Source organism: Bradyrhizobium sp. Ec3.3 (assembly GCF_000472925.1).
Lineage (GTDB): Bacteria > Pseudomonadota > Alphaproteobacteria > Rhizobiales > Xanthobacteraceae > Bradyrhizobium.
This window is the reverse complement of sequence record NZ_AXAS01000055.1, coordinates 1-57671: the sequence shown is the minus strand read 5'-3', so window position 1 is coordinate 57671 and position 57671 is coordinate 1. Positions and strand designations below refer to the sequence as shown.

The following is a 57671-nucleotide window of genomic DNA, read 5'->3' as shown; positions in this document are numbered from 1 at the left end:
TCAGCCCGATCTTGTCAGCCCTCGGTTCGCTGATGGGAGTGGTCACCTTTGCGATCACGTGGTCATTCTTCTTCACGACGCCGGGGGTCGTCATATGGAGCCTGTCGACTGACCCAATGGCCTGGAACTTGACTGGCGAGTTTCTATTCAAGGATATCGTCTTGCTTTCTGTCTGTGCCGTGTTGTTCTTGGCCTCATTGCCGCAGTCTCTTCGAAAATCACGGACTGCCTAGAACTTCCACGATGTTGCAAGCGCCGCTTGTCGGACTTGCACCGTCTCTCGCAGAGGACGCGCCTTTCGCACGGACGGGATTGTCGCGTCCCTCCTCGAGCCGAATATGTCGATCGTCACGGCACTGACTGTTTGTCGTTTGCCGCGCTTTGATTGGTCTTGCTCAAATCCGGCGCTGTATGCTGGACTCCATGCAAGTAGAATCCTAATTGTTGATGGCGATGGGTCAATTAGGGTGGCGATTTGAGACATGTCGCCGAGGAAACCGACATGCTCGATCAGCCATCGAAGGATACAGACGAATCTGCACCAGGTTGGCGATTTCTGAAATAGCCTGGATATGGCGATGCGGCCAGCGCCGGGCCGGGCAGAGGCAAGACGAGAAGCCGCACGCGGAAGGAGCCGGAGGAGCGCAAGCACCAGTTTGCGGTCTGGCATATCTCATCGTCGCTTGTCGGGTCCGTCTTCCCCGAACAAGGGAGATTCCAGATGAATGAGACACTCGCACGACTCGTGATTCCAGCGGCCGAGGAGCGGGCCCGGCTGAAGGAGGGGGTACACATCGAACGCAGCCCTCGCCGGGTACGGACGTACTTTGGTGGCAAGCTGATCGCCGACAGCGAGCACGTTCTCCTCGTCTATGAAACGAAGCGGCCGCCGGCCTACTGGTTTCCGGTTACGGACGTCCGAATGGAGTATCTGGAGCAGTTGCAGCAACCGGCGGACACCATTCGCTGGCGCCTGGTCGTAAAGGATCGCATCGCTCACAACGCGGCCCGCGCTTACGTCAAATCGACTGCCGATCGAGCCGCACTGGTAGGTTACCTCACTTTTTACTGGAATGAGATGGATGCGTGGTTCGAGGAGGATGAGCAGGTCTTTGTTCATCCTCGAGATCCGTACACAAGAGTCGATACAGTTCACAGCTCGAGGCACGTGTGCGTGGAGATTGAAGGCGTGACACTGGCTGAATCTCGCCGGTCCATCCTCCTCTTCGAGACTGGGCTGCCGACCCGCTATTACATTCCGAAGCTGGATGTGCGCATGGATCTGCTCGAGCCCACCGACTCTGCCACGCGGTGCCCTTATAAAGGCGTGGCGTGCTACTGGTCAGCTCGCGTAGGCGACAAGCTCGTCAAGGATATCGTGTGGAGCTATCCAGCGCCAATTCCCGAGTGCCCGAAGATCGAAAACCTGCTCAGCTTCTACAACGAGCATGTCGACCTGTACGTCGATGGGGTGCCCCAAGATCGACCGATCACGCCGTTCTCTTAACGTCGAGATCAGAGTCCTGGGTGTCTTCGGTTCCTACCTCCCCTTGGGGAGGCGCCGACGTCGAGACCACATGGCAACGTCTTGCGTTGCTCGCGGCAGACGCCTCGTGGGGAGCGAGCGGACGGCTGGGCCGGCAGCGATTACGCGAAGGCTGTTGTTTCAGTTTCGTTGCCCGAACTCTTGCAGCAGGATGGCGATTACGGTCCCCTGTCTTCCGAATAAGCTGTTTCTCCAAGGAGACGAACGTCCAGCCCTAACTTCTCTGTTTCCGCATCCACGCGAATCGAAGTCACGCGGTCAATCCACCATAGCGCAGCATAGGTAAAGGCGAACGCCCAGGCCGCGGATGCAATGACGGCAATGCATTGCCAAAGAAAGAACCGAGGGCCACCCGACAACAGGCCTGTCGCACCGTGCGGGTTCCAGCTCCTCGCCGCAAATACTCCAAGCAAAATGGCGCCGAGCGCCCCGCCGACACCGTGCACTCCCCACACGTCCAGCGCGTCATCCCACCCAGCAACCTTCTTGACCGCAACGGCGTAGTAGCAGACCAGTCCCGCCAGAACGCCGATCACCGGTGCGGTACCGAATGACACATACGCCGCAGCGGGGGTGATGGCCGCCAGACCTGCAACTGCACCAGTCAGTAGGCCGACAAAATTGGGCCGTCGGACGTTGGCCCACTCCAGAATAAGCCAAGTGAATCCAGCAAAAGCAGCTGCTAGTTGCGTGTTGACAAAGGATGAGGCGGTCACCCAATCGACGCCAATCTCCGATCCGGCATTGAAGCCAAACCAACCAAACCACAGCAACCCCGCACCGAGTGCCATCAACGGAACATTGTGAGGCGCATCGGTGCTGTCGCATCTGCGCCCTATGAATGTGACTGAGGCCAAAGCTCCAAACCCCGCTGTTGTGTGTACAACGATCCCGCCGGCAAAATCCAACACACCCATCTTTGCAAACAAACCGTCCGGGCTCCAGACCATGTGAACGAACGGAAAATAGACAAAGATCAGCCATGCGGTCAGAAAGAGCAAGTACGCACCGAAAGTTACCCGATTGGCAAATGCGCCGGTAATTAGGGCCGGGGCAATGATTGCGAACATCATCTGATATATGAAGTGCAGCGCGAGAGGAATCCCCGCGTCATTTCCGGCGTAGATCGTCTTCAAACTTATGCCGTTCAAAAACGCAAAATATGTAGGGTCACCGACTATTCCGTGCCACGTCGGTCCAAAACACATCGAATAACCAATGGCGAACCAGAGTATGGTCGTCCAACACAGTGACGCGAAGCTCTGAATCATAACCGTCAGCACGTTCTTCTTTGTAACGAGACCGCCGTAGAAAAATGCGAGACCGGGTGTCATCAGCATCACCAATGCCGAACACACAAGCATGAATGCTGTGTTTCCGATATTGAGATCGGGCGAGTCACTTACCATGATATGCACCTCGCAAGGACGATCGCGCAGCAACAAGCATTGGACGAAACGATTGTAATTGCCGGCTTAGGGCTCGGCGCGATCCGTGTGCGATGCCGTTAAGTTGCCTGTTTGGCGATCACGAAGTCTGTGAGATCTGCCGCCTCATTCGCGGTGCGTTCTGTCCAAAGGACGAGTAGCTTGCACCCGTTCTTGGTGGTGTGCGGGCCGTGTTCGCTGCCAGCTTTGAAGTGCAACGACGTGCCTGCTTGGTGCTGCTTGCCCTCGTTGGTGAAGTCGCCCTCAACCACATAGAGTGCTTCGGTCGTGCTTTTGTGGAGATGTGCCGGAATGACCGCGCCGGGCTTCATGGTGATGTGCAACATCACCGGCCCTAGCGTGTAGTTCGCATTGCGGACCGCCAGCGTGATGTCGCCCTCGCTCTGGAAGGGGAAACGATCCGTCTTGAGCTGACTGCCAACTACTTCTTGATCGACCATGATCCTGTCTCCTGCATCGAAGAGAGCCACACTAAGCGTAAGCAATCTGCAGTGCATCTCGCCGACCTTCAAGTCAGGTTCGCTACAATCCAGCAAGCTTGAAAAAGTGATCGCAAGCGGGGCGGTTCAATAGCGAGTGGCCACGATGTCCACCCTTGAGCTTACAGCGCACCCGTGAAGAAAAAATGGGATGGAAAACGAGAGCCAGCTGTCATGTCGTGCGAGCAAGCCTTCAAATTGGAGCACGACCGGAACAATCGCAGCAAGCGGCCCGAAGCGGTTGCGATCACTATCTGATACCAGCCGGAGCGAGAAAGATTGACCTCTGCGATACCATCTGAATGGGTGTATCCCGCATCCACAACGTGAATGGTGATCAGGCCGCGGCTTCCACGCAGGAGCAAGAAGGCCAAATCAACATGGCTCGCCAGCATCCGCCGCAGGGTTCCCATGGGACGCGGGTTTGGTTGCGGATTTCCTACGCTGGTCTCGCTTGCATCGACCGTTCCGTTCTTGCGCTTTCACCCGCCATCCGAAGAGTTCTCGGCTTGAGTCGGATTGCTGTCTTCGACTGTCGCGATGCAACGCTCGCTATTTTTGCTGTCACGCTGTCGACCTTTACAACTGCTTGTGCTCACGATCACGATCGCCGTGAGTTGAGCGGTTGGTATGAGAGCTTGCGTAGTGGAACGGGGCCTTGCTGCGATGGCAGTGATGCGAAGCGCGTAGACGATGCGGATTGGGATAGCAAGGATGGTCACTATCGCGTGCGCATCGACGGCGAGTGGGTCGATGTTCCGAGGGAAGCCATAGTGGACGGACCGAATCGCGCGGGTCGCACGGTGGTGTGGCCTTACTACAGGGATGGTCATCCGAAAGCGCGCTGCTTCATGCCGGGAAGCATGAGCTGACGCTTCGGCTGGACACTAGGCGATGTTTCAAAAATCAATCAGGCAAAAGATCGTCGGCATCGCCGCGGGGCTGATCATGCTTGCGGTGATCACATCCGTTCTGTCGATCGCTCTGACAAGTAGAGTCGGTCATTTGCTCGACGAAGTTACGAATAAATACATTCCCGCCTATGGCGATTTGGCGCGGGTAAACATTCGCTCGCTTGAGCGTAGCCTCGCGCTTCGGCGAATGATCATCGCGAAGATGCAGAGCCCGCAAGACGAAGCTGGCTATGCGGCGTCGTTGAGGACTTTCGAAGAAAAAGATCCCGATATTGACCGAGAAGCGTCCGCCGCGCATCGACTTATCGTCGCAATCATCAATGATGGAGGCACTCCGTCGGACGGCGTGGCCCTGGCGCGCATCGATGACCGCCTCGATATTGTCGTCAACGACCTTCGCCATCGCCTGAACGAACAAATTGCACTTCTACTTCCTCAACTTGATGCGGGCGATTTCGTCGAAGTCAGACGCACTCTATCGCGTGTCGACGCGCTCCGTGACGAGTTCAATCATAAGGTCAACGACATTCGCTCGGACATGCTGGAACAGGTGGTTGCGAGTGCCACAACAGTTATTCGCAACCAGCGCCGGGCCATAGTAATCTCGGCGATCGTAACCGCGGCCGCTTCAATGCTCGGATTTGTGTTCGCGGGACTCGTCGGCAGTGGAATCACCCGTCCCATCCTGCGACTGCTAGAGGGCACACGCGAGGTCGAAGCCGGCCGCCTCGATGGATCGATCAGCGTAACGACGCGGGACGAGATCGGGGAGCTCTCAGCAGCATTCAATCGCATGATCGAGACGTTGCGCCACAACGAGCGGATCAGAGAAACCTACGGCAGGTATATCGATCCGCGGATTGCTGAAGGATTGCTTGAGCAGTCAGCACTCGCGGCCACTGAAGGCCAGCGTCGTGTGATGACGGTCCTGTTTTGCGATATGAGGGGATTTACGACCCTGAGCGAAGGGGTCACGCCACAGGGATTGGTCAAGATCATGAACCTCTATTTTTCGACGATGTCCGAGCCGATCCACGCGCATAGAGGAATAATCGACAAATACATCGGCGACGCGATCATGGCCTATTGGGGACCTCCGTTTGTTGCCGAGGCAGACCAGACCGATTTCGCGTGCCTAGCGGCAATTGGCATGACCGGGCGCGTTGCGAAGCTGCGCATGGAATTGCCCGAACTCCTTGGTGTGCGCCGGATCCCAACGGAGTGCGATATTCGAATTGGGATCGCAACCGGCGAAGCGTTGGTTGGCAGTATCGGCTCGGAAATTCAGGATGAGCTACACTGTGATGGGCGACACGGTCAATCTGGCGGCGCGCCTGGAACGCGCCAACAAGACCTATGGCAGTCGTTGTCTGATCTCGGAGGCAACTGCCCTGGCCTCTGGGGCGACGATTGAGGTTCGTGAGATTGATCGCCTGGTTGTGGTCGGTCAAACGAAGCCTCAGGTTGTCTTCGAAATCATGGGCCGGAGAGGGGAAATCACAACCGAACAGATGCAACTACGAACACACTACGCCGAGGGGCTGGCGGCTTATCGGGAAAGACGATGGGACGACGCCCTAAGTGCATTCACTGCTGCGCTCGAAGTAGTTCCGGGGGATCAGCCGTCGATCACATTCGCAAAGCGCATCAGCTGCCTGAAGCATAAGCCGCCTCCGGCCGATTGGGACGGTTCGTGGCATTTGGAGCACAAATAGATCGTGCTGCCGCGTTCGTGAATCGCGCGACTTACCAGGAGCTTGACCCTGATCGACCGCGCGTTCCTTCTCCGGAGCTGTGGCTTAGAGCCGATCATTTTTGCCGTTGTGGGCGAGTGGTTCGCGATGCGCCTCGTGCGGCGTGGTTGAGTTCGTTTTCCATGCTCAACCCCACTGTTAAAGAGGTGATTAGGTGCGCCGCCAGCAACTGCTTGGGGGATGCATGCGCGATCTTAGGACATTCCGGCCCTAGCCGCTTGCCGGGGATTGACCGCCGCGTCGCGATCTGACCTCCAAACCGGACATCGATCTGCACGTTCAAACGAGATATACTTATCCCCGAGTTAATCGGGAACCGGACCGATCAGCATTCGCCACCGGCGCGTGCGAGGCTGCAGCAAACCTTGCCTGCTCAGCCGGTTTAAAGGGGCGACGCTTCCTTACTCGCGTTAGCTGGCCCAACGGGCAGACATGGCGGTGAACTGCGGCAGCCCGTGGTGAGAATAGCGAGTCGTTTTGAGCGTCGTGCCGCGCATTCCGGCCGCTGCGAAGAGTCGCTCCGATGATGAACTCGGCTGTTATTATCCCAGAGGATCTGCCTTTCACCCTTGCGAACTTATCGCCCAGCCGGTCCCAGAGACGGCTTGCCCTTGCGGTCGTGCTCGCCTTGCTGGTCGCGTTTTTTATCACAGCTGGGCCGCTCGCGAACTTCCAGCCGGGGCGGATCGACGCCTTCGTCCCGGCCTATGGCACGGCGGTTTTCGTGAATGACTTGATCACCGCGGTCCTGCTGTTCTATCAGTTTGCCATCCTGCGCTCGCGCGCGCTGCTCGCGATCGCGAGTGGATATCTCTTCACGGCGCTGATCGTGATCCCGTGGTTGCTGACTTTTCCGGGCATCTTCGCGCCAGGTGGCCTGCTTGGCGCGGGGCTACAGAGCACGGATTGGCTTTTTAATCTGTGGCACGCCGGTTTTCCTACGTTCGTCATCGCATATACTCTCTTGAAGGATGCCGATCCAACCAAGGGGCTGTGGCGGGGTTCCGCGGGTGCGGCCATCCTTTCGAGTGTGGTCGTGACCGTGGCCGTCGTGTGCGCCGTGACAGTTCTTGTCACAGCGGGGCAAGCACACTTGCCCCGCACTGTGCTCGACCCGGTCCGTTTTTCTGCCCTCAAAGTTTATGTTGTCGGTTGTCTAATCCTGTGGAACGCACTCGCGCTCCTTTTGCTCTGGATCCGCCGGTGTTCGGTGCTCGATCTGTGGCTGATGGTGGTTGTTTGCGCGTATGTACTTGAGCTCTATACGGGTGTGTTGGGTCTGGCCCGGTTCAGCGCTGGTTGGTATGCTAGCCGGTTCTTAGGACTCGTGCCCAGCATTCTTGTGCTCTGTGTCCTGTTGCATGAGATAACGACGCTTTACGCGCAGCTGCTCCGCGCGGTCCTGGCGCAACGTCGCGAGCGTGAGGCGCGGCTGATGACCGGCGACGCGGTCTCGGCTTCAATTGCCCACGAAGTCAAACAGCCATTAACGTCGATCATCGCCAGTGCGAACGCGGGACTGAATTGGCTTGATCGTGTCGAGCCTAACCTCGATCGTGCCAGAGAAGCATTGCGGCGCGTCGTGACCGCCGGGCACCGAGCGGACGCCGTGATCGAAAATATTCGGGCGCACTTCAAGATTGGTGCACGAACCCGCACTTCCCTTAATATCGACGATGTCATCCGGGAAGCTCTGGCCGTTGTTCGCGACAAACTGCAGACATATCGGGTCACCGTTCATGCTCACCTTAACGAACGGCTGCCGCGGATAACAGGCGAACAGATTCAGCTCCAGCAAGTTGTGGTGAATTTGATTGCGAACGCAATAGATTCCATGGCCACGAAGAATGGGGAGCGGGTGCTATCCATAAGATCTGAAGTCCAGCACTCGAGATATGTGATGGTGTCGGTGGAAGACACCGGGAAGGGCCTCGAGCCCGACGCTGTGGATAGGATATTCAACCCAATGTTCACGACCAAAACGGACGGCATGGGCATCGGGCTGTCAATCTGCCGGTCCATTATCGAGGCGCATCAGGGGCAAATATGGGTGACCGCCGAAAAGGGTCGCGGCGCCACTTTTCACTTCACGGTGCCGGTAGATCTAAGCGGCCCATCCTGGTCGGACGCCGTGGGCAGCGTGAACCGAAACATGCTGCCGAAGGGATGATTGGGCGACGCCCACAATTTGCCTCCATGCGCTTTGATGATCGAGCGGCAAATGGCCAAGCCGACGCCCAAACCATTGGGCTTGGTCGTGAAGAAAGCTTCGAACAAACGCTCCAGTTCGCCGGCCGGCAGGCCAACGCCGACGTCTGCCACAGCGATCGTTATAGTCCCCGATGGGTCAGCTTCCGTGCGCAACGAAAGAAGCCGCGGCCGGTCATCCACCGTTGCCATGGCCTCCATCCCGTTCATCATCAGGTTCATTGTGACCTGCTGCAATTGGATTCGATCACCGAAAACCGAGCGCAGGGAAGCGGCAAGGTCGACCTTGAGAACCACGCGTTGTCGGCGAATCTCGCTGCTCAACAGTGCCACCGTGTCCCTGATCGCATCGTTGACGTCGAGCGGCACCCGCGTCGGCGTGGATTTCCTCGTCATCTGGCGAATACTCTCCATCACGCCGCTCGCGCGATGGGCATATCCGGCGATTTGCGCCGCCGCGGCGGTGGCCTTGCCAATATCGGGAGGGGCGTGCGCCAGCCACGATCCGCAGGCGCCAGCTCTCGCAGCGATAGCCGTCAGCGGCTGGCGAACTTCGTGCGCAATCAAACTGGTCAGTTCGCCGATCGCAGTGAGCCGCGAAGCATGTGCAAGATCCGATTGGGCGGACTGTAACGCCTCCTGAGCACGTCGGTAGTCGGTCAAATCGATCGTTGTACCGACATAGCTCTTGAGCTTCCCGAAACTGTCCATGGAGGGTCGGCCGACGACATTCAAATGCCGCACTCCGTCCGAACGGATCAGGCGATACTCGCAGGTGAATGCATCACCATTGCGGATCGCCGATTGTACCTTGCGGCGAAGGGCAGTGCGGTCCTCCGGATGGACCATGCGAAAGACGCGCCCGATCGTCGGCGCTTTTCCGGTATCGGGATCGACGCCGAAAATCCGATAGTGCTCGTCGGACCAAAGCAGCTTGCCGGTTTGTGAGTCCCAGCTCCAACTTCCGGTGTGGCTGATGCTCTGCCCCTCCGCCAGGAATGCTTCGCTGCGCCGCAGGTCAGCATAGAGCCGAGCGTTCTCGAGTGAAATCGCGACCTGTGCAGCAAGGAGGTCGAGCACCTCTGCCCGCTGAGGCGTAAATGCCCCGACTGCGGCGTGGCTCTCGAGGTACAGAACGCCGACCAGCTTTGCCTGCGTGACTATCGGTAGGCAATGCAGCGAGATGTGGCACCTTTGCAGCAAGTAAGGATCTGCAGACAGCAAGCTCCTGTTTGCTGGCTCGGCGGAATTGAGGCTCGTTCGTGTCCTGACGACATAGTTCAATACCGATTGAGAGAATTCGAGGTCACGACGACCCGCTTCGTACACTGTAACATCGATACCGTTCGCTCCAACATGAGCCTCCGCGATGGCCTCCGGAATGTCGTTCCCCATCAGGAACAGGATGCCGCGTTCGGCAGTGGCGTGCTCGATCACAACCTGCATCACGGTGCGGATCAGCGTGTTAAGCTCGATTTCTCCGGAAAGCGCGCGAGAGGCCCTGAACAATGCGTTGACGTCAAGCTGTTGCAGCGGCACCTCCGAGGCACCTGGCAGGATGCGAACTGGATCGGAAGCTGGCAGATGAGGATTAGAGCGTTCGAGCTGCCGTACCTTGGCGTCAGCACCCCACCGCTGGTAGCAATCGCGTGCATTCGCCAGGTAGGAGAGAACGACTGTTCGAATGCCGCGCGCCTCGTAGAACCGCGCCGCACACTCTGCGGCAATCGCCTCGATCTGCACGAACTCGGCTTCCCGGGCCAATCGGATCGCCTCCTCGTACAGCCGCTCCGCCTCCAGTTCGCGGCCTTCAATGCGCGCGATCTCCGCCGCAAGCAGCGTCAATCGATTGGCGAAGTTTGCCGGAGCGTGAGCGCACCGGATGGTGAGCTCGCGGTAATGGTGATTCAGGCTATTGACATGCATCTCACGCTGTTCGGGCGGCGCTGCATCGTAGGCGGCAGCGTGAGCAAGCGCGGTGTAGAAGCGGTATTCTGCCACTTCCACATAGGCCCGTATGCTCCGAAAGAATGTCTCTCCCCGCTCGGCGACTACAAGCGCGGCATCATGGAGTCCAGCGAACACGTTGAGCTGGATTTCCGCAACAGCGTGAAGGCAGGCGTTTTGCAGCGATCCGCCTATCAAGGCGTGTGGCGCCGTCGGATGGGGCACCTCGAAGTCATCGCTGTGTTCTATCAAGGTGAGCGCAAAAGTCCTGTAGACCGACAACAATGCTCTAATCAGCTCGAAGCCCCAGGCTCGGGCGAATGCCAGCCCTTGTTCGATATCCTTGCAGACATCCCGCAACGGATCGCCGCAGAAGAGACGCGCCGATACATGTGCAGCATGCGAGTAGCCTACCCAGCTCAGGTCTCCGGTCGCGAGCCCAGTTTCCAGACTTCGCCGTATGAATGGTAGTCCGGATCGGATCGGCCGAACCCACGGCGTCACATATTGGCCGAATACCATTTGCGTCCGTCCGCTCAGCCTCAATTGCGGCCAGCGGTCGGCGAGAGAGACGCCAAATTGCGCCAGACGCAATCCGAGATCCGCGTCTCGGTAGCGGATGCTGAAGACGCTGAATGCGCAGGTCAACGGATAGCAGGAGTTCTCTGAGATGCCGTGTTGCAGCGTCAGTCGTACCGCTGCCAGAATCACGATGTTGGACAAGTTCAGATCGGTGAGGAGGGCGGGCGTAACAAGGTCGGCAAAAACCGCCATCGTTGCATGATGGTCGGGATCGGTCATGGGTGCCAATGCGAGAAGATGGTCGTCCGACAGCTTCTCGGCCAGCCTTCGCAGGCGATGGCCCTCTTCGTCCACTTCGCCGTCGGTAGGATGAGCGTGCCAGTCGATTCCGACCTGGCGCAGAAATTCGAGGCAGACAGCGATGCTGCGGTCAGGCTGCCCGCGCACGGTGTACAGGTTTGCCCGAAGCCTAGTGACCGTCGTGCTCGCTTGAACGTTCAGGCAATTCTGGGACAGCACCAGCAACTGCGCTTCCGCGACGTCCAGATGTCCGACCAGGAATTCGCACTCGGCGCGGAGCAGAGCGACTCCGAAGGCAGTCGCGCTGAAACTTGGATGTGCTTTCTCCCCGAGCAGTTCCCGCGCAACCTCCAGATAGGCGAGAGCGGCACTGTAAGCTGCCGCTGATCGGGCGCGCCGGCCCGCAGAAAGATTGATGGCAATGATCTGATCCCGTTCGACCTGGCTCGTAACAGCAGTGACGCCGCGGTTCAGCTGGTTGGCAATGACATAAAGCTTCTCGCTCGTTTCATCCGGCGTTGCTTGTCTCGCCAGCGCCATGCCAATGCGAAGATGCAGGGCGGGCTTGCCTTCGGCCGGCCCCAGCCGATAGGCGGCCTCCTGAACCCGATCATGCGCGAAAGCGTAATACCCACCTTTGCGTACGACAAGGCCGGCTTGAAGGGCTGGACGCAGGCTCGCGATGACCTCTTGCGCAGGGCGGTCGGATGCAACGGCGAGCCCCTCAACTTCGGCGGAACTCCCGAGCGATGCGAGATCCAGTAGGACTTGCCGCGTGGTTGTCGTCAGCAGGTTCAACTTGGCCGCCATCAGATCGGCGACGCTGTCCGTGAGGCCCTTCGCCCGAACGCGGGCGATGTCCCAGTGCCAGGCACCCGCATGCGGATCATACGCGAGCAAGCCTTCGTCATTCAGTGTCCTGAGGAATTGAGTTGCAAAGAAAGGGTTGCCGCCGGTCTTGGTGTGAACCAGCTTTGCTAATGGTCGGGCTTCGGCGCGCCCGCATTCGAGTGTCTCGGCGATCAGTACCGCGATATCGAGCGAACTTAGGGGCTGAAGCGCGATCTCCTCGACGGGTATGCCCGCGGTGCAAATCGTGTCGAGCTGCGAGATGAGCGGATGAGAGGGGCTGACTTCATTGGTGCGGTAAGCTCCAATCAGCATCAGATTCGATACATCCCGCCGAGCGACAAGATCGCCGATCAGGTCGATCGTTGCCACGTCCAGCCATTGCAAGTCATCAACGAAGAGGACCAAGGGGCGACCCGGGCGGGCAAAGGCCCCAACGAGCCGCCGGAAGACAATGCGGAGGCGGTTCAACCGATCCTGGGGCGTCAGATGCTCGACCGGAAGCTGCCGACCAAGGACAAGCTCGAACGCGGGAATGAGCTCTGTCACAAGATAACCGCTCGGTCCGACAGCCTCCGCCAGCGTTCGCCGGCAGGCCGCAACCTCCTCGTCATCATAGGTAAGAATCTGACGCAGCAGCGATGCAAAGGCTTGGTTGAGCGCCGCATACGGGACGTCCCGCGCTTGCAGATCGAATTTGCCAGTCGCGATCAAGGCGTCCGTCGGCGCCAGACCGGCTTGGAACTCTGCGACAAGTGATGATTTTCCGACCCCGGAAGACCCGGAAATTAGTGCGACGACGGTTTGTCCCGTTGCTGCGACGCGATCGAATGCCGATCGCAGAGCCGCGATCTCGTCCGCACGGCCGTAGAGGGTACGTGGAATCTGGAGGGCGGTGACTACATCGCGTTTCCCGAGGGCGAAATGATGAACCCCTCGGCGGGCTTTCCACTCCGCCAGGCATTCCTCGAGGTCAGCCGCTAGCCCCTCGGCAGACTGATAGCGGTCCGCCGGTTCCTTCGACAGAAGCTTGAGTACGATGGCGGATATCTGCTCGGGCAGATTCGGCATTCGTTCGCCGGGCGAGGGAGGCGCGCGGACAATGTGGCAGTGTATCCACTCCTCCGGCGTGGATGCGGAAAACGGCAAGGTGCCGGTGAACAGTTCATAAAGCGTGACGCCAAGTGCATAGAGATCGCTGCGGCCATCGATCGGGCGGTTCATTCGGCCGGTCTGCTCTGGCGCGATATAGGGCAGCGTTCCGGCAATCACACCGGCCGCCACGCTTTGGTGCGTTTGATGAATGGCGTTGCCGAACCCCGTCAGGCGCATGCCGTCTCGTTCGGAGACCAGGATGTTTCCGGGCTTGATGTCTCGGTGCAGCAGTCTTTGGCGGTGCAGCCTGCCCACTGTGTCGGCCAGCCCGACCGCCAAGCGAAGTCGAGCATCAAGCTGAAGCCCGTTCTCGATGAGCTTGGTCAGCGGTTCGCCGCCAGGGTCCTCGAGCACCAGCATCATGTTTTCCTTATGCGGGACCAACTCAATCGGAAGCACCGCCCAGGCCGGGTCAAGATCGGCGGCCAAGGCATATTCATTTTCAAGCTTCTCGAGGCTGCGTATCGACGGCCGTCGCGGTACCAATGCAAGCAGGGAACGCGCTCCGCGTGCCTGATGGGCCCGATATAGGATGAACGTGTCGTCTGCCCGCAGGCGTTCGACCGTGCATTTCGTGAGGTCGATCATTGATCGGGCTCCCTTCCTTGCGGATCGGGGGAGGGATAGCGCTTCGGCAATCGGGCCAAGGTTAGGGCTCGACAGGACAATTCCATCTGCCGGAGTCCGGCCGGCCGCTCGGCTGGGAAACGGCCTTTTGTTCACCCTGGTCGGTCAGCGTAACCCCTTGAAGATTATCTTACCACAGTCGTCATCGGTACGGCGGTTGGATGATCGCCGTAGTGTCTACGGAAGATGGTCGAAGCTGACCGTCGGGCTGGAACATGACTCGCCGAAAGCGAAACACGCCGCTCCTGCCAACCGCTCACGTCGACAAATCTCAATCCGGTTTTTGTCTCTTAATGGACTTCCTTCGACAGCCCCTGCTTTAATTGGCTCACAGCAATATTCGGACGTGCCATCAAACCGGTTACACCTAGGAGAAAATTTCGATCAAGGAAGCCCACCGGTTGACGAGAACGATCGGACGTTACCTGTAGTGGAAAAGTCACCACGACAAATCCCATCGGAAAGCGGCAGTCCCGCGGGCAAGGAATTTTTTTGCGCGCTTGTAACGAAACCAGCCCGATCTACGAATTGATTACAGCGGACGGTCTGCTGGAGCGCTTAACCAGGTGAAAGGTGCGCCAGTCAGGTTACCATATCAAAACGAGAGCGCAGATGGAAATAAGATCGGAACCCAACTTGCCGGCCGCTCCACTGATCGTCTTCGACGTCAATGAGACGCTTCTCGATCTTCAAACAATGGAGCCAATCTTTGAGCGCATTTTTGGCGACAAGAGAGACATGCGCCTCTGGTTCGCTAACGTCATCATGTATTCCCTGGCTCTGACCGTGGCCGGCTCGTACGTGCCGTTCACGGATATTGGCTCTGCTGTAATGAGGATGCTGGCGGATGCGCAAGGAATCAAGATTGATGATGCGGACAAAAAAGAGCTTGAGCAAAATTTTCAACAATGCCGCCTTATGCGGAGGTCCCAGCCGCGCTACGGAAACTGCGCATTGCAGGTTTCCGGCTGTTCACGTTGACAAACAATCGAGTCGAAGTTCAAACCCGCCAGCTCGAGTATGGCGGCATTGCCAGCTTCTTTGAGACAGTGTGGATAGCGTCAAGCAATATAAGCCGTCACCGCTGACATATGCTTACGTCTCGAAAGAGCTTGGGGTCGACCCTTCCCAGCTCTGTCTTATCGCCTGCCATACTTGGGATACGCTTGGCGCGGTAGCGGCCGGTTGGGAGGCTGCGCTGGTCAAGCGCGTCGGCAATCATGCTCTGGGAGTCGGTCCTCAACCGCAGATCGTTGGCGACGACCTGAACCACGTAGCCGACCAACTTATCGCGCGATACATATGGCAGAGTTAATCAGCAAGACACTCGGCTGAAAGCCCCAGCGGGGAGGACCCTATTCCGGGACACCTGAGGGTGCTCATGGTGCTGAAATTATAATATGGTGATTGGCCGCTCCGACGTTGAAATGACATTCGTTCTGAACGCCCTGATAGGCCGCTAGAGAGTTTTAACCGCCGCGCTTTCATGCGAGCTTCGCTAAGTGTGGCCTATGTGATTATAATTGCATGTACTGCAGCTATAGTACCATGCTCGAGATAGCCAACACGGAGCGATGAAGCGATCCGCACGTACGAGACGACTTGCCGGGAGGCGGGGGACACATCCACCAGCGTCGTCCCGCTCTAAGCTGGAAGAGCAGGTAACCGAACTCGTTGCGCAGCAGGCGGCGATATCGGAAGTCCTCCGCGCCATTGCCAACTCCCCAAATGATCTGCAGCCCATATTCGACGCTATCCTGGACAGTGCCACGCGGCTCTGCAGAGGTGACCTTGGCAGCTTGCGTCTCTTCGAGAAAGACGGCTTCCGTCTCGTTGCGATCAGAGGAAACCTCGACCTCCTCAAGCGGTGGAAGATACCCGAGCTCGCGGATTACAGCAGCTATGTTAGTAGCGTGGCTGCAAGCAGGCGACCAAGCCACGTCCCCGACCTTGCTGAACTCGAGACCTATCATCGGGGTGAGCCTCACATTCGGGGCATGGTCGACCTGATTGGCGTTCGAACCATGCTAGTCGTGCCGATGTTCAAGGATGATGAGCTCATCGGAACCATCAATCTGGGGCGGACGGGAGTGCGGCCGTACACCGACAATCAGATTGCCTTGTTCACCGACTTCGCCGCGCAGGCGTCTATTGTCTTGGAGAGCACCCGTCGCGAGCGCCAGTATCGAGAGGTGCAGAATGAGCTCGCACATGCGAATCGCGTTGCCATCTTGGACAGCTCACCGCGTCGATTGCCCACGAACTTAAGCAGCCATTGACCGCAGTTGTGGCTAGCGGAGACGCTGGCTTGCGATGGCTTGCTAGGCAGCCGCCTGGCCTCGAAGAGGCAAAGCGTTCCATCGAGAGGGCCGTCGAAGGGGCCCTACGTGGCGGCGATATCATAAGGGGCCTACAAGGCCTCACCAAGAAGCAGACGTCACGGAAGGAGCCCTTGGATATCAATGGGGCGGTTCAAGAAGTGGTTGTGCTGACCCATGGCGAGGCCGTCAAGCACGGAGTGTCAATGAGTACTCGGCTCGAGCCCTCTTTGCCTCGTGTCCAAGGAGATCGCCTCCAATTGCAGCAGGTCATACTAAACCTGATCGTAAACGCTATTCAGGCGATGAGCGGCATAGATGTCGGTTGCCGCGAGTTACAAATCAGTACTGAAAATGCCTCGGGTGAAGGGGTGCGCATCAGTGTTCGCGATACTGGCTCGGGGTTGTCTCCAGAGACCCTCCTGCGAGTCTTTGAACCCTTCTACACGACAAGGGCCGACGGGATGGGAATGGGTTTGGCGATCTGTCGTTCGATCATCGAAGCGCATGGAGGCCGCTTGTGGGCGACCGGGTGCGAGCCGAACGGGGCCCTGTTTCAGTTTATGATTCCTGCTGGTTAAGACGCGATCCCCCACAATGCTGGGTTGTCGGTGCGTCCACGGCCGGGACGTCTGGGACGATTGAGGTGAAGGCGAAAAAGCAGCCCAACCGCCAATGATGATCGGAGACTTCGATCGCTTGGCTTCGTCAATTAAAGACGAATTCCTATTGGGTCGCTTCTCGCTGGGCAATCTCCGTCAAAGGCACTCGTTCGGCAGCAGCCGCGCGCAGAATATCCCGCTTGAGCAGATAGACTGACGCAGCAAGCAGCACGATGTCCTTCATCAGAAAGAGGAACGGTAGCGTTGCGGCGGGAAAGCCTCCGGCAGGTGCCGCCCAGGCGTCCGGGAAGAACGGGATTATCGTGACCGTTGCCACGTAGGTCGCGCACGAACCTAACGAACCGAACGTGGCGAACTTCTTGTTCCAAAAACCTAGGAGCAGAAGTGTGGCGATCAGCCACTCTGCGCTGCCAAGAAAGAAAGCGGCCCCGCGTATGCCAAAGACGGGGTAGAGCCAAAAGATCAATGGCCCGTGACTGATGAACGGGATCAAAGCATGCGCCTCATAGTCGAACCATTTCTGACAGCCGAAAACGAAGAAAACGATGATCATCGTCGCGCGCGTGAAGTGATAATCAAAATCACTTTGGACGATATCGAGCTTTGACATTTTCGCTATAAGTGCGTCCATTCAGGTGCTCCAATCGCGCTGTAAGATCTGATGAGCAGCTACAACGCAGGCTCACTTTTGATGCTGCGAACGCTGGTGATGGTGTTCACACTACGAAGCATTAACAGAGCCTTCAGAGAGGCGCTCCGTGTCCGTTATCGCGAGTTTCTCATTCTTGCGCAGTTTCAATGCGCGCTCATCGACGCACGAGACGCGACCCGATCCCGACCTTCTCAGATTCGGCGAGATTCATTAGGATCGACAAAAGTGCAGGTTGGAGGCTCTTCTCGCTCGCCTGCGAAATTTAGGTGTCTGCCCTCCCTCGAAGACCCATACCAAGGTATGGCTCGAGGTATCACTACTGAGAGATTGTAGGTGTAAACCGCCGATCGCATGGTGTCGACGATGCGTGCGCGCCGTCACTCGAGGTGCACAACTGGTCGACGTCGGTCTTGCTTTTGTTGTTTCGCTCACCAACGACGCTAGTCGAATCGACGTCACCGAGATCGCCTTCCACAGTTGCTTGAACCACAAGTACGGGGATCGCAACCAGGGTCATCCCCATGAATACGCTTATCAACGCCACGGCGAATCCGAGTATCGGTATCTTGCGCAGGTCCGGGTTGCTAGCGACGGACCTCGACTATCACATCGTTCGCGGCTCGATGGTGATCATGTTTTTCTTCTTCGGTTATCAGAAGTGGTGGGCGTATGAGGCTGATCGCCTTGTGCCGTTTATCAGCAACGGCCCGCTGATCAGCTGGCTTTATCCAGTCTTCGGACACCAAGGAGCCAGTTGGTTCCTGGGCGTCTGCGAGTGGACCTTCGGCGCCTTACTGTTCGCAGGATTTTGGCAGAAGCGGCTAGGCATTCTCGGTGCTGTCGGCTCGACCGCGACTTTTATCGCGACCGTCACCATCATTCCCTTCATGCCGGATGGCTGGGACGCTGCGGCCGGTGGATTTCCGGCGATGACGGGCAATATCCCCTTCCTGATGAAGGACGTCGTCCTGCTCGCCGTGTCGCTCTATCTCTTGAAGCAGGACGTGGCTCGTGTCGCCAATAAGAATTCGCGGTCCGACAAGAGTTGCTCGGACCTACCGGAAGAGGCCGCAGCAAGGTAGCGGCGGGGACCGTGCTGCCTTGCAGCCCGCTTTGCTTTGACGGTGAGGTTCCATGCGTTCGCCGGCTGCCAGACGATCGCCGAGTTCAAGCAGAGCAGCCGACGCGTGCGCGAAAGCCCGTATTCACGCGCTGAACTGGTCGTTTGATCACGCCTGCCGTCCTGTCATGGACAATCGCGATGTCCTAACTTTCAAGCGCGTGGCGGCGGCTTTGCGATCGCAGTCGGCCGATCGGTTCGGAGCGTGCAAAGATGGTAACTTGTCAAATCGGGAAATTCCGGTTACATATCCGGCGTAAGTTGGCGGGTCGCTTCGGCCCGGTGACGCTCGTTCTAAAAAGGTTGCTGCCATCCGCCGCGCAAGGAGGCGTCAATGGGTGGAAGAAACCAAGAGGCATGGCACGGCATTCGCATTCGTTCTCCCGCTCTGCAAACTGATTCAGATGTCAGGAGGCAATTGAGAATGCCGTCTTCGGGTTGTGTTCATGTCGTCGACGACGACGAGACGGTTCTTGAGTCTCTTGGCGACCTGCTCCGGTCTTTGGGCTATCAGGTCGCTTTATACGGATCTGCCTCGGATTTCCTCAAAGCCGAATTGCCTGATGCACCTTCGTGTTTGGTGCTAGACGTCAGGTTGCCGGGCACGAGCGGCTTGGAGCTGCAGGAGTATCTCGCAAGCATGAACGTGAGGCTGCCGGTCATTTTGATGACCGGCTTCGGCGACATTCCAATGACCGTGAGAGCCATGAAGTTGGGAGCGGTAGATTTCCTCACCAAACCCATACGGTATCAAGATTTGCTGCATGCGGTCGCAGCTGCGATCCGAATGGACGAGGGCCGACGTCAGGATATCGCAGAGACTGCTCAGCTCCGGGAGAAGTATGCGCGCTTGACCGCTCGTGAGCGGCAAGTGATGGCGCTGGTCACGTCAGGGCTCATGAACAAGCAAGTTGCGAGTGAGCTTTCAATCAGCGAGGTCACCGTCAAAATGCATCGCGGCAGCGTCATGCGGAAATTAGGAGCCAAATCCGTGGCGATGCTTACACGGATGGCAGAGGCGCTCGACCTGGATCGATGAGACCGGCGGCCCAATCTCAGAACTGAGCTCGCCTACCGAAGGTCATGGCGCCCTCTGAGCGGAAAAGCTTACTGAGGGCACGCCCCCAGCAAAGTTGATATGAATGCTGGAGAGATGCCAGGCACTCACGCACTAGCTGTGGCTAAAGCGACGCTGGCAATAATCCGAACCGCTGCTCTCCTCACTGGTGAAATCCAGACGGAACTCGCCTATGGGGAACTTTCACCACCGGCGCGACAACGGTTCCCTTTACATATAAACTGGGTAACTGGTGGTGAGCTCGCAGGCTGCCGGGGGGCAGGATCGTCGAGGATGGAATGTGGGTGGACGTAGAAACCCTCGGCAACCCGGTGCTCATGTCGGTCAGAAGGTCTCGCCTCCGCGAATCGATGGCTACATCTGGAAATCGTCGCTAAAGCAGGGATTCTTATGCATGCACGCACATTCTGGCGCGCTCAGCATGAGAGGCGAGGATACCACCAAGCCGACAAGTCTCCATTGATGTGTCAGCGTGCGGTATGCGCATGATGGCACACCAAGGGCGCCGGGCGCCTTCTTCGCCACTCGGGGTAACGCTATGAGGCTCGGGAGCGAAACGCATCAGCTACAGCTGATCGCCGAAGCGTTTCAGATAATCTCGAAAGAGGTTAGCTACCAAGGTTTGGCCAAGGCTCTCCTTAGACAAGCCCTTGGCTATTCTGGGGCCGCTAGGGGTGGCATTCTGCTTAGCGAAGGAGGTGAATTACTCGCCAAGGCGGACGCAAGCTTTCCTCGCGAAAGAGCCAAGTTCTTCGTATCGCATCCTCTCGCTACCGAACTCCGATTGCCGGCGGACCTCAGCGAAAGGGTCCTTAGCCGGCAAGAAACCGTCATAAGGCAAGCGACACGGAAAGATTCGGCGCTCATCAATCCCGAGGAGCCGCCGCCTCGAAACATAACCCAATTGTGCTTGCCCCTGGTTCATCAGGAGTGGACGATTGGCGTCCTCTATCTCGAATCAGGGCGAGACGAGCAGATCTTTACGCCAAGGTGCGTCTGGGTGATGTCCATGCTTGCTTCGCAGGCAGCCGTCTCCTTCGAATCCGTACGGCTTTTTGAGGCCCTACGTGAGACCAACATGTGGATGGTCAAGGGTCAGCAGATCGGCCGCATGGGCAGCTATCGGTGGAACACGCGGACCCTACTCTCTCGAGCCTCGCGCGAATGCTACCGCATGTTCGATATCGACCTCGAAATTAATCCGGTGCCGTTCGAGGTCTTCAAAAGCCGCGTTCATCCTAATGACTATCCTGCCTTGGAAGAGGCGCTTACGAAGGCGGTCAGTACCAAGTCCCCTTTCAGTCACGAATACAGAGTTGTTCATAGAGACGGCACGATGCTGCACGTCGTCGCCGTCGGACAATTCGACCTTGGGCCAAGCGGCGATGTCGAATTGGAAGGAATTATCTCCGACATCACCGACCGAAAGGCCGCGGAACAGGCACTTACGGATACGCGGAATGAGCTTGCGCGAGCCGTACGCCTCGCATCAGTTGGCGAACTCGCAGGCTCCATTATTCACGAGATCAATCAGCCTTTGACTGGAATCATCATGAGCGCAGAGGCCTGCCTCCGATGGCTCGAGCGAAATCCCGTCGAACCGGATGAGGCCCGCAAGTCCGCCATGCGCATCATCGAACAAGGTCGCCGCGCGACGGATGTAATCACTGGCCTGAGGTCATTGGTACGGGATGCGCCGCTAAATTTCGCCAACATTGACATCAACGAAGCAATTGAAGAGGTCCTTCGGTTGTCAAAGAGAGAGCTTGAACGCGCCAGCGTCACGCTCCGTACTGACTTTGACAGATCATTGCCAAATATCGAGGCGGACCGAGTTCAACTTCAGCAGGTCGTCCTCAACCTCGTCCGCAATGCAGTTGAAGCGATGTCTGGCGTTGAGGGAAGGAGCCGTGTTCTGACTGCCTCGTCAAGAGGGACAAACGATCATGTCTCCGTAACAATCACAGACACTGGCCAAGGCATTGATCCCGCGAATAGAGATCGCCTATTCGATGCGCTGTACACCACAAAGGGAAGTGGTCTCGGCCTGGGTCTTTCGATCTGCCGCAAGATTGTAAACGTCCATGGAGGGCGTCTATGGGTGGAAGAAACCAAGAGGCATGGCACGACTTTCGCTTTCGTTCTCCCGCTCTGCAAATCAAGTCGGATGTCAAGAAGCAAACAGTAATGCTGTCTTCGGTCTGTGTTCACGTCGTCGACGCCGTCATGCCGGTTCTGGAGTCTCTTGGGACTTGCTTCGGTCTATGGGCTATCAAGTCGCCTTATACGGATCTGCCTCGGATTTCCTCAAAGTCGAGTTACCTAACGTACCAGCATATCTGGTGTTAGACGTCAGGTTGCCGGGCACGAGCGGCCTGGAGCTACAAGGGCATCTCGAAAGCATCAACGCTAGGCTCCCCGTCGTCTGATGACCGGCTTTGGTGACATTCCAATGACCGTGAGAGCCTTGAAGTAGGGTGCGGTAGATTTCCTCACCAAACCCATAAGGGGTCAAAATCTGCTTGATGCGGTCACGTCTCGGCTCATGAACAAGCAAGTGGCCAGTTAGCTTTCAATCAGCGAAATCACAGTCAAAATGCATCGCGGCAGCCTCATGCAGAAATTGGAGGCAAAATCCGTCGGACGCTTACCCAGATAGCTGAGGCGCTCGATCTGGAGAGGTGATGGCGGCTCCCACCGCGGCCTCCGGCGACTTTAGAACAGAACCAGCCTATCGCAGAAGATCCCATACCAACGTATGGACCTAGGTATCACAATCGAGAGATTGTGGACGTAGGTGACCGACAGCATGGTGCCGAGGCGCTTTGCGCTGCCATTCGGCACTGGGTGGATTTGTTCTCGGAGTATGATCGCAATGGCAACGTGCGCGTCCAATTCAAGTGAAGGCAGAGTGATGCCCCGGGAGGGTATCGATGATGTTTCTGCCGGCATGACACAGATTGGGCCGAGAGCTGATGTGGACGTGCTGAAATCGCTCGAGGACATCGCACATCATTCGACCGTAAAGATAACTCCTGCCGAGCCCGTTAAGCGTCTCGGTATGGGCTGGCATTGGTGGTTTTCGGAAAGCGTCCATGTTCCGATCGGCAGCAAAATTGAGGTTTGCTTCCAGGGACCAACCCATCTCCTCGCATTGTACAACGAGGGTATGCGGAAGAGTGGTGAAACGTCCATCGATGGTCTACGTTCGCAGCTTCGAAGTTTTGTCCATAAACTCACTTTCGTGCCTGCCGGATGCGCCTATCGTGAACGGCATGAAGCTAGCGCATGCATTCGAGTGACGTTTCTCTATCTGAATCCTGCGGCCCTTCAGAAAACAGGCAGCGGCGGAGCTGGTTTCCTGCCAAGATTGTACTTTGAGGACTCTCTTGTCTGGGAAACGGCATCGAAGTTGAAGAACGCGATTGAGAGCGGCCAAACCAAATATACTCCTTACCTGGAGGCGCTTTCTGGCGTGCTTGCCCATGAACTAGCTCGCGTCGACCAGGAGTTAGTCGGTGAGCAGGCCGTGAGTCGTGGAGGGCTCGCCAGCTGGCAAAAGCGCGCAGTCGTTGACTACATTGAAGAGCATCTGGCGGAACAGGTGTGCCTTCTGACACTCGCCGAACTTGCTCGACTCAGCCTGCATCACTTTTGCCGAGCATTCAAACAATCGTTCGGGATTCCAGCGCATCAATACCAAGTGCGGCGGCGCATGGAGGTCGCGAAGCTGCTTTTGGCGGATCGAAAGACGTCAATCACGGAGATTGCGCTTAGCTTGGGCTATGCCCAAACCAGCTCGTTCAGCACCGCGTTTCGGAAAACAACCGGCTGGACACCTACGGTATATCGCAGGGAGTTCGAATGAGCCGAGCCACATCCACGTAACCGGACCATGAGACCCACCTATGTCGAAGATCCAATATCGCAAGGCGAACGTCGAAGGGTTCAACGTATTCTACCGCGAGGCCGGCCGAGCGACCGCACCGGCGTTGCTGTTACTTCACGGATTTCCTTCCGCCGGCCATATGTTTCGCGCGCTGATCCCGGCACTCTCTGACCGTTTCCGCGTGGTAGCACCAGACCTGCCCGGGTTTGGTCAGTCGGACATGCCGTCTCACGACAAGTTTGCTTACACTTTTGGCAGACTAACCGAGGTCATCGAGCGCTTTACCGAGGTCATCGGCCTCGCCCGCTTTGCGATCTACGTCTTTGACTATGGCGCGCCGATCGGCTTTCGAATGACTGTTCGGCATCCTGAGCGCATTGCCGCAATCATCTCACAGAACGGAAATGCCTATGAGGAGGGACTAAGCGACGGCTGGAATCCAATCCGTGCCTATTGGGAGGACCCGTCGGCGGCGAACCGTGCGGCCCTCAGATCCTTCCTCTCACCGGCGACTACGATCTGGCAGTACACCCACGGCGTCGCCGACACGTCCATGGTGTCTCCGGACGGGTATTCGCTGGATAACTTCTACCTGGCGCGTCCAGGCGCCGATGAAGTCCAGCTCGACCTCTTTCGCGACTATAAAAACAACGTGGCCACCTATCCGGAATTCCAGGCCTATTTCCGCAAACACAAGCCACCGTTCTTGGCGGCTTGGGGCAAGAACGATCCCTTCTTCCTACCGCGGGGCGCAGAGGCGTTCATGCGCGACATTCCAGCAGCAGAGGTGCACTTCTTCGAGACTGGTCATTTTGCGCTCGAGACCCATTGCGAAGAGATCGCCGCCGTCATGCGTGAGTTCCTCTCGCGCTACAGGTGAGAATCCGCGGGGTCGCCTTTCAAGTAATCCACTCCTGAAGGAAATCTGATCCGGCCGAGCGGCACGCAAAATGGTCGTTCAACGCGGGGGCTCGGGTGGTTGCGACGTTTCGTAACCGCGAGCGCTTTGCTTTGGGAGCCAAACCCTGCGAAATCGAGCGGCATGATTTGTCGGAACATATCCCGGAGGCGAAGGAGATTGGGTAGATTCGAGCGCTGTCATTCATTCCCAACACGGCCTTCCCTCGTCAAGATATGGCCCGACCCTGACAGCCGTGATTCTGACCGCTAGACGTCAGGACGGAGCCTCCCGCTGAGAGCACTGATCGAACCCGATTGGTCTCTGCAGAGGACCGGAGGGATGATCTATGAACCTGCGGCGCCAAGATGGCGTACCGTTGAAAGGGAATTCAGTCCGACGATTGCCTAGTCGCGGAGTGAACTCGGTTCGCTGGTTGGCAATTGAGCTGGCGCATCAAGAAAGTCTACGGAAAGTCCGCTGCACGTTATCGCGCCCGTTCACCTTGATGTGAAAGAAAGCGCCCCCTTTGCACCGAGGTTACATTATCGCGACTGGCCGGGTTGCGCGAAAGTGACCCATACCAAGGTATGGGACGGGGCATCACAACCGAGAGATTGTATACGCGCGTGGGCAAAAGCAAGGTGATACTCCGTATTGCCGCGGCGATGCGCACTGTGGGGCGTTCTCAGATAATGCTATGAAACTCTGTTTGACTTCATCCTATCGGACTTCGCGCTTTATGTGGCCGTCGCACCCGAGTGCTCGCGGTTATGCCAGCTTCACCTCTCGGCGCCGCGTTGAATTCGGGCATATCGTGGGAATTCGTGCGGTGAAGAAACCTTTTGTGGCGATCATCGACGACGACGAGGCACTTTGCTCGTCACTCGTGGATCTAATGCGGTCGGTCGGCTATCTCGCAGAGCCTTTTACCTCCGCGGAAACGTTTCTGGGCTCGCGCCATTTGCTGAATGTGGACTGCATCATTGCCGATGTTCATATGCCACGAATAGGTGGACTCGACCTCCTCCGAACTCTCCACGAACAGGGTATCGCGACACCAGTTATCCTCATCACGGCCTTACCCGACGCGCAACTAGACGACGATGCGATCTCAGCGGGGGCACTGTGTCTTCTACGAAAGCCGTTCGAGATGGATTACCTGCTCGATTGCATCGAAAGGAGTCTTGCCTGATGCCAGCGCTAACCGATGGCAACAAAGTCACCTCAATTCACGTATGTAACGGTGGCCCTGCTCAGCTGAAGTCGATCCCGGACTGTGCAGTCCGAGCGTCGCATAAGACGCGAACTGCAGTTCGTTTGGCGAGTTGGGATGAGCGTTCGGGCAGATGGCGTTGTCTCATGGTCGCGGGGCGAGCTGGGGATAGCCAAGCTTACGACCGATTGCTTCGCGAATTGGACATCTGGCTGCGTCTTTATTTCGAGCGTCGGCTCCCCTTTGCTGCGGCAGAGGACGCGAGGCAAGACGCCCTCCTTGCAATCCACGCCAAACGTCACACGTACAAAGCATCGAGATCATTCGGCGCGTGGCTCTACGCAATTGCGCGACATAAATGGATTGACCGTGTTCGTGATGCATCCCGATTTATCCCAATATCACTCGACGACGAGGTGTCAGTAGAGGATCACGAGCGAGCGGCAATAAGTGCCGCCGCCTTAGATCATCTGTTAGGCCGCCTAAGCCCTGCCCAAGCCAAGGCCATCCGTCTGGTAAAGCTGAACGGCCTCAGCATTGCTCGTGCATCCGGTGCAACCGGTCAGTCCGCGGCCCTGATTAAAGTCAACATCCACCGAGGGCTGCGAAGGCTTGCTGCACTGCTCGCCTGAGGTGGTTGCTAGCAGCCGCTGGTCCGTCCATGCGGCAGGGGCTCAACCCCGCCAAAGGAACTCCGATGCATTGTTACCAGAGCGACCGAAGGCTAGATACGGCAGCGGTTGATCGAGCGTTCCGGCATGACGTGCTCAAGGGTTTGGGCGCTCGCCAGCGCACAATTCCCGCCCGATGGCTATATGATCATCGAGGTTCTGCGCCTTTTTGAGGCAATCACCGATCTCGCTGAATATTATCCGACCCGAACAGAACGTTCGATTCTTAGCTCATGCGTCACCGAGATCGCTGCTCTCACGGGTGAGCACCGTGTGATTGTAGAGTTCGGATCGGGCTCTTCCGCTAAGACCCGGATCCTGCTGTCGCGCGCCATGGAAAACTGCCCCCTCGGTGTCATGAGGAATTGCCCCCTCCTTGGATAGCCGAGGAGAGAGCGAATGAAACCAGGAACGAATCACTGAAGGCTCGTCGTGGAGTGATCCACGGCGGTCGATCTACTGCGACAATTGGCGATGACCCTGGGGCGCGGCTCAATGCTGTTGATCGGCACAGATCGCATCAAAGGTCCAGACATCCTCGTTCCTGCCTACGACGACAGACGGGGCGTAACAGCCGCGTTCAATCTCAACCTCCTGCATCGGATCAATCGAGAGCTTGATGTTCCATACCTGTGGACGCCTTTCGGCATGTTGTCCGCTGGAACGACATGGAGGCGCGAATTGAAATGCACCTTGAGACCCGTCGCGACGTTCGCTTTCAGGTCGACGGCCCGGGCTTTTCTATGATGCGCGGAGAGACAATCCACACGGAGAATAGTCTTAAGTATACTCCGCGGGACGCACGCGTTCTTCTGCGGGCCGGAGGCTGGAGCCCAATCGCGGAATGGACCGATCCGAATGAACTCTTCTCCGTGATTCTTGCAAAGGAAGGGGCTACGCAATCGGGGCCTTGAAGCCTGTTGCAGCCGGGCGGGATATCACCGCCGGTCGCTCGAAGTTATTCCCTTCCCGTCCTCTGCGCACCAATCCAATCCTGGCCTTTTAAAGTCGCACACAGAGCTGCTGCTGTTTCGAAACGCGGGAAGCGATAAGCACACAGTGGCGTAGGGCTAGAACGAAGCGTCGTGGCTCAAGAAGATATTCGACGTCCAGTATTTCTGTGATTCTGACAAGATCACCTCAACCGTAATAAGCCAGAAGCAGCAACCAGCGTCGAAACCGCGCAAAATTCACAGATCTCACTAGCTGCGAGGTGCTCTGACTATGCTCCGATAAGCTATCGTTCCGTTCGCTCGCAGAACTCGCGTTCATTTGGACTTTCGCTCTTGAACCGCTATCCGGCGATGGCCGCGCGCCCCGGACCTTGTGCAGCCGCGAAGGAGTAACGGACCAGGGAGAAAGCAGATCACTGACTTCGATGCAGAAACGCTTCGACAGAAAGCTCTTTAGCTGTCGCGGACGCCAGCCGATTCATCCTAGGTGAACCTATGGGACCGCCCTCCGACTCCTTTCAGAATGGATTTGCCATTCTACCAGATGAGACATCAGATTCCAGTTGCGACGCTTCGCTCGAACTTATGATCAAGGAGCTTGAGCATCGGATATTGAACCTGCTTAGTGTAGTCCAATGTTTCGTGAATAACACGCAGGCGACGACCGCGGATGGCTACCGGATCGCGCTTACGGAACGAATTGCGGCCTTGTCCGATGCCTATAGTGGGATAGAGAGAGCGCGCCAAAACGGCATCTACATCGACAGGCTGCTCGAACAAACGCTTAAGCCGCATGCATCTCCCTGGCGAGAGCGAATTCTGCTCGCGGGACCCGACCTCATCCTAGAGCCGCGGCTTGCTCTGTTTCTTCATATGATCTTTCACGAACTCGCCACAAATGCTTGTAAGCACGGTGCTCTGAGGTCTGCGTCCGGAGCTGTAGAAGTGCTTTGGGATACATTCCCCGATGGTGGTCGCGAAGTTCTTGCTATACAGTGGCGTGAGCGCGGCGGGCCCCAAGTGAGACAGCCGGAGCAAGAGGGGTTTGGCTTGCATCTAATCTCGAGAGCTCTATCCGAGGCAAGAGTGCATATTGAATTTGATCCGGCTGGCGTGGTGTGCCGTCTCCTGGTCGGGATTGATCCATCTTTGGCCCGGCGAGCGAGGAGCCGTTCGTAGCTCTGCCGGCTTACACGGCGGATGCGCAGCCTGGTGTCACGTGCAATCACGGCTGCAGTTCGTGAAGGATCGTGGGTATAAGTTCTGACACGGTAGGATGAATCGGAACAATACGACTGAACTCGGATGCGGTGAGCCGAGTATTCATTGCTCCAAGCAGGCCATGCACTGCTTCGTCGCCGCTTACGCCCAGAATGGCGCCACCCAATATGAGGTCGCTATCGGCATCGACAATGATCTTCATGAATCCCAAAGTCTCTCCTCTTTCTCGGGCGCGGGCGACTCGTGTCATGGGGCGTTTTCCGATTCGAACCCTGTGGCCGGCGGCGGCTGCTTCGCGTTCTGTCCATCCTACTCGACCCAACGGCGGATCGATGAACACCCCATAACTTGGAATACGTTGGCTGACCCTTCGAGAGCCCCCGTCCAATAGGTTCTCGGCAACGATTTCATAGTCGTTGTACGCCGTGTGGGTGAAGGCGCCGCGGCCATTGCAATCGCCTAGTGCCCAGATCCCCTTGACGTTGGTGGCAAGCTCCTCATCGACGACGATGAAGCCTGCGTCGTTCACGTGAACGCCGACAGTCTCCAATCCCAAATCATCCGTGTTGGGACGACGGCCGAGAGCAAGAAGGACATGCGAAGCGAAGATTTTCTCAGGACCGGAGGAACAATCAACCCGGACTGCGATTTCGGAGCTGTTCCTTTCCAGACGAACGCATTCGGCTGCCGTCCGAATAACGATTCCTTCTTTCTTCAAGATATCCTCAACCGCCGCTGAGATGTCGTAATCCTCGCGAGCTATGAGCCTATCCGCCTTCTCGACAATGGTTACCCCGGCCCCGAAGCGCCGAAAGGTTTGAGCAAACTCAAGACCGACATAGCTTCCACCGATCACAACCAGATGGCGCGGCACGAGCTCAAGGTCGAGCAGCGTCGAACTCGTCAGCACGGGCACATCACTCAGCCCCGGAATGTCAGGAGTGGCGGGGCGGGAACCCACATTGAGGAATATGCGGGGCGCCACGAGCCTGCTACCGTTCACGTCCACGGTATCCGCGCCGGTCATCTTGGCGTGGCCACGGATGATAGTGCAATTGTTCATTCCTCGGAGCCAATCCTCCACGCCTTGACGCGACGCTCTGACTACCGCGTCCTTCCTTGCCTTCACTGCCTGCATATCGACCATAACAGGGCCTGTCTCAACTCCGTAGACTCGCACGCGCCGCGCCACATGAGCCGCGTGGGCGCTGGCGACTAGGGTTTTGGTAGGAGTGCAGCCTATGTTTACGCAAGTTCCCCCGATCAGCTTTCGTTCGATAACCGCAACACGCATTCCTGAACTGCTCAGTCTGCCTGCAAGAGGCGGCCCAGCCTGTCCTGCCCCGATTACGATCGCATCAAACTTCTCAGTCTTCATGCTATTCCTCAGTTCACTAGAATCGATCGACAGTGATGAGAACGCAACCGAATTTGCCCCAGTTTCCGGTAGGGGTTATTTAGCGGTCGATGTCCGCTCGTGCATATCTGCACTCTGCACCTGGTCGACTCTTTGTCGATGGGCTTGGCGACGAATGCATCAAAATTGAAAAAGACAAATCAATCGCGGAACGCAGACCCAGGTTATTCGCTGCTCGGCTGTAACTTGCCGTCGACGAGCGGGGCCGCACCACCACAGCAGTATCGGCGCACTATTGGCTAAATGGCTCCGATCCAGCGCCCCCGCGGTCGACGACGGCTGAACCGGCGTATGTCGAGAAATGTCACGTTGAATCGGCCTGGAGTGCAGTTGTGCATTTGTATGCGCCCGGCCGCCTGTCCTGGATAGTTTAGGGATTTCACGACCCTGGTCGCGGCGTCCATCTAGACGGCTATCGTAGTGTTAACTTGTCAAGGCGGGTTTTGCCGGTTACTGTTGGTAATTGAGCTTTAGAGTGATTGTCATGGCTGTTCAACGTCCCGCGCCGTTCTTTGTCGCGGATTCTCCTGGCCTGGATTTTTTGAACTCACGAGCGATACCTGTCGATGTTGAAGTCGAATGGATCGAGTCGGGCGAGGATTTCATCGCGTGGCTCTTGGGAGCGCGCTTAGTCCCGTCTGAAGCTATAGCTGAGCTGCGAAAGACGGCCGTGCCCGGCGAATTTGATGCGGTCGCCGCGCAGGCGCGTAAGCTGAGAGAGTGGTTCCGCGAATTCGTGAAGGCACACAGGGGCCGAGCGCTGAAGCCCAAGGCTCTCCAAGAGCTGGAGCCGCTCAATCGCGTTCTCGCGAGGGACGATGAATTCGGCCAAGTCGTTGCGCGTGAAGCGGGGCGGAAAAAATCCGACAAGGACGGCCAGTCTGACTTACTGGTATCGGGCTTAGTCTGGAGACGGCAACGTCGATGGCGGTCGCCGGATGCTCTGCTATTTCCAATTGCTAAAGCTATGGCCCAACTTGTCTGCGAAGAAGACTTCAAACATGTGAAGGCTTGTGAAGGCCATCAGTGTACGATTGTGTTTATCGATCGAACGCGGGGACATCACCGTCGTTGGTGTTCAATGGCCGTCTGCGGCAATAGAGCTAAGCAGGCCGCCTATCGCGCGCGGGCCGTGCGAGCTCGCAAGTAAGCGTGCCAGACCGTAGAGTTGGGGCTGTCGAGTCCGCAGCCAATATCGGATCTAGAGCTTTTGCGGCGATACCGAGAGTCGATGCTTTTTCAGTCGGACAAGTCACGCGGGTGAGGTCAGTCCGTCTAGAATGTCGCCGCCTTTCCGCCGTCCTTCGAAACCGTTGATCGCCGTACGTAGACGCGCGTTTCGCACATAGATGCAGCTCGGCACGGTCTATTGATGGCAATTCGGTAGCCGCAAGGCGTACGCCGGGCAGTCTCGGTAGGGAATTACGCGCGTCCATTTTGCGCAAATGCGGAAGAAATCCACGCAAGCGGGAAACAGACGGAAGCACTATGCTCGATTAGATTCGAGCTTCTCACGCTTCGAGGTAGCCCATGAACTACGAAGCCTTCTTTACAGATCGGATCGAAAGTCTGCGCAGAGAGGGACGGTACAGGGTGTTCGCTGATCTTGAGCGGATCGTCGGAAGACTGCCTCGTGCAACCTTGCGGAGTCCTCGAGGCACGAAGGAAGTCGTCGTGTGGTGTTCCAACGACTACCTTGGCATGGGCCATCATCCCAAGGTTCTGGCGTCGATACACGAGGCATTGGACCGCAGTGGGGCCGGAGCCGGCGGTACGCGCAACATCTCAGGAACCAATCATTATCACGTGCTTCTGGAGCGGGAGCTCGCGGAGCTTCACCAAAAGGAACAGGCGTTGCTGTTCACATCAGGATATGTCTCGAATTGGGCCGCGCTCGGTACGCTGGCGGCGAACCTGCCGGAGTGTGTCGTATTTTCTGACGCCCTGAATCATGCCTCAATGATAGAAGGCCTTCGAAGCAGTCGGGCAACCATTCGGATATTCGAACATAACAATCCGATCGATCTCGAGTGCAAGCTCGCGGAGGTATCGCCCGACAGGCCGAAGCTGGTCGCCTTCGAGTCCGTCTATTCCATGGATGGCGACATCGCGCCAATCGCCGAGATTTGCCGGGCGGCGAGGGCTTTTGGGGCGCTGACGTATCTCGACGAGGTTCACGCTGTAGGCTTGTATGGAGCGCAGGGTGGAGGCATTGCCCAGCAGCGTGGGTTGGTCAGCCAACTTTCCGTCGTGGAAGGGACGTTGGCTAAAGGCTTTGGCGTCGTGGGAGGCTATATCGCGGCGTCAGCAGCGCTCTGCGATTTTGTGCGAAGCTGTGCTTCAGGTTTCATCTTTACGACGGCCCTTCCGCCGCACATTGCGGCGGGTGCCCTCTCCAGCGTACGACATCTCAAGTCGAGCTCGGTTGAGCGAGATAGGATGCACGAATTGGTTGCCCGCTTAAGGTGCCGATTGGATGAGCGGTCGGTCCCGCATCTACGCAATCCGAGCCATATCGTTCCGGTGATAGTTGGAAACGCGAGGCTCTGCAAGTACATCAGCGATTTGCTTTTGGAAGAGTACGACATCTATATCCAGCCAATAAACTATCCGACGGTCCCAAGGGGAACTGAGCGGCTTCGCGTAACGGTATCGCCATTTCACACAGATGCTGACATCGAACATCTGGTGACGGCCTTATCGGAAATTTGGTCTAGTGGCATTGTAGAGTACTACCCAAATGGTGAGTTTCTGGAGAGCGAAGCCTTCGTGCATCCAGAGCGTCCAACATCGGGATTTGCAGACGAGGACTCTCAGCTCTTTCCGGATCTGAATGTCGCGTCGATCCTGAGCCTTTGAAGGTGGTCGCGGCGCTCGGTCTAATTGCGATATCGACAGTTCGAGGCGCAGTGCTATCACGACAAGTCTGCGTATGGTTCCCCGAGCAATCCCCTCTGAGATACGTGCCCCGAGATGCGAATCATGTGCGGGCTCCTACGTCGGCTCGCCGGCGGCTTCCTCCTCGAGGGTTAGCGCGTTGGCGGCGTTCACCGATAGCCGGACTTTTTGACCTTCGATATCCGCTACGAACCCAAGAGCAATGTAGTGATAGTGACCCTTGTGAATTCCCTCGCCGCTGTCGGACCTGGCACGCCTTATCCGGCCTCCGCTCACCCGATCGACGGTTCCGATATGTACTCCGTCGGCCCCGATCACCTCAATGCCTTTTGTAACGCGGCGTTTGCTCATTTTCTCTCTCCTCGCGTCAAGAAGCTTGCTTCTCGTTATTTGTCTTGAAGGAAGCGGCCGGTCGGATATCAACCGGCCGCAGGGAGCCCGGTAGGGGAGGGAGGAACGCCAGGTATCCGAAGACTATCACGTACGAGCAAACGCAGCTTTCTAGCATCGTCGTCGCTAACGGCGGCTTGCGACGATATCGCAACCGGCTCGTCCCTCCTGTGTCTCCACAGTGGAGGGCCCTGCATTTGCACGGGATGCCGGCGTCCCGGGGTCAAACCTCAGGTAACGCGCGCCTGCCATCTCGAGCAACAGGCCACGCGGCGTGTCGACCACTCTCATCAGAACGTCATCGCAATCGGAACATTTTAGAATGGTGCCCATCGGTGCGGCATGCGCGGCCAAGGCGCCGACCCCGCTCGTACAATCACAGGCCGCGCATCGAATCCGTGCGAGAGTGATATCGAGAGCAAAAACATCCTGGAGGAGAAGTGCCGCGGTGTTTCCCTCGAGCATCAGGTCGGAGATATTATGAGCCATGACATCTATCCTCCTGAGGGTCCAAAACGTTCGGTCTTGATATTGAGAGGTTCGAATCCGATCTCCACAAGCCAGGCCGCGATGCTCTCGACAAAAGATGTCGGACCGCAGACATAGATGGCCGGTCGTTGCGCGGGTGCGAAGCAATTGGCGGCGATCAGGCTCTTGTCGATCCGTCCCCGATGGCCGGTCCAGTCGGGTGGGGCCTCGCGGGTGAGCGCGTGGACGATACGCAGAGCAGGATCACGGCCGGCCATCGCGTCGAGTTCATCTCGATAGATGACATCTTGTAAACGTCTGGATGAATACATGAGCAAGGCCGGACCGCGATTCGTTGCTGTGTCTCGATGACGAAGCATCGACATCAATGGTGTAACGCCGGACCCTCCTGCGATGAGGCACAGTGGGTTATTCTCGAGGCCTGTCCAGACGAAGTACCCCCCGACAGGGCCGCGCAGCTCGAGGCGATCGCCGGCGCGAAGTGTGTCAAGGAGATAAGGTGACACTTCGCCGTCCTCTACGCGCTCCACGGTCAAGACGAGCAATTCATCGCCGGGTGGAGACGCGATCGAGTAGCTGCGTTCCGCCCGATAGCCGTTCTCGGCAGTGAGCCGGATGTCGACGTGCTGGCCAGGCAGGTGTCCGGCCCAACCGTCTGCCTTCAGACGAATACTTTTGACGCGGGACGTTTCGACGATGATGTCGTGCACTAGCATGAGCTGCCACTCCAGTCGCCTCGACGAAGCAGATGATTTAATCGCCATCGTATCGTTGCTCTTTCCAGGGATCGCCGTAGTTGTGATATCCGCGCGACTCCCAGAAACCACGCTCGTCGCTCGGCATGAAACGAAGCCGTCGCACCCACTTGGCACTCTTCCAGAAATAGAGATGCGGCACTAGCAGCCGGGCTGGACCGCCGTGCGCCGGCGCAATCGGTAGGCCATCATGTCGTGTCGCGATCATGCCCTTTCCGGCAACGAGATCCACGACCGGAACGTTGGTGGTGTACCCTCCATAGCAGTGAACCATCATGTAAGGGTCGGCAGGCTCTGAGAGGCCCGCGCTATGGAGCAGATCGTCGAGCGTGACGCCCTGCCAGACGGTATCTAGTTTGGACCATTTGGTGACACAGTGAATATCTGTCTTGATCGTAGTCTGCGGCAATGCCTCGAACTCCGCCCAATTCCAGGTGCGAACTAAAGACCCTCCTAGCTGGAGAATCAGTTTCCAGTGTGCCACTTCGATCTGGGGTGTCGGTCCTGCTGAAAGAATCGGAAAATCGACCGTTACATATTGCCCAGGCGGCACACGTTCTTTCGGTGTCTGTTCCTGTCGCTTCGGTGTGAAGCCGCGTGAGATGTGATTATCGTTCATCGAAAGTTGCCTTTTGTCAGGGTGGACTCCGGCCCCAGCACAGCGCGCCGTCATTGGGCAATCGCGCAGCCAAACTTGATGCAAGAGACCTCGCCTGTCGACGGGTGACATGCCAATTGCATCAAGAATGAGAAAGTGAAGTCAATTGACGACGCGCGCGATGCGCACAGGAGAGATATTTCCTGAGCTATTCCCGATAGAGAGCTCGTCATCAGTTTGCGTGGGCCATATCAGGTTAGAGATGCAGGAGAGAGATCATGCTCGTTGGATTTCGAACAGCGGCCGTAACTGTCGTAACCAGTGCGGTAGCAACCACCCTGTTGTTGGGCTCGCTCAAAGACGGTGCTGCCCAAACCAAAGCGCGCTATCTGCCCGAGTATACTGCGGACGGACAGCTGCTCCTCCCGAAGAATTTTCACGAGTGGGTCTACCTCGGATCGCCGCTGACGCCCAACGCGCTGAACAATGGCAAGGCCGGCTTCCCGGAGTTTCACAACGTCTACATCGAGCCGGGTTCGTACGAGGTCTATCAGAAGACCGGCCAATTTCCCGAGGGGACGATCTTCTTCAAGGAACTGCAGCTGACTATCCCGGGTGAAAACGCGGACGGATCGCGAACTGAGCCGTCGGGGAGAGGATATTTCCCCGGACCCTTCAACGGCGCAGACGTGACGGTGAAGGATTCCAAGCGCTTCGCTGACACCAACGGCTGGGGATACTTCAACTTCAATCATCACGAGCCCAAAGCTCCAATGGCCAAGGTGAAGGACAAGGGTGAATGCGCCTATTGCCATATCGCCGGCGCCAAGAAGGACGAGGTCTGGACCCAGTTCTATCCATTGCTGGACAAATAATTGAGCGGCTCGTCGTCGAGCGAGGACATGATCATGAAAGCGATCGGCGCCATGGGCCTGGGTGTTGTAGCAATCGCCACGATCGTTGTTGTCGCCGGACGCGGTTGGGAGACCGCCGAGGCGTTCGATCACGGTTCGCCGGCGGAAGCCGTCGTCGACGCGCGCGGGAATCTGCGTGTGCCGGAGAACTACCTCGCGACCTATCAGGCGCTGGGAAGCTGGGCGATAGCGACCGAAAACGGCAAAGGATCGAAGGAGATCCACGTCGTTTTAGCATCAACGGGCGCAATCGATGCGTACCGCAAGGATGGCCACTTTCCCGACGGGACGGTGCTTGTGAAGGAGGTTTACAGCGCAGCCACAAGCGAAATGACGACAGGAACCGTGAGCCGCGCAGACAGCCTGAAGGGCTGGTTTGTAATGGTGAAAGGCGACGCCAGTCGTTTTCCCGGTAACGCATTGTGGGGAGATGGCTGGGGTTGGTCGTGGTTCGACGCGACGAACCCTTCAAAGACCACGTCGACCGACTACGCGCTGGACTGCAAGGCCTGCCATGTCCCAGCACAAGCGACAGAGTGGGTCTACGTCAATGGGTACCCAGTTCTAAAGCGATAGCGCCCTTGGGGACGCTCCGCACAGAGTGAATTCAACTTCCGACAACGTAATCCACGCCAACCGAAGGAGCAACGCGATGGCCAAAGAACCGACGATGAAGGAGATGCCCATGAGTGACATGTCCAGGGGGCAGTCCGGACACCTTTACACCCAGACAAACGAAGTTGCGAATGCGATCATCCACTACAAACGACGCGCCAGCGGCGAACTCGACGAACTTGAGCGCGTCAGCACGGGAGGCGCGGGCTCGGGCGAGTTCAAGCCGATTAGCGGCCAGGACAGCGCGCCCAATGCGTTTGAGGGGGCGGCTAGTGTCATTATCACGCCGGATCGGCGATTTTTGTTTACGACCAACGGCGGCGATAATTCGGTGTCTACATTCCGTATTGCCGAAGACGGTCGGCTCACGCTCGTGGACGTCAAGGCGACGGGCAACCCGGTCGAGGGTCGGAGCGGCACCGCCAAGTCGCTGGCCTACTCTCAAAAGACCCGCACTCTTTTCGTATTGCACTCGTTCGGCCCCGATCACCTCCGGCTGATGTCCGTTGACGCCGAAGGCAAGCTCACGACGCGCCAGGAACAGTACACGGTCAACACTTATAGCAAAAGGAACCGGGTGGCCACTATGGTCGTGGTCTCGCCTAACGAAGAGCTCGTCTTTGTTGGCACCACTTTCGACGAGCCGATTGCGCACACAGGCTTGTATCCAGATGGCTCGCCTATTCTCTGGGTCCAGCGGGCCGGCGGTGCGTTCCACTCAATCGCTTCGAATGCGCCAGATCCCGACGGGCTCGCCGTATTCCCCCTGCGAAAGGATGGCTCGCTGGGCACGACCAGGTTCTATGACGCGAAAGGTGGCTCTCCATTCTACATTGCCTTCCTGCACGAGCGGCCCGATACCTTCCTCATCGGATATGCTGTCGGCGATGGATGCTCTATGGGCACCATCGAGAAAGACGGAACAGTCAACATAGGCTCGCTCGTAAAGATCGACACGAGCGCAGGCGTGCCGTCCGAACTGTGCTGGCTAGCAGTCTCGCCGGATGATCGTACGGTGTACGCGACGAACTTCGGCTACAGCAATATCAGCAGCTACCGCATCAATGGCCGCGGCCTCGAACTCGCGCGCGATCCTGCATGCCCGAAAGTTCCGGGGGACGGCACCGCCAGGGGGCTGAACGGAACGGTGACCAGCGGTCCCGCCGACAACTGGATCACGCCCGATGGGGCGCATCTCTATCAGATCTATGGGAATGCAGCGAAGCTCGTAGGCTATGCCACACAGCCTGATGGTTCGCTCAACGAGGTCTGCAGCGTAAAGATCCCCTACAACAGCCCGCAGGGTCTGGCGGGCTTCTGATCTGCCGTCGGTCCTCCAGGGGCGTGACCAGAGCAGCCAATGGTTACGCCCCTTACTTCAAGATCCGGTTTCGTCGGCGCTTTGTGCGCAAAGGCCGAATGTCGACCTCCCAATGTCTGATTTTGCAATGTTCGAAACGAGCCACTGCAATCCGAACGTGGACGACGGCAGGCCCGGTCGGGCGCATCGCGTCCTGCGCGACGCCAATCTGGAGCGGGCCAGGGGAACAGCAAGCGTTGTTTTTAACAGTGCCGGGAGTGTGACGCGTATTGCGAACCTCTACGATAAATTTCCAACTCGCATCATGTTCCCGCGGATTGCGGGCGATGCAGCGATAGAAGCAGTTCTCGTCAATGCCGCGGGCGGTATCGCCGGTGGAGACCGGTTCGAACTTGACATTATAGCGGTGGATGACGCGCGCGTGGCGATGACCTCGCAGGCGGCCGAAAAAATCTATCGCGCGCTGAATGAGCCCGCACGCATTAACACCCGATTGAAGGCCCGCGACTCAGCGAAGCTTGCGTGGCTTCCGCAGGAAACCATCGTCTTTGATGGGGCCCGAATTTGTCGACAGATTGAGATTGATCTCCACCCAGGCGCAGAACTGATTGCGCTCGAGTGGATTGTGCTTGGTCGTGCCGCCCGCGGCGAGGAAATCACGAGAGGATATATTCGCGACAGCTGGCTGGTGAGGAGAGGCGGCCGGTTGATCTGGGCGGACAGTTTTCTTGTGACCGACAGCACGATTCGGCATTTATCCAGGAAGGCACTTCTTTCTGACCGCAGAGCCATCGGTACGTTGATCTATTGTGCTCCCCATCCCGACCGCAGGTTGGAATTGCTTCGCGAAGTTGCACAGTCGCGGCAATGCGACTGTGCGGTGACAATGGTGAGCGGATTGATTGTCGTACGGTTCGCCGCCAGGGAGTCTGCCGATTTGAAGATCGCCATGATCCGCATCCTTCAACATTTCGATCGCGAACTCGGCCCAGGTCCTTTTCGAGTGCCGAAAATGTGGTTGTGCTGAAGCACGTGGCGACAGACGGAGACCTTCATGAACCTTACGCCGCGGGAAAGAGACAAGTTGATGATCGCCGTTGCCGCAATGGTGGCTCGGGCGCGGCTCGCAAGAGGCATCAAGCTCAACTACCCCGAAAGTATCGCGCTCATCTCCGATTTCGTCATGGAAGGGGCTCGCGACGGAAAGTCGGTTGCTGAGTTGATATGTGCGAGCGGCACTGTGCTGACGCGCAATCAGGTCATGCAAGGTATTCCGGAAATGATCCACGAAATGCAGGTCGAAGCCACATTCCCCAACGGAACCAAGCTCGTGCCTATTCATGATCCGATTCGCTAGGAGCCGATGATGCAATCCCTTCTCGTTTGCATGGTCCTTGCCAATATACTGATGGATCCGGCTTCCGCTCATCTCACCATTGGCGACACCCATTCATTTGTCGCAGGCATTATTCACCCACTTACCGGTATTGATCACACCTCTGTCATGGCGCTGGTCGGCCTATGGGGTGCGCTAGTTGGTGGACGGGCGATCTGGGCATGGCCTTTAATTTTCGTGGCAGCGATGTTGATTGGCTTCGCTGCTGCCGCTTGGGGTTTGCAAATCGCCCTGATTGAGCCAGCGATCGCGGCATCGATCGTTGTCTTCGGAGTTCTCGTCGCGTTGCGAGTGAGACTGCCCGTCATACTCGGAGCGGCGATTGTTGGACTGTTCGCGCTTTTTCATGGCCACGCGCACGGAACGGAGGCCGCAGCCAGCAATCTGGCTTCTTATGCCGCTGGCTTCACTGTCTCAACGGCGTCGCTTCACTCGGCCGGCATTGCCATGGGCCTTTGTATTCGACGCTTAGTCGAGAAGATCGCAAGCGAGTGGAAGAGGCGGTTGAGCACGGCCACCCGTATAATCTCGGGAGGAGAATTGCAATGATCCCAGGCGAGATCTTCCCGGCGCCAGGTGAGATTATCCTGAACAAGGACAGGGTGGCCATCGTGATGAAGGTCGCCAACAAGGGCGACAGGCCAGTCCAAGTTGGCAGTCACTACCATTTCGCTGAGGCCAACGCAGCGCTCGAATTCGATCGAAAGATCGCCCGCGGCTATCGCCTCGACATTCCCGCCGGCACGGCCGTGCGGTTCGAACCGGGGCAATCAAGGCAAGTGTCCCTGATCCCCTATGCGGGGTCTGGTCTCGTTTTTGGGTTCAACCGAGCCGTGAACGGCTCTCTGCGATGAGACTGATGTACCGGGCGCGTCGGTTATCAGTGAGGTAGATTAGCATGCCTAACACAATGAGCCGAGCTGCCTATGCGCAGATGTTCGGCCCCACGGTCGGCGACAAGGTCCGCCTTGCGGATACCGACCTTATCATCGAGGTGGAGGAAGACTTCACCAACTATGGGGAGGAAGTGAAGTTTGGCGGCGGAAAAGTCATTCGCGACGGTATGGGGCAGTCACAACGAAGCCGCTCCGAAGGAGCGGTCGATACGGTCGTTACCAACGCGCTAATCCTTGATCACTGGGGGATCGTGAAGGCCGATCTCGCAATCAAGGATGGATTGATTGCGGCGATCGGCAAGGCCGGAAATCCCGATGTGCAGCCCGATGTAGAAATTGTCATCGGACCGGGAACGGAGGTCATTGCCGGTGAAGGCAAGATCATTACAGCAGGCGGTATCGACACCCACGTTCACTACATTTGCCCGCAGCAAATCGAGGAAGCGCTGTATTCCGGGTTGACAACGTTGATCGGGGGAGGCACAGGCCCGGCGGCCGGTACGACGGCGACAACCTGTTCGCCGGGGCCGTGGCATATTCAGCGGATGCTCGAAGCGGCCGACGCCTTTCCCATGAATCTTGGTTTCTTTGGCAAGGGCAACGCAAGCCTGCCTGCCGGCCTGGTCGAACAGATTGAGGCGGGGGCATGCGGGCTGAAGCTGCACGAGGACTGGGGAGCCACTCCGAGTGCGATCGACTGCTGTCTCTCTGTGGCTGATGAAATGGACATCCAGGTCGCCATTCACACCGACTCGCTCAATGAAAGCGGATTTGTCGAAGATACCATCGCTGCGTTCAAGGGAAGGACGATCCATACCTTCCACACTGAAGGCGCCGGCGGCGGCCATGCACCCGACATCATCAAGGTGTGCGGCGAGGGGAATGTACTTCCGGCGTCGACCAATCCGACGCGCCCCTATACAGTCGATACGCTCGACGAAGCGCTCGACATGCTGATGGTCACCCACCATCTCGATCACCGGATCCCCGAGGATGTCGCCTTCGCTGAAAGCCGCATTCGCAAGGAAACAATCGCCGCGGAAGACATCTTGCACGATCTTGGCGCCTTCTCGATTGTGTCATCTGACAGCCAGGCAATGGGACGTATCGGTGAGGTGATAACGCGGACCTGGCAGACCGCGGACAAGATGAAAAAACAATTTGGACGCTTGCTGGAAGAGAGCGGTGAACACGACAACTTCAGGGCCCGACGTTATGTCGCCAAATACACGATTAATCCGGCAATTGCCCAGGGTATTTCCAGCTATGTCGGTTCGATTGAAATAGGAAAGCTTGCCGACCTTGTAGTCTGGGATCCGGCATTTTTCGGAGTGAAGCCTGATATGGTGCTCAAGTCCGGCACGATCGCGGCGGCGATCATGGGCGATCCGAACGCGTCCATTCCAACCCCCCAGCCGGAATACTATCGGCCCATGTTCGGCGCGTTCGGCCGCTCCCTGATCAAGAGCTCCGTTACCTTTGTCAGCCTCGCCTCGCTGGAACGAACCAGGGCGCTCGGGCTCGCAAAGCAGCTTCTTCCGGTCAGAAACACGCGCCGGATCGGCAAACATTCGATGATATTGAATAGCTCGCTTCCCTATATGGAAATTGATCCGGAGACCTACGAAGTTCGAGCCAACGGACGGTTGCTTACTTGCGAACCCGCAAAGGTGCTTCCCATGGCCCAGCGCTACTTCATGTACTGAAATGCCACTAGATCACCCATTTGCCAACGATGGCACCAGCCGCGATCGATATTCCTGTTCACCTCGGTCGTTGTTGCGGCTGCAGACCTGGCTCTCGCCGACTTTTCCCATAGGAGCCTACAGCTACTCACATGGTCTCGAATGGGCGGTCGAAGCAGGAGATGTCGATGGCCGCGACAGCCTGATTGAATGGTTGGAGGCAGACCTTTGCTATGGTTCAGTTCGGAACGAAGCGATTTTTTTCAGCCAAGCGCATCATTGCGCGGTTGCCAACGATCACACCAGGCTGGCCCAAGTGGCGGAGCTGGCGGCCGCGTCTCGCGGCACATACGAGTTCAGCTTGGAAGCGTCGCAGCAAGCTGCGGCGTGCCTTACGATGCTCCAGCAGATGTGGCCCGATCCGATGCTCGATGCGCTGTCGAAAATGCCAGTTTTTCCAATCCTGGCCGTCGTTCTTGGTGTCCGGTCGGCCAAGGAACAGATATCACTGGACATTGCTCTGCCAGCATTCATGCACAGCTATGCCGCAAATCTCGTCACTGCGGGGATTAGGTTGATACCCCTTGGCCAGACCGACGGTCAATTTGCGATCGCAGCGCTCGAGAGGGCGGTTCTGTCGGCTAGTCTATGCGCCCGCAATGCCTCGCTCGAGGAGATCGGATCGGCAGGAGTTATGGTCGAGTTGTCGTCCATTTTGCATGAAACTCAGTACACGAGGTTGTTCCGGTCATGACGGCAGTCATCAACCAAAGTCCACTGAGTCGCGGCGGCGCGGCTGCGACATTTCATGGTCCTTTCCGTGTTGGAATCGGAGGGCCGGTCGGCTCAGGAAAGACCGCGCTTATCGAAACACTATGCAAGCATCTTCGGGGGTACTACGAGATATATGTGATCACGAATGACATCTATACCAAAGAGGATCAGCTCATACTCACACGCGCGCAAGCTCTTCCGGCGGAGCGCATCATGGGCGTTGAAACTGGCGGCTGCCCGCACACTGCGATACGTGAGGACGCTTCGATGAACCTGGCCGCGATTGCGGACATGGACCTCAGATTCCCTCGAGCAGAACTGTGCTTCGTGGAGTCAGGCGGTGACAACCTGGCGGCAACCTTTAGTCCGGAGCTGGCAGACCTGACGATCTATGTGATCGATGTCGCTGCGGGCGAAAAGATCCCGCGCAAGGGCGGTCCCGGCATTACTCGATCGGACCTTCTTGTCATTAACAAGATCGATTTGGCTCCTTTGGTCGGTGCCAACCTCCAGATTATGGAATCGGATGCGCGAAGGATGCGCAACGCGCGGCCCTTCATTTTCTCCAATTTGAAAAACGGGCTGGGAGTTGATGAGATTGCCGGCTTTATTCTCGAGAAAGGTGGCCTGGCTGCTATGGCGCTGCAACCTTAACCTGTCTCGCGGCAGACGCGAACCTTGTTAGACCCCGGATGAACTACGCGGTATTGCTGCGCCGGCGCGTCCTTCGGAGCGCCTTTTGGTCGATCGCGTCGGTATCGCAAACGGACTGCCTAACGCCGCCGACGACAGATCACCATAGAACACTCTTGCCACTCACTTCGCTGACTTGCGAGCACCAGGCGTCCTTGCCATCAACGTCTTCCCGCAAAATTGCCTGCACCTCGGGCCGTGTGTGAGAACTGAATTCTTTTTCGCGCTTCGCGGAAGTCTAAGTCCGCGACACCCTGAGCCTTACTTTCGGTATTTTTGTCGACCCAGAAGTGGAGTCAGGCATGGGTAGCCTGTCGATAAGGGGGACCAGCGGTCGAAAAGCGCTCGGAAGGGTCGCGACCGGCCAAGTAATAATCGAAGTGACTTTGATGTGGCTGACAGATCCTTGTGGCTTTGCATCGAGAACGTTCTCCTTCGTCATGTTCAAGCTTGTCGGCCATTCGCGCTAGATCAGCGATGGATCGAGCGCCCATCTTTAGCATGACCCGGCTGCTGTGGACGCGGACCGTGTGAGGGCGCACGCCCATTTGTCCTGCGATTTGCTTCACACCATTGCCTGCCGCAAGCAGCCCCATTGTTTCGCGTTCGCGAGGCGAGAGTGATGTGAACAGAGTGCGCAGTGTCTGCAGCAACCGGCGCTCTGCTCGATCGACACGGTTCAGCGCGACGGCGCTGCGGACCGCAGCCAACACCTCCTCACCTTGAAAGGGCTTCGTCAAGTAGTCCACTGCGCCCGCTTTCATCGCTAGAACGGAAGTTCGAACATTGTTTTCGATGGTGACAAATACCAGCGGGGTTTGGGGCTCGGAGTTTGCTAGCTGAGTTTGAAGCGCGAGACCATTTCGCCCTAAAAGTTGGATCTCGAGTACAATGCAGTCGGGTCGGCATGCTTCGGACTGTTCCAGATAATCTTCGGCTGACGCCGCGCACTCAACTATGAAGCCTGCATCCTCAAGCAGGAGTCTCAAGCTCTCTCGTGCGAGCGGATCGCTATCAACGATAGAAATTAATGCTGGATCGTATATTTGTTTCATTTACCGAGAAGCCATGACTGATTGATCGAAGGGGCTGTGCTTGCGATGAAGTCCAGCAAGCGCTGCCGCTGCGACAGAGGCGCGCCGGTCAACAGCCACGACAGATCTTCAGTTTTTTGTCCAGTGCAAGATCCTCCTGGCCTTGTTGTTCGTTGAAAATCGACAAGCGCCGCTGGATGGCATTGTCTTCGGCGGAGTTTGGCATGAACTCCTGGCCGCGAGGTTGAACGCGGACAGTGTCAACAGAAGGCGAAGATAGCTTTTTGGGCGACCTTTGATCGGAGTCCGCCATTGCGGCGATTGGCAGACCGGCAAGAGCGAAAAGAAGGGCGATTGATGGTGCAATGCCTGCCGTGGCTCCTGATATTTTCATTTGATGGTCTCTCAAAGGCGCAGGTGGTTTAAGCTCCCTCGTGAGCTTAGTCATCTCCGATCAAAGGTGCTTTCTCCGGATTATCGCGGCCGGGTTGTTCTTGCTAGATCGTGGTGCGTACGACGGGGCCATGAGGGACGAGAGTGCCTTTTCCGAGCTCGGTACGAAGCCGCATGGCGGAACGCCAAGGAACCGAAAGACCACAGGCGCGCTTCGGAGGACTCATCATCAGCCGCTGTACGGCATTCTCGGACGCATTGAGCACTTCGAACTGGCAGCGATGAAGCAGCCAGCCTCACCAAGCTTCCACGATACTTACATGTTGCGGTAACCCCGTTCCTGTAGCACCCAGCTGTTGCCATCCGGGTCCGAGAAGTCGGCGAAGCTCGCGTAGTCCCTACGTGTGGGGTCGAGCCCGGGTGCGAAACCCCCGCCCCAGGCATCAATGGGTACCTTATGCCGGATCTCACCGACTTCGACCCCACATTCGAGCAGGCGGCTCCGTGCATCCTCAAGGTCGGTGACGACGAGAAAGACGTTGCGAAGTGATCCCGCGGGCGCATCGGTGAGTCCGCGTCCGATTTGTATCGAGCAGCGAGAGCCTGGCGGAGTGAGCTGCACGACGCGGAACGCGTCGTCCGGCGAATAGTCGACGTCGAGCGTGAAGCCGACCTGGTCGACATAGAACCGTAGCGCTCGGTCGACGTCGCTCACCGACAACGTGATGACCTCGACTGAGAAGTTTATGGCCGCTGTGCTGGTTGTATTCATCGCGCCGCGACTCCTCTTCGTCTGATAAGCCGCCCTCAGGGTTTACAAATCGAGGACAATGTCACGAATTGGTTGTGAGCAGCAAATGAGAAGGTTGCCATCGGCGGGCTTATCAAGTGGCTGCGGTTCATAGGCGACCGCGCCCGAAACCAAACCGCTCTCGCAGTTATGACAAACACCGGTCCGGCATGACCAACGGACCGGGACGTCGCACGCTTCGGCGAGTTCCAAGATACTCTGGTAAGCTGACGCCTTCCAGTGTACAGCGATCCCACTTCGCGCGAACGAGACAAGCGGACCGGTGTTGGCGTCGACCTTAGGCACGTGTGGCGCTCGCATCGCTGCGTCGACGATGCCAGGAGTCATCGGCTCGCTGCCATTGAAGATCTCGACGTGGATTCGCTCCGGCGCCACGTCCAAGGCTGCGAGCGCTTTTCTCATGTCTGCCATGAAGCGAGCCGGCCCGCAGAGGTAGACATCCGCCTCTCGCGGGATGCCGACTTCGTCGAAGACCGATCGCGTCAGGTGACCGGTAGCGTTGAAATCCTCACCCATCTTGTCGCGCGAGCCCGGCCGGCTGTAACAAATGTAGCTGCGGCCGTGGGTGAGCGCGGACATGAGGCGGCGGACTTCGGCGGCAAATGGATGATGCTGCCGGTCCCGAGCCGTGTGCAGCCATAAGACCTGCCGCGTCGAGCGGGCTGCCGCCAGCGCGTACAGCATGGCGAGAACAGGCGTCGCTCCGATGCCCGCGCTGAGCAGCACTACAGGCCGCTCTCCGGACTGCAGGATGAAACTTCCGCGCGGCGAGCTGGCGTCGAGAACATCGCCCATCCGAACCTGCTCCCGCAGGTAGGTTCCAGCCACCCCATTCGGGTCGATCTTCACGCTGATCCGATAGCGCTCCGTCGAGAGGGGACCCGAGAGCGAGTAGCTGCGAAAAAGTGGCGGGCCGCCGCCGGTCGGGCGAAGGCGCAAGACGACGTACTGACCGGGCAGAGCCTGCTGCAGCGGCTGACCGCCCGGATCTCGCATTGACAGGGAGATGACGTCGACGGACTCCTGATCGATCGCCATCACCGTGAGCGGCCGAAATCCTGGTGAAACCGGATGCGCGGCTGCTGCCGGCGCAAGCCCCGCATTGCCACTCCCAGCGGCAGTCGTTCGGCTTTGCAGTAGTGCCTCAAACGATGCGCGCCATCCGGGCGAAAGCGACTCGATCCGCAAGGCGCGCTCCATTTGGTCGCACGCATGATTGGGCAAATAAAGGAGAGCGTTGATCTCTGCGACAGTCATTCGCTCGTTCGCTTCTCCCACCTTCACAATCTCGTCACCGGCGCCCACGTCTCCCTCCTGCAGGACGCGGAAGTAAAACCCCGGACGTGCGCTGGATGTCAGCAATGCCGGCATCCGCGGCTCGTTCATCCGAATGCCAACGCGATAGCAGGTCACGCGAGGTTGAGTGACCTCGAACACTGCGCCGCCGATTTGATAACGGTCGCCGATGCAAACGATGTCGTCGGGCAATCCTTCGACCGTGAAGTTCTCGCCGAACTGTCCGTGGACGAAGTCAGTCCGCTTCAATCGCTCCTGCCAGTAGCGATACGATTCGATCTGATAGACGAAGGCGGCTCGCTGCTCACCCCCGTGGCCGCCCAGGTCGCCTTGACCGTCTCCGTCCAGATTCAACCGGCCGACCCGACAGCCGCCACGCACGGGAGTTTTCCAGATCCCGGTATGTACAATGCGACCTTTCCACTCGATATCGCGCGGAAGTCCGACGTTCACTGATAGCAGTCGAGCCATGTCTCGCTCCACTTTGCCGGGAACCGGAAGTCCTCCTAGCCGCTCGCATCCGCTGCGGGCCCGCCACCGGGGGCTTGATCGAGGACGACCTCGGCGACGTCGAGGTTGCGATCGGGGCCGTGCGGAACCACGGACTGGCCCGGCTCAAGATGGAGCTGCGTGCCATCGATATGTACTGAGACAATGTCCGGTTCGAACGACACCAGGTTGGAGATGCGGCGGACCTCGGGATAGGCGTCAGGATACGACCATGCCGCCAGACGAGCGTCATCGATGGAGTAATAGCTGCAGAGCCCCTTGTATGGGCAGAAAGTCTGGAGTTTCACGGGGGTGAGGGAGGACTCATCGATGTCGGCGCGTGGAACGTACCAGCGCGGAGCGAAGCCGGACTCGTAGAGGACCACCGGCCGCTTGGTATCGGCGATGATCCGATCACGATAGCGGACCACAAGGTTACGAGAGGCTTGGCGAATGTCGATGCGGTGGTAGGGGTCGGCGGCATGGCCCACGATTCGTTCGTCTTCTTCGTAGAAGGCATCCATGGCCCGCCAGGCGAACGCGACGTGGGCCTGCAGTTCGCTCGCGTGAGCGGGTAGTGCAATGTGCTGCCAGGCCCCTCGCTGCGCGATGTGTTGCTCGTCCGCCCCGACGCTGTACCAGGACGTGAGCCCGAGATCGGGGTGTTGGGTGCTATGCTCGGTGCGTTCCAGGACATGAGGGGAAACGTCGGCCTCCGGGAAGTAGGCCACCGGATAGCGGCCCGGCTCGAAGAACAGGAGGACTTGCTCGCTATCGGCGATCCAGATTCCCCCGAAGCGCACGCGCATGCGCCGGCGCAACCGTTCGACGTACAACAGTCTTTTGGGCAGAGGTTTGGGCACGAGGAACCGGCCGATTGCTCCTGTTGAGAGCGGACCTTGTTGCCAGGACAGTCCCACTTCTCTCTCCCATAAGTTTGATGATCGAGGCCGGTAGAAGTCCACAAGGTATTCCTTTCCCTAGAACGCAGCCCCGGTGGCAAGGTTCTACGAGAGGATGACAACCTAGTCCGGCTTTGGCGCTCGCCCGCGAATCTCATTCGATCATCTCGTCGGCGCAAGCGAGATCGATCAGCCCTACATGGCCCCCATCCAGCCAGCGATAGCCCTCCCGATCTCGTCCGGAGAATCTTCCTGAACGAAATGGAGCCCCGCGATCGTCACCTCGGTCTGTGCTGGGAAGCTGCGGGCCAAGTCGAGAACCGGGCCCTGGCCGAGAATCCCACCGGGCTCGGCCCTCAAGAAAAGCTTAGGCACACTGCTAGTCGCCAGCCAGTCCGTGTAGGCGGTCACGATCGCACTCACGTCGGCGGGCTCGCCCTCGATGGGAATCTGCCGGGGCCAAGTCAGCGTCGGCCGTCGGCCTTCGCCGGGCTCGGAGAACGGCCGTCGGTACTCCGTCATCTCCTCGGCGGAGAGGGGGCGCAGGATAGCCCCCGGCAGGATCTTCTCGATGAAGAAGTTGTCTCGTAGGACCATTTCCTCGCCGTTCTCTGAACGCAGCCCCTGCAAGGCGGGTCGCATGTCGAACTTGTCCCAGTGGTCCCAGTACTGCGGCCCTACGATCGCCTCCATGTATGCGATCCCCTTCACGGCGTCGCGGTGACGGTTGGCCCAGTCGAAGCCGAGCGCCGAACCCCAGTCATGGATGACGAAGGTAATCCGCTCGCGCACATCCAGGGCCCCAAGCAGAGCATCGAGGTAGCGGCGGTGCTCGACGAAGCGATACGAGGTAGAGCTACTGTTAGGCAGCTTGTCAGAGTCGCCCATGCCAATCAGATCGGGGACGATGCAGCGGCCCAGTGGCTGCAGGTGCGGCAACACGTTGCGCCACAGGTACGACGAGGTGGGGTTGCCGTGCAACAGCACAATCGGGTCGCCCTGTCCCACCTCCACATACGCCATCTCCCTGCCGAGGACCCGCCGCCGCTTCTTTTGGTACGGAAATGCCGCAGAGATCATGTCCGTTCTCCTTCTTTGTAGAACCGAAAGCACTGCGGTGCCGCGCGGCAGTTAGCAAGATTCTCCAGATTGACCACCAGGCGATCGTCCGATGTGCCTGAGTCTTATCCGGATTCAGCACCACTCGCTTACTCGCGATTGCCGCAATTTGCTGTATTTTGCCTCAGCTTCTTCGGCCCAGCGACTCTCCTAGACTTGCGTATGGTCTGGTCCGGTAATGAAGAAAACCTGGACCTACCCGGCGGCCAGTCGAATTGCGCCGATCTCTTCAAAATGCGCTAATCTTGGTTGCCGGAGACCGGGGTGCCCTGCAACGATGGGCAGCCAGATCACGAATTGCAGGAATTCATCGCGCGAGCATTGCAGTCTCATCACCTCAAGCGGGACGAGCAAGCAGAATGACAAGACCTGATCTCCCTCGAGGGTTACCAAAGCCGACCGCGATTTCTCACTATACAATAGCGGTCTTGTCGGTCGCAGTTGCGATTATTGCCGCGGAATTGATCACACGTTTACTGCATGCCGAGGCCATCGCACGTCGATGCGCTGTTATCTTCGCCGCATGGTTTGGCGGTTTCCGCCCAGATGCAAACCAAGGATCCCATTCCTGCGGTATCGCCCGTCGCCTTGACAAATGCGCCGCAATCCCTCCGCTTGCAAACGGTTCGAAGGTCGCTGGCACCATCCTTTCCTCACGGACGATGCGTTAACGGCGAATTGCTGGCGATGAGAAAATGCCCAAGGTTAGGGCATATGCTCAAAGCTGCTATCCGAGGTCAATGCTGGGCCGAGTAATGGGGGTGCTTTTCTCCCAACTCGTCTCTGCCGTCATATCCGCTATTGCGGCAAGAAGCTGAAGCATCGGGCCGCGAAAAGTGGAACCAGACGGCGCCCGGGAAGACACTTGACAACCCAAATTTCTGTGATGAACATATACCCAGAGCATGGTCATATGTTCAGGGAACTAGCGGTTCTGGGGAAATTAGCCCGTCGACGTTGGAGCAGCGTCTCGGGCCGACAGCGCTGAAGAAGGTAGCGCACTATGTCCAAGCAGACCAAACACTGCATCCCATTTGCCCACGGGATGATCTCCGCGGAATTCATGCACAGCTATGATGCCCAAGCCCATGAGGTCATCAACGCGATCACGACGGTGATCGTTAGTGCGCAAGTCGGAATGAACCTACTGCGTGCTCAATCGCCAGATATGGAACAAGTCGGGCGAGTGCTCAATAGCATCGCAAACGATAGTAAGCGAGCAGGCGACATCGTCGTTCGAACTCGAGCGCTCATAAAGAACGTGGCCGAAGCGGGTGGCGCTGCCGATCCTCGAGCTGATAATCCTGACGAGTAGGCGATGTGGCGTCGGCTTTTGGCGCCCGCTACTAACGTTGGTGGCCCTTCAACGGAGTTCTTAAAGAGCGTAAGACCTGAGCCCACTGCGGCGCCGGTGAAGTGCCTCATGCGTTGGATGAGATATCGTAGGTTCGGTTGGTGTGGGCCAAGGTCGCTCCGGCCTCGGACTGGAAGCGCAGCGCGAGGCCATTGCCCGGTTCGCCGAGGCGGAGGGCTTCCAGCTGGCCGGTGAGTTCGTCGAGGTCGAGACCGGAAAAGGTGCCGACGTGCTTGATCGCCGCCCGCAGCTGGCCGCCGCGTTGGCTGAGGCCAAACATCGCAAGTGCGCGGTCGCGGTTGCCAAGCTGGACCGGCTCAGCCGCGACGTTCACTTCATCAGCGGGCTGATGGCGGAGCGCGTCCAGTTCGTCGTCACCGAGCTGGGCGCCGACGTCGATCCGTTCCTGCTGCACCTCTACGCAGTGCTGGCCGAGAAGGAGCGTCGGCTGATCTCTCAACGTACCCGGGATGCACTCGCTGCCAAGAAGGCGCAGGGCAAGCAACTTGGCAATCCGAAGCTGGTTGCGGCGGCGACCAGGCGCGACAAGGTGCTGCGGCCGATCCTGCAGAAGCTCGCCGGTCAGTCGCTCCGCGCCATTGCCGCCGAATTCGACCGCCGCGGCATCAAGAGCTGGAGCGGCAAGCCTTGGAACGCGGTCTCGGTCAGGAATGCGATGGTCCGCCTCGGCTTCCAGGCAACAGGGGGCGCGTCATGACGCATCCGCGACGCCAAGGGCCGCTTCGTCAGGCGCACCGCTGCCGCCGCATGTCCTCTTCCCCCCTCGGGCGCGCCAGTGCGACGGCACCATGTAACCTGCTCTAGGGACGGTCGCCGAAGGCGGCCTCCGCCCCTTCTCGCAAGCGAGGCGGGGTAATAAAGGACCGCGGCGTGCTGGTCGCGGCCTGCGCGTCCAGATAGCAAGGCCTGTACATCGCCTGGAGCTGCTTGCCCCTGAGGAAGATCATGTGCGGGCTGAGCCCGCCCCGCTGCGCGATCCAGCGCCGCACCTGCGACGGATACATCGAGTACAGCAGCTGGGTCGCCTCGGGATTGGTAATCGCCCGGCCATTGGAACCGAAAGGCGGCATGGAAGCCGAGCGTCGCGTTCGAGGTCACACAGATCCGGTCGTGCGGGATGGCGCCGAGAACAATGGTGCAGGCGGAGGCGCAGAGGCCGTCGATGATGACGGTTTCGCCTGAACTGCGCAGATCCTGATATCTGTCGACGTAGGTTCCGATCCGGCCACCAGGGTCATCCGCGATTCGTACCACCGCATGACTCGCGCCCATGCCCGCGAACAGAAGTACGGCCGTCAGCATTCACCAAAAGATAGATCTTCATATGTTGCTCTCCGCTTCCCCATTGCAAGCGGATGACGACATATCGGCCTCGCCTCGACTGTGATGCGCGGCACATCAATGATGGCGCGGCAAGAAGGGCGACGGCGGTTGATCTAGTGCTACTGGTTTTGCAGACCCCTGCGTAACCACTCCGCCTTGCGCTCTCGGTCCCGCCGCTACAGTGTCCGGCTGACGACGCTCGCCCGATATTCCGGGTCGCTGGCGTACCGCTCCGCCATCCGCTTATCGCCGAAATGGCGAATGGGGATGCCTTGGGCCGTAACTGTCCACCAGCCCGCAGGATAGCTAGCGGGCACGACCTCATAGGCTTCATTCGCGTCATTGTCGGGAATCGGATTGAACATCGGCTTTCCTTGACACTCGATTCGAGGCGAGATGAAGCGATAGCGGAGAATCTCCGCCACCCTAGCTAGAAGGTCCGGTGTGAAGTTGACGTGGCCAAGCTCGACCGGCTCAGCCGTGACGTCGCGTTCATTTCAGGCCTGATGGCGCAGCGGGTGCCGTTCATCGTCACCGCGCTGGGCAGGAACGTCGACCCGTTCATGCTGCACATCTACGCGGCGATTGCGCAGCAGGAGCGCGCGATGATCAGCCGGCGCACCAAGGAAGCACTGGCAGCGGCCAAGGCGCGCGGCGTCAGGCTTGGCAGGCAGGAGATCGCCGACGCCAACCGCAGCGCCGCCGCAGCCCGTGACGCCGAGCTGGAGCCTGTCCTGCGGGAGTTGTCGCACTTGTCCTCAAGGGCTGCTGCTGCCGAGATCGAGCGCCGTGGCCTCGGCAAGCTGTCGTACAAGACCATCGCGCGCGCTCGCGTTCGGCTCGGGCTGGAGGATTGATCGATGATACGTTCTCGCGATGCCAAGGGCCGCTTCGTCAGGCACACCGCACCGCGCCGCTGCCGCCGCATGTCATCTTTTTTCCCGTCGGGGCGCGCCGTGCTGCCTGTCAGCCGGCTGCTGCAGCGACACGACTGCGCCGGCCGTTGAATGGGGACACCGACGTCAATCGTTACGCCGCTCCTGGACTATGTTCCGGATGGTGACGTGGATGTCCTTGTCGTCCTCGCCGGTGTGCGGCTGGGTGGGCTTGCCCCAGCCGCGGTCCAGCAGGATGCTTGCCGCCGACACGCGCGGCCGCTGGCACGGCTTCTTGGCTGCGCGACACGTGCGGGTCAACTGCCCGAGCCACGGAGGCGAAGTGCGCTCGCACGATCTCGAAGGCCCGCTCGACGCTGCCTGGTTAGTGCCGGCGCCCGCCCGGTGCTGAGACCTTGCGGCGCACCTTCGTGCCACGCCTGGCCGAACCTACTGGTGGCATAGCAGGCGGGGCTCACGCGCCAGGGCATCGAAACGTTTGATTCCTGAATGCTGGGAGGGACTCCGACCGTCACTCAAAGACGTGACTTCCGGTAATGGGAGTCGGGTAGGATCGAGGCAGTCGAACCGCACGAGTACCCCCGTTCGCCTTGGAAATCGGCCGCGTCCTCAGCGAATAATCAGGGCAATCTCAGGGACAAATCAAGCAATCCTCAAACACTTAGACCTATTTCGGGCGCATCCTCCATCCTGCCGATTGCGACGATCCTCATCGAGAGGATGAAGATGGACGCTAAGCTGCAACGACGCGTGCAACGGTACGGATGGGACAAGGCCGCCTCGTATTATGAACGTTCGTGGCAAACCCAACTCGAACCGGCACAGTCCACCCTACTCGATTTGGCCGCCCTTGAGCCCGGGGGCGAGGTTCTGGACGTTGCCTGTGGCACGGGGCTTGTGACCCTCAGAGCTGCCGCCGCGATTGTGCCCAGTGGTATGATTGTCGGCACGGACATTTCTGAGCAGATGGTCCTCGCCGCGCGAGACATCGCGGCTGGTCGGGGAATCGCAAATGCTCAGTTCGAACGCATGGAGGCCGAGCAGTCGACCTTCGGCGACAATTCATTCGACGTCGTGCTTTGCGCTCTAGGCCTGATGTACGTGCCTGATCCCGAGAAGGCGATACGCGACTTCCATAGAGTGCTGCGGCCGGGAGGGCGCGCCGTATGCGCCGTTTGGGGCCAGCGGAGCAAGTGTGGGTGGGCGGAAATTTTCCCCATCGTTGATGCGCGTGTCCAATCGGAGGTTTGCCCAATGTTCTTTCGCCTTGGCACAGCCCAGAACCTGCAGCATGCGTTCAGCGCTGCCGGGTTTGGCGACGTTGTCGAGAGGCGACTTGAGACACGACTCGAATATGCCACGGGCGACGAAGCCTGTGATGCGGCATTCGTCGGCGGACCGGTGGCGCTCGCCTACAGTCACTTTTCGCCCGACACGAAGTCAGAAGCGCGCAAGGAATATCTCGAGTCCCTCAAGGCCTATCTGATTAGCGACCACTATTCGATACCGGGAGAATTCGTTGTCGTTGCAGGAACGAAGTGAACCCCTTTCGCCGGACGAACAGTTCGGTACGTCCATTTGGAAGGATCGGACCATGTCAAATTCGCGCGTGCGCGAGTCATTGGAAAGACTACACCGTGTGTTCCTCGAACGCCCGGCGGCAGCCAAGAAGTCGAACCCGCCGGCGAGCGCAACGTGGCAGAATGGACTGCGGTGTGAAGTCACGGGGCCCCATGGGGAGAGGGTCATCACCGACATGCCGCCTGCCATGGGAGGTGATGCGAGTGGGCCGAACCCCGGCTGGCTGCTGCGAGCTTCTATGGCTTCATGTACTGCTACGTCGATCGCCATGCGTGCTGCTCGCCTCGGTATCACCCTGAGATCGCTCAAGGTGACCGTACACAGTGAGACAGACGCTCGCGGAATGACGGGCATCGATGGAGTTTCGACAGCGCTCAGTAGCCTGCGTATGTCGATTGAGATCGGGGCGGAAAATGTCCCTGATCAGCAATTGCGTGATCTGGCCGAAATCGCCGAGACGCAATCGACCGTGGACTGCACCCTCAGGGAGCGGCCGCCGCTGGCAATCGAGGTTTCGCTTGTCTAGCTCTTTCAGAACTTCTGATCGCGCGGCAACGAAATTGCCGCGGGATTAGTAACTCAACCGCACGGATATTAACAGGGAGACACATCATGGCAAACGGTACAACTGTCAGCAATGGCGTCAACGTTCAGGCTTTGCTCGACGCGCGCGACGCTCTCACCAAGGCTCCGGAGGCCGCGCAGTTCAAGTGGCGCGCGGCGTGCGAGTGGAAGAACGGCACCCACAGCCATTCGACCGTCGAAAGCTTCTTCGGCCTCGGCGAAGAGCAGCACCGCAAGACCACCTTCAACTTCGATGCCGATCATCCGGAGGTCTTCGCCTCCGAGGACAAGGGCGCGACGCCGGTGGAGTTCGTCCTGGTCGGACTGGCAAGCTGTCTCACCGCAGGCGTCGCGGCGGTCGCGCAGAACCGGAACATCCAGTTGAAGTCCGTGACCGCGACCATCGAGGGCGACATGGACCTTGCCGGCATCCTCGGCATCGACAGCGAGGTGCGCAACGGCTTCAAGGGCATCACGGTGAAATATAAGATCGATGCCGACGCGAAGCCCGAGGACATCGAGGCGCTGGTTGCGCAATCGCAGAAGCGTTCGGCCGTCTATGACATCGTGACCAATCCGACGAACGTTACCGTCGTGGTGAACTGATCGCGGCAGCGACCACTATCTTGCCGAGACGGCCCGATGAGCGCTGTCACCACCGTCATTGTCGGTGCGGGGCACGCGGCTCTTGCGATGAGCCGCTGCCTCGCGGAGCGTTCGATCGACCATGTCCTGCTGGAGCGCGGCGAAGTCGCGCAGAGCTGGCGTACCGAGCGATGGGACTCGCTGCGGCTGCTCACGCCCAAGTGGCAGAGCCGGCTGCCCGGATTCACCTATACGGGCAGCGATCCCGATGGTTATCGGACGCTGCCGGAAATCGTCGACTTCATCGCAGGCTATGCGAAATCGATCTCGGCCCCGGTGCGAACGCATACGACCGTCACCTCCGTGCGCAGCGATGGTGCGGGGTACCTCGTGCGCACGGATCGCGGCGACTGGCGATGCCGCACCGTCGTCATTGCCTCGGGTGCGTGCAACACCGCGAAGGTGCCGAGCTTTGCGGCGAGCGTGCCGCCGTCGGTCGCGACGCTGACAGCGCAATCCTATCGCAATCCGGCTCAGGTCGCCGACGGTGGCGTTCTCGTCGTCGGCGCGTCCTCGAGCGGCACACAGATCGCGCACGAGCTCCAGCGCTCGGGACGGCCAGTCACGCTCGCGGTCGGCGAGCATATCCGGGCCCCGCGCGTCTATCGCGGCAAGGATCTGGAATGGTGGATGGACGCCGCAGGCGTGCTCGACGAACGCTATGACCAGGTGGACGACGTCGTGCGGGCGCGGCGCGCTCCCTCGCTGCAGCTTGCCGGCACGCCGGACCGCTCGACGCTCGACCTCAATGCGCTCTCCGACATTGGTGTAAAGCTTACCGGCCGTCTCGCGGGCATCACACAGGACGGCAAGGCGCAATTTTCCGGCTCGCTGCGCAACATGTGCGCGCTTTCCGATCTCAAGATGCGGAGGCTGCTCGAGCTCCTCGATGAATGGGCGCGCGCGAACGGCCTCGACGGCGCGGTGGCGACGCCCGATCGGCTGCCGCCGACCCGCGTCGAGGACGCGCCCCCGCTCGGCATGGACCTCGTCAAGAGCGGGATCAGGACCATCATATGGGCTTCCGGCTATCGGCCGGATTATTCCTGGCTGGAGCTGCCGGTGCTCGACCGCAAAGGCTACGTCACGCATGACGGCGGCGTTGTCCCGGCGCCGGGCGTCTACCTCATGGGGATGCAGTTCTTGCGGCGTCGGAAGTCAGCATTGATCGATGGCGCCGGCGATGACGCGCGCGACCTCAGCGCGCATCTCGCCGCCTATCTGGACAATGCGGCTCAGCGGATGAGCGCGTGATCGCGTCTGATCCGTCAGGACTGGCGCTATGCGAGCAGCTGAGCTGAGGTCCGCTAATGGAATGGTCCGGCCGTGCTCCGGCCCTGCCAGCATGACAAGCTGGCAAGGGGCGCCCAAGACAAGGAGCACGCCATGTCTCAGAAACTCAGCTCAGCGATCGCCGTGATAGGCATCGATATCGGCAAGAACTCGTTCCACATCGTGGGCCACGATCAGCGCGGCGCAATCGTGCTGCGGCAGAAGTGGTCACGCGGCCAGGTAGAAGCCCGGCTCGCCAACCTCCCACCGTGCTTAATCGGTAAGACCTGATCGAGCATGACGGCAACGACCTGCGCGACCTGCCGTTGATTAAGCGCCAGCGCCGGCTCCAAGCTGATCGGCAAGGCCAAGCGGCGCGTGTCCCTGTCGGAAACCCTAATCCGGCTGGTACGTGAGGTCGAATCGCGCAATGCTTTTGTCTCATGAGAGAAGCATACAGCCTGGTCTGGTCGGTGCTGGTCCTATTGTTCCGGTCGCGGGTCTCGTTGGAAGCTGAGATCCTGATCCTTCGTCATCAACTTAACATCCAGCGACGGCATGTGCCGAAGAGGGTGCCCTTCAGTGCCATGGATCGCCTGATCTTTGTTGGTCTGTATCGTTTGGTGCCAAATACCATCAAGGCGTTCACGATTGTGACGCCGGATACCGTCATCCGTTGGCACCGTGCCGGTTTCAGATCGTATTGGCGCTGGAAATCGCGGCACCGCTGCGGCCGACCAAC

At 58.4% G+C, this 57671-nt stretch carries 58 protein-coding genes and 4 pseudogenes (1 of these 62 running past the window's edge); 44 read left to right on the top strand and 18 right to left on the bottom strand.

Translation table 11 applies throughout. The features are described from left to right. Positions 1–233, top strand: the 3' end of a protein-coding gene (locus YUU_RS0136085) for a YkgB family protein (RefSeq protein ID WP_027526704.1). The gene continues 256 nt to the left of window position 1, outside the view; 233 of the gene's 489 nt are visible here — the last part of the coding sequence; its start codon lies beyond the left edge, outside the window; its stop codon occupies positions 231–233. Positions 234–721: 488 nt separating this feature from the next. Beyond that, positions 722–1507: a DUF427 domain-containing protein gene (locus YUU_RS0136080; RefSeq protein ID WP_084801704.1), complete on the top strand. Its 786-nt coding sequence runs from the start codon at positions 722–724 to the stop codon at positions 1505–1507. Between the two features lie 197 nt (positions 1508–1704). On the opposite strand, the gene YUU_RS0136075 is transcribed toward YUU_RS0136080, so the two are convergent. Continuing rightward, the gene (locus YUU_RS0136075; RefSeq protein WP_027526702.1) at positions 1705–2955 is read right to left on the bottom strand and encodes an ammonium transporter; all 1251 of its coding nucleotides are present in this window, start codon (positions 2953–2955) and stop codon (positions 1705–1707) included. Between the two features lie 98 nt (positions 2956–3053). Next, the gene (locus YUU_RS0136070) at positions 3054–3434 is read right to left on the bottom strand and encodes a cupin domain-containing protein (protein WP_198031883.1); all 381 of its coding nucleotides are present in this window, start codon (positions 3432–3434) and stop codon (positions 3054–3056) included. A 608-nt stretch (positions 3435–4042) separates the two neighbouring features. Here YUU_RS0136070 and YUU_RS62880 point away from each other — a divergent pair. The 3 genes and pseudogenes from YUU_RS62880 to YUU_RS52810 all read left to right on the top strand — a co-directional run bounded on the left by YUU_RS62880 (position 4043) and on the right by YUU_RS52810 (position 8311). Continuing rightward, the gene (locus YUU_RS62880) at positions 4043–4345 is read left to right on the top strand and encodes a hypothetical protein (protein WP_051390073.1); all 303 of its coding nucleotides are present in this window, start codon (positions 4043–4045) and stop codon (positions 4343–4345) included. Between the two features lie 22 nt (positions 4346–4367). Continuing rightward, a pseudogene (locus tag YUU_RS52815) lies at positions 4368–6102 on the top strand (adenylate/guanylate cyclase domain-containing protein). Positions 6103–6664: 562 nt separating this feature from the next. Beyond that, complete coding sequence (locus tag YUU_RS52810) at positions 6665–8311, top strand: MASE4 domain-containing protein (RefSeq protein ID WP_245288197.1); 1647 nt, start codon at positions 6665–6667, stop codon at positions 8309–8311. Here YUU_RS52810 and YUU_RS52805 read toward each other — a convergent pair. Then, a complete protein-coding gene (locus tag YUU_RS52805; protein WP_035664315.1) occupies positions 8224–13710 on the bottom strand; it encodes an AAA family ATPase in 5487 nt (1828 codons plus the stop codon). The genes YUU_RS52810 and YUU_RS52805 overlap by 88 nt on opposite strands. A 651-nt stretch (positions 13711–14361) precedes the next feature. Here YUU_RS52805 and YUU_RS60490 point away from each other — a divergent pair. The 5 genes and pseudogenes from YUU_RS60490 to YUU_RS0136035 all read left to right on the top strand — a co-directional run bounded on the left by YUU_RS60490 (position 14362) and on the right by YUU_RS0136035 (position 16648). Further along, positions 14362–14730: a hypothetical protein gene (locus tag YUU_RS60490; protein ID WP_198031882.1), complete on the top strand. Its 369-nt coding sequence runs from the start codon at positions 14362–14364 to the stop codon at positions 14728–14730. Between the two features lie 70 nt (positions 14731–14800). Beyond that, positions 14801–15064: an HAD hydrolase-like protein gene (locus tag YUU_RS62875; RefSeq protein ID WP_198031881.1), complete on the top strand. Its 264-nt coding sequence runs from the start codon at positions 14801–14803 to the stop codon at positions 15062–15064. A 259-nt stretch (positions 15065–15323) separates the two neighbouring features. Beyond that, positions 15324–16028, top strand: coding sequence for a GAF domain-containing protein (locus YUU_RS55370; protein WP_027526699.1), 705 nt, complete (start codon positions 15324–15326; stop codon positions 16026–16028). Positions 16029–16036: 8 nt separating this feature from the next. After that, positions 16037–16123, top strand: a pseudogene (locus YUU_RS62870) (hypothetical protein); the annotation flags it as partial. Between the two features lie 204 nt (positions 16124–16327). After that, positions 16328–16648 carry an ATP-binding protein gene (locus tag YUU_RS0136035; RefSeq protein ID WP_198031880.1) on the top strand — a complete coding sequence of 107 codons (321 nt, stop codon included), beginning with the start codon at positions 16328–16330 and terminating at the stop codon, positions 16646–16648. A gap of 145 nt (positions 16649–16793) precedes the next feature. On the opposite strand, the gene YUU_RS0136030 is transcribed toward YUU_RS0136035, so the two are convergent. Next, on the bottom strand, positions 16794–17321 hold the full coding sequence (locus YUU_RS0136030) for a YkgB family protein (RefSeq protein ID WP_027526697.1): 528 nt from the start codon (positions 17319–17321) through the stop codon (positions 16794–16796). Between the two features lie 542 nt (positions 17322–17863). On the opposite strand from YUU_RS0136030, the gene YUU_RS52795 reads away from it, so the two are divergent. The 13 genes from YUU_RS52795 (at position 17864) to YUU_RS62845 (ending at position 28346) form a co-directional block, all read left to right on the top strand. Continuing rightward, entirely contained in the window at positions 17864–18424 is a 561-nt protein-coding gene (locus tag YUU_RS52795) for a YkgB family protein (protein ID WP_051390067.1), read from the top strand. A gap of 462 nt (positions 18425–18886) precedes the next feature. Then, on the top strand, positions 18887–19501 hold the full coding sequence (locus YUU_RS0136020; RefSeq protein ID WP_051390066.1) for a response regulator transcription factor: 615 nt from the start codon (positions 18887–18889) through the stop codon (positions 19499–19501). 577 nt (positions 19502–20078) lie between these two features. Then, positions 20079–21728 carry an ATP-binding protein gene (locus tag YUU_RS0136015; RefSeq protein ID WP_027526695.1) on the top strand — a complete coding sequence of 550 codons (1650 nt, stop codon included), beginning with the start codon at positions 20079–20081 and terminating at the stop codon, positions 21726–21728. 408 nt (positions 21729–22136) lie between these two features. Then, complete coding sequence (locus YUU_RS62865; RefSeq protein ID WP_371260539.1) at positions 22137–22199, top strand: hypothetical protein; 63 nt, start codon at positions 22137–22139, stop codon at positions 22197–22199. A gap of 318 nt (positions 22200–22517) precedes the next feature. Next, entirely contained in the window at positions 22518–23408 is an 891-nt protein-coding gene (locus YUU_RS0136010) for a helix-turn-helix transcriptional regulator (protein WP_245288196.1), read from the top strand. A gap of 40 nt (positions 23409–23448) precedes the next feature. Further along, the gene (locus YUU_RS0136005; RefSeq protein WP_027526693.1) at positions 23449–24309 is read left to right on the top strand and encodes an alpha/beta fold hydrolase; all 861 of its coding nucleotides are present in this window, start codon (positions 23449–23451) and stop codon (positions 24307–24309) included. An 850-nt stretch (positions 24310–25159) separates the two neighbouring features. Beyond that, complete coding sequence (locus tag YUU_RS0136000; protein WP_027526692.1) at positions 25160–25522, top strand: response regulator transcription factor; 363 nt, start codon at positions 25160–25162, stop codon at positions 25520–25522. A gap of 221 nt (positions 25523–25743) precedes the next feature. Then, the gene (locus YUU_RS0135995; RefSeq protein WP_245288195.1) at positions 25744–26175 is read left to right on the top strand and encodes a sigma-70 family RNA polymerase sigma factor; all 432 of its coding nucleotides are present in this window, start codon (positions 25744–25746) and stop codon (positions 26173–26175) included. Between the two features lie 29 nt (positions 26176–26204). Continuing rightward, positions 26205–26387, top strand: coding sequence for an L-histidine N(alpha)-methyltransferase (locus YUU_RS62860; protein WP_371260538.1), 183 nt, complete (start codon positions 26205–26207; stop codon positions 26385–26387). Beyond that, positions 26359–26598 (top strand): L-histidine N(alpha)-methyltransferase, encoded by a 240-nt coding sequence (locus YUU_RS59225; RefSeq protein WP_156944696.1) that lies wholly within the window; start codon positions 26359–26361, stop codon positions 26596–26598. The genes YUU_RS62860 and YUU_RS59225 overlap by 29 nt, the downstream gene beginning before the upstream one ends. Positions 26599–26688: 90 nt before the next feature. Beyond that, on the top strand, positions 26689–26961 hold the full coding sequence (locus YUU_RS62855) for an L-histidine N(alpha)-methyltransferase (RefSeq protein WP_027526689.1): 273 nt from the start codon (positions 26689–26691) through the stop codon (positions 26959–26961). Further along, the gene (locus YUU_RS62850) at positions 26847–27128 is read left to right on the top strand and encodes an L-histidine N(alpha)-methyltransferase (RefSeq protein WP_198031879.1); all 282 of its coding nucleotides are present in this window, start codon (positions 26847–26849) and stop codon (positions 27126–27128) included. Before YUU_RS62855 ends, YUU_RS62850 begins: the two co-directional genes overlap by 115 nt. A 534-nt stretch (positions 27129–27662) precedes the next feature. Further along, positions 27663–28346 carry a sensor histidine kinase gene (locus YUU_RS62845; RefSeq protein ID WP_084801703.1) on the top strand — a complete coding sequence of 228 codons (684 nt, stop codon included), beginning with the start codon at positions 27663–27665 and terminating at the stop codon, positions 28344–28346. A 46-nt stretch (positions 28347–28392) separates the two neighbouring features. Here YUU_RS62845 and YUU_RS0135975 read toward each other — a convergent pair whose 3' ends face one another. Beyond that, entirely contained in the window at positions 28393–29766 is a 1374-nt protein-coding gene (locus tag YUU_RS0135975; RefSeq protein ID WP_035664312.1) for an FAD-containing oxidoreductase, read from the bottom strand. Between the two features lie 523 nt (positions 29767–30289). On the opposite strand from YUU_RS0135975, the gene YUU_RS0135970 reads away from it, so the two are divergent. Both YUU_RS0135970 and hemA read left to right on the top strand, forming a co-directional pair. Next, a complete protein-coding gene (locus tag YUU_RS0135970) occupies positions 30290–30955 on the top strand; it encodes an ABATE domain-containing protein (protein ID WP_027526687.1) in 666 nt (221 codons plus the stop codon). 380 nt (positions 30956–31335) lie between these two features. Beyond that, a complete protein-coding gene (hemA, locus tag YUU_RS52780; protein WP_084801702.1) occupies positions 31336–32664 on the top strand; it encodes a 5-aminolevulinate synthase in 1329 nt (442 codons plus the stop codon). Between the two features lie 135 nt (positions 32665–32799). Here the strand turns inward: hemA and YUU_RS0135960 are convergent, their stop codons facing one another. From YUU_RS0135960 to YUU_RS0135945, 4 genes are all read right to left on the bottom strand, one after another. Continuing rightward, positions 32800–33054 (bottom strand): DUF2171 domain-containing protein, encoded by a 255-nt coding sequence (locus tag YUU_RS0135960; protein WP_027526686.1) that lies wholly within the window; start codon positions 33052–33054, stop codon positions 32800–32802. Positions 33055–33219: 165 nt separating this feature from the next. Then, positions 33220–33558, bottom strand: a complete 339-nt coding sequence (locus YUU_RS61605; protein ID WP_245288199.1) for a DUF6510 family protein — start codon at positions 33556–33558, stop codon at positions 33220–33222. A 29-nt stretch (positions 33559–33587) separates the two neighbouring features. Continuing rightward, positions 33588–34346 (bottom strand): ferredoxin reductase, encoded by a 759-nt coding sequence (locus tag YUU_RS0135950; RefSeq protein WP_035664309.1) that lies wholly within the window; start codon positions 34344–34346, stop codon positions 33588–33590. Then, positions 34336–34956, bottom strand: a complete 621-nt coding sequence (locus YUU_RS0135945) for a sulfite oxidase-like oxidoreductase (RefSeq protein ID WP_027526684.1) — start codon at positions 34954–34956, stop codon at positions 34336–34338. The genes YUU_RS0135950 and YUU_RS0135945 overlap by 11 nt, the downstream gene beginning before the upstream one ends. 257 nt (positions 34957–35213) lie before the next feature. On the opposite strand from YUU_RS0135945, the gene YUU_RS0135940 reads away from it, so the two are divergent. The 10 genes from YUU_RS0135940 to ureG all read left to right on the top strand — a co-directional run bounded on the left by YUU_RS0135940 (position 35214) and on the right by ureG (position 43190). Beyond that, positions 35214–35810: a cytochrome P460 family protein gene (locus YUU_RS0135940; RefSeq protein ID WP_027526683.1), complete on the top strand. Its 597-nt coding sequence runs from the start codon at positions 35214–35216 to the stop codon at positions 35808–35810. A gap of 27 nt (positions 35811–35837) precedes the next feature. After that, complete coding sequence (locus YUU_RS0135935) at positions 35838–36425, top strand: cytochrome P460 family protein (RefSeq protein WP_245288193.1); 588 nt, start codon at positions 35838–35840, stop codon at positions 36423–36425. A gap of 76 nt (positions 36426–36501) precedes the next feature. Further along, positions 36502–37785 carry a beta-propeller fold lactonase family protein gene (locus tag YUU_RS0135930; protein WP_027526681.1) on the top strand — a complete coding sequence of 428 codons (1284 nt, stop codon included), beginning with the start codon at positions 36502–36504 and terminating at the stop codon, positions 37783–37785. 112 nt (positions 37786–37897) lie between these two features. Next, entirely contained in the window at positions 37898–38812 is a 915-nt protein-coding gene (locus tag YUU_RS52770; protein ID WP_245288192.1) for an urease accessory protein UreD, read from the top strand. Between the two features lie 27 nt (positions 38813–38839). Next, positions 38840–39142, top strand: a complete 303-nt coding sequence (locus tag YUU_RS0135920) for an urease subunit gamma (RefSeq protein ID WP_027526680.1) — start codon at positions 38840–38842, stop codon at positions 39140–39142. A gap of 9 nt (positions 39143–39151) precedes the next feature. After that, positions 39152–39730, top strand: a complete 579-nt coding sequence (locus YUU_RS0135915) for a HupE/UreJ family protein (protein WP_245288191.1) — start codon at positions 39152–39154, stop codon at positions 39728–39730. Then, entirely contained in the window at positions 39727–40035 is a 309-nt protein-coding gene (locus tag YUU_RS0135910; RefSeq protein ID WP_027526678.1) for an urease subunit beta, read from the top strand. Before YUU_RS0135915 ends, YUU_RS0135910 begins: the two co-directional genes overlap by 4 nt. 44 nt (positions 40036–40079) lie before the next feature. Then, entirely contained in the window at positions 40080–41783 is a 1704-nt protein-coding gene (gene ureC / locus YUU_RS0135905; RefSeq protein WP_027526677.1) for an urease subunit alpha, read from the top strand. A 73-nt stretch (positions 41784–41856) separates the two neighbouring features. Further along, entirely contained in the window at positions 41857–42516 is a 660-nt protein-coding gene (locus tag YUU_RS0135900) for an urease accessory protein UreF (RefSeq protein ID WP_245288190.1), read from the top strand. Next, positions 42513–43190, top strand: coding sequence for an urease accessory protein UreG (gene ureG, locus YUU_RS0135895; RefSeq protein ID WP_035664307.1), 678 nt, complete (start codon positions 42513–42515; stop codon positions 43188–43190). The genes YUU_RS0135900 and ureG overlap by 4 nt, the downstream gene beginning before the upstream one ends. Positions 43191–43525: 335 nt before the next feature. On the opposite strand, the gene YUU_RS52765 is transcribed toward ureG, so the two are convergent. The 6 genes from YUU_RS52765 to YUU_RS0135865 all read right to left on the bottom strand — a co-directional run bounded on the left by YUU_RS52765 (position 43526) and on the right by YUU_RS0135865 (position 49234). After that, complete coding sequence (locus YUU_RS52765) at positions 43526–44284, bottom strand: response regulator transcription factor (RefSeq protein WP_084801699.1); 759 nt, start codon at positions 44282–44284, stop codon at positions 43526–43528. Positions 44285–44372: 88 nt separating this feature from the next. Continuing rightward, complete coding sequence (locus YUU_RS59220) at positions 44373–44657, bottom strand: hypothetical protein (RefSeq protein WP_156944695.1); 285 nt, start codon at positions 44655–44657, stop codon at positions 44373–44375. 315 nt (positions 44658–44972) lie between these two features. Continuing rightward, positions 44973–45428, bottom strand: coding sequence for a VOC family protein (locus YUU_RS0135880; protein WP_035664305.1), 456 nt, complete (start codon positions 45426–45428; stop codon positions 44973–44975). 42 nt (positions 45429–45470) lie between these two features. Next, the gene (locus YUU_RS0135875) at positions 45471–47234 is read right to left on the bottom strand and encodes an MOSC and FAD-binding oxidoreductase domain-containing protein (protein WP_027526672.1); all 1764 of its coding nucleotides are present in this window, start codon (positions 47232–47234) and stop codon (positions 45471–45473) included. Positions 47235–47269: 35 nt separating this feature from the next. After that, positions 47270–48172, bottom strand: coding sequence for a DUF427 domain-containing protein (locus YUU_RS0135870; RefSeq protein ID WP_027526671.1), 903 nt, complete (start codon positions 48170–48172; stop codon positions 47270–47272). Between the two features lie 177 nt (positions 48173–48349). Next, positions 48350–49234, bottom strand: coding sequence for a haloalkane dehalogenase (locus YUU_RS0135865; RefSeq protein ID WP_027526670.1), 885 nt, complete (start codon positions 49232–49234; stop codon positions 48350–48352). Between the two features lie 1042 nt (positions 49235–50276). Between YUU_RS0135865 and YUU_RS0135855 the strand changes: the two genes are divergently transcribed. After that, positions 50277–50588, top strand: coding sequence for a hypothetical protein (locus YUU_RS0135855; protein ID WP_156944694.1), 312 nt, complete (start codon positions 50277–50279; stop codon positions 50586–50588). A 142-nt stretch (positions 50589–50730) separates the two neighbouring features. After that, positions 50731–51345, top strand: a complete 615-nt coding sequence (locus tag YUU_RS0135850) for a recombinase family protein (RefSeq protein ID WP_245288189.1) — start codon at positions 50731–50733, stop codon at positions 51343–51345. A 103-nt stretch (positions 51346–51448) separates the two neighbouring features. On the opposite strand, the pseudogene YUU_RS52760 reads toward YUU_RS0135850, so the two are convergent. Next, positions 51449–51950: pseudogene (locus tag YUU_RS52760) on the bottom strand (hypothetical protein). A 197-nt stretch (positions 51951–52147) separates the two neighbouring features. Further along, positions 52148–52336, bottom strand: a complete 189-nt coding sequence (locus YUU_RS60470) for a hypothetical protein (protein ID WP_027526666.1) — start codon at positions 52334–52336, stop codon at positions 52148–52150. A gap of 90 nt (positions 52337–52426) precedes the next feature. Between YUU_RS60470 and YUU_RS52755 the strand changes: the two genes are divergently transcribed. After that, the gene (locus tag YUU_RS52755; protein WP_051390063.1) at positions 52427–52828 is read left to right on the top strand and encodes a recombinase family protein; all 402 of its coding nucleotides are present in this window, start codon (positions 52427–52429) and stop codon (positions 52826–52828) included. A 165-nt stretch (positions 52829–52993) separates the two neighbouring features. Here YUU_RS52755 and YUU_RS59215 read toward each other — a convergent pair whose 3' ends face one another. After that, complete coding sequence (locus YUU_RS59215; RefSeq protein ID WP_156944693.1) at positions 52994–53167, bottom strand: hypothetical protein; 174 nt, start codon at positions 53165–53167, stop codon at positions 52994–52996. 426 nt (positions 53168–53593) lie between these two features. Between YUU_RS59215 and YUU_RS0135825 the strand changes: the two genes are divergently transcribed. From YUU_RS0135825 to YUU_RS60870, 6 genes and pseudogenes are all read left to right on the top strand, one after another. Next, positions 53594–54409 (top strand): class I SAM-dependent methyltransferase, encoded by an 816-nt coding sequence (locus tag YUU_RS0135825; RefSeq protein ID WP_027526665.1) that lies wholly within the window; start codon positions 53594–53596, stop codon positions 54407–54409. Continuing rightward, on the top strand, positions 54387–54974 hold the full coding sequence (locus YUU_RS57085) for an OsmC family protein (RefSeq protein WP_156944692.1): 588 nt from the start codon (positions 54387–54389) through the stop codon (positions 54972–54974). Before YUU_RS0135825 ends, YUU_RS57085 begins: the two co-directional genes overlap by 23 nt. A gap of 86 nt (positions 54975–55060) precedes the next feature. After that, positions 55061–55618, top strand: a complete 558-nt coding sequence (locus YUU_RS0135815; RefSeq protein ID WP_027526663.1) for an OsmC family protein — start codon at positions 55061–55063, stop codon at positions 55616–55618. 36 nt (positions 55619–55654) lie between these two features. Further along, entirely contained in the window at positions 55655–56911 is a 1257-nt protein-coding gene (locus tag YUU_RS0135810; RefSeq protein ID WP_027526662.1) for an NAD(P)/FAD-dependent oxidoreductase, read from the top strand. Positions 56912–57043: 132 nt separating this feature from the next. Continuing rightward, positions 57044–57211: pseudogene (locus YUU_RS0135805) on the top strand (IS110 family transposase); the annotation flags it as partial. Between the two features lie 224 nt (positions 57212–57435). Beyond that, positions 57436–57671, top strand: a 236-nt coding sequence (locus tag YUU_RS60870; protein ID WP_210164182.1) for a hypothetical protein, incomplete at its 3' end; no start/stop codon positions are given.

Bases quoted from the DNA above. Each gene is read 5' to 3' on its own strand.
- YUU_RS0136080 (WP_084801704.1), top strand. From the start codon at position 722: ATGAATGAGACACTCGCACGACTCGTGATTCCAGCGGCCGAGGAGCGG.
- YUU_RS0136075 (WP_027526702.1), bottom strand. From the start codon at position 2,955: ATGGTAAGTGACTCGCCCGATCTCAATATCGGAAACACAGCATTCATG.
- YUU_RS0136070 (WP_198031883.1), bottom strand. From the start codon at position 3,434: ATGGTCGATCAAGAAGTAGTTGGCAGTCAGCTCAAGACGGATCGTTTC.
- YUU_RS52810 (WP_245288197.1), top strand. From the start codon at position 6,665: ATGATGAACTCGGCTGTTATTATCCCAGAGGATCTGCCTTTCACCCTT.
- YUU_RS52805 (WP_035664315.1), bottom strand. From the start codon at position 13,710: ATGATCGACCTCACGAAATGCACGGTCGAACGCCTGCGGGCAGACGAC.
- YUU_RS60490 (WP_198031882.1), top strand. From the start codon at position 14,362: ATGGAAATAAGATCGGAACCCAACTTGCCGGCCGCTCCACTGATCGTC.
- YUU_RS55370 (WP_027526699.1), top strand. From the start codon at position 15,324: ATGAAGCGATCCGCACGTACGAGACGACTTGCCGGGAGGCGGGGGACA.
- YUU_RS0136030 (WP_027526697.1), bottom strand. From the start codon at position 17,321: ATGGACGCACTTATAGCGAAAATGTCAAAGCTCGATATCGTCCAAAGT.
- YUU_RS52795 (WP_051390067.1), top strand. From the start codon at position 17,864: ATGAATACGCTTATCAACGCCACGGCGAATCCGAGTATCGGTATCTTG.
- YUU_RS0136020 (WP_051390066.1), top strand. From the start codon at position 18,887: ATGCCGTCTTCGGGTTGTGTTCATGTCGTCGACGACGACGAGACGGTT.
- YUU_RS0136015 (WP_027526695.1), top strand. From the start codon at position 20,079: ATGAGGCTCGGGAGCGAAACGCATCAGCTACAGCTGATCGCCGAAGCG.
- YUU_RS0136005 (WP_027526693.1), top strand. From the start codon at position 23,449: ATGTCGAAGATCCAATATCGCAAGGCGAACGTCGAAGGGTTCAACGTA.
- YUU_RS62860 (WP_371260538.1), top strand. From the start codon at position 26,205: ATGCGGCAGGGGCTCAACCCCGCCAAAGGAACTCCGATGCATTGTTAC.
- YUU_RS59225 (WP_156944696.1), top strand. From the start codon at position 26,359: ATGATCATCGAGGTTCTGCGCCTTTTTGAGGCAATCACCGATCTCGCT.
- YUU_RS62855 (WP_027526689.1), top strand. From the start codon at position 26,689: ATGACCCTGGGGCGCGGCTCAATGCTGTTGATCGGCACAGATCGCATC.
- YUU_RS62845 (WP_084801703.1), top strand. From the start codon at position 27,663: ATGGGACCGCCCTCCGACTCCTTTCAGAATGGATTTGCCATTCTACCA.
- YUU_RS0135975 (WP_035664312.1), bottom strand. From the start codon at position 29,766: ATGAAGACTGAGAAGTTTGATGCGATCGTAATCGGGGCAGGACAGGCT.
- YUU_RS0135970 (WP_027526687.1), top strand. From the start codon at position 30,290: ATGGCTGTTCAACGTCCCGCGCCGTTCTTTGTCGCGGATTCTCCTGGC.
- hemA (WP_084801702.1), top strand. From the start codon at position 31,336: ATGAACTACGAAGCCTTCTTTACAGATCGGATCGAAAGTCTGCGCAGA.
- YUU_RS0135960 (WP_027526686.1), bottom strand. From the start codon at position 33,054: ATGAGCAAACGCCGCGTTACAAAAGGCATTGAGGTGATCGGGGCCGAC.
- YUU_RS61605 (WP_245288199.1), bottom strand. From the start codon at position 33,558: ATGCTCGAGGGAAACACCGCGGCACTTCTCCTCCAGGATGTTTTTGCT.
- YUU_RS0135950 (WP_035664309.1), bottom strand. From the start codon at position 34,346: ATGGCGATTAAATCATCTGCTTCGTCGAGGCGACTGGAGTGGCAGCTC.
- YUU_RS0135945 (WP_027526684.1), bottom strand. From the start codon at position 34,956: ATGAACGATAATCACATCTCACGCGGCTTCACACCGAAGCGACAGGAA.
- YUU_RS0135940 (WP_027526683.1), top strand. From the start codon at position 35,214: ATGCTCGTTGGATTTCGAACAGCGGCCGTAACTGTCGTAACCAGTGCG.
- YUU_RS0135935 (WP_245288193.1), top strand. From the start codon at position 35,838: ATGATCATGAAAGCGATCGGCGCCATGGGCCTGGGTGTTGTAGCAATC.
- YUU_RS0135930 (WP_027526681.1), top strand. From the start codon at position 36,502: ATGGCCAAAGAACCGACGATGAAGGAGATGCCCATGAGTGACATGTCC.
- YUU_RS52770 (WP_245288192.1), top strand. From the start codon at position 37,898: ATGTCTGATTTTGCAATGTTCGAAACGAGCCACTGCAATCCGAACGTG.
- YUU_RS0135920 (WP_027526680.1), top strand. From the start codon at position 38,840: ATGAACCTTACGCCGCGGGAAAGAGACAAGTTGATGATCGCCGTTGCC.
- YUU_RS0135915 (WP_245288191.1), top strand. From the start codon at position 39,152: ATGCAATCCCTTCTCGTTTGCATGGTCCTTGCCAATATACTGATGGAT.
- YUU_RS0135910 (WP_027526678.1), top strand. From the start codon at position 39,727: ATGATCCCAGGCGAGATCTTCCCGGCGCCAGGTGAGATTATCCTGAAC.
- ureC (WP_027526677.1), top strand. From the start codon at position 40,080: ATGCCTAACACAATGAGCCGAGCTGCCTATGCGCAGATGTTCGGCCCC.
- ureG (WP_035664307.1), top strand. From the start codon at position 42,513: ATGACGGCAGTCATCAACCAAAGTCCACTGAGTCGCGGCGGCGCGGCT.
- YUU_RS52765 (WP_084801699.1), bottom strand. From the start codon at position 44,284: ATGAAACAAATATACGATCCAGCATTAATTTCTATCGTTGATAGCGAT.
- YUU_RS59220 (WP_156944695.1), bottom strand. From the start codon at position 44,657: ATGAAAATATCAGGAGCCACGGCAGGCATTGCACCATCAATCGCCCTT.
- YUU_RS0135880 (WP_035664305.1), bottom strand. From the start codon at position 45,428: ATGAATACAACCAGCACAGCGGCCATAAACTTCTCAGTCGAGGTCATC.
- YUU_RS0135875 (WP_027526672.1), bottom strand. From the start codon at position 47,234: ATGGCTCGACTGCTATCAGTGAACGTCGGACTTCCGCGCGATATCGAG.
- YUU_RS0135865 (WP_027526670.1), bottom strand. From the start codon at position 49,234: ATGATCTCTGCGGCATTTCCGTACCAAAAGAAGCGGCGGCGGGTCCTC.
- YUU_RS0135855 (WP_156944694.1), top strand. From the start codon at position 50,277: ATGTCCAAGCAGACCAAACACTGCATCCCATTTGCCCACGGGATGATC.
- YUU_RS60470 (WP_027526666.1), bottom strand. From the start codon at position 52,336: ATGTTCAATCCGATTCCCGACAATGACGCGAATGAAGCCTATGAGGTC.
- YUU_RS0135825 (WP_027526665.1), top strand. From the start codon at position 53,594: ATGGACGCTAAGCTGCAACGACGCGTGCAACGGTACGGATGGGACAAG.
- YUU_RS0135815 (WP_027526663.1), top strand. From the start codon at position 55,061: ATGGCAAACGGTACAACTGTCAGCAATGGCGTCAACGTTCAGGCTTTG.
- YUU_RS0135810 (WP_027526662.1), top strand. From the start codon at position 55,655: ATGAGCGCTGTCACCACCGTCATTGTCGGTGCGGGGCACGCGGCTCTT.